Source organism: Citrobacter sp. wls711, assembly GCF_005281055.1.
Classification (GTDB): domain Bacteria; phylum Pseudomonadota; class Gammaproteobacteria; order Enterobacterales; family Enterobacteriaceae; genus Citrobacter; species Citrobacter gillenii.
The window spans coordinates 57,672-103,671 of the sequence record NZ_SZXC01000024.1; the positions used below are offsets into that span (position 1 = coordinate 57,672).

The following is a 46,000-nucleotide window of genomic DNA, read 5'->3' on the forward strand; positions in this document are numbered from 1 at the left end:
GGCCAGTTCAGGGCCACACAATGTCGACTCCGGCACCACGGTGCGCCCGGCAAGCCAGGGTTCACCATCCGCGCAGAGCAGGATTTCACGTAACCAATAGCGGGATTCTGTCGGCAGCAGCGTCAGTTCTTCGGCCACCTCATTTTGCCCAACAAATCCTTCTCGTATCAACGTTACGCTGACCTGCTTTCCCTGCTGCTCAAAACGTTGGGTCATGGAGTCTTCCAGTAACAACCAGTCAAGCAGTTGGGGGTCCAGCGTCGGGATCGCATCAAAATAACGCAGCGCACGCAGTTGCGTTAACGCAGGGTGTGGCATGCCTTACTCTCCGATTTATCACGTTCAGGCATTGTATCGCAGAAAAGGCATTACGGGGTGAGCAAACATGATTAAGTGATCGGCGGAGCAACACAAGCATAACAAGTAGCATGGAAGGATAAAAAAAGGTGCGCCAGGAGACGCACCAGTTGTTGCAAAATCAGCAATGTGGGGAGACGGTTACCCCTTGCCTTTTACACTGCTGATAAAGGTGGAACGGGCAGATTTGGATCCCAGACGTTCAGCTTCATCAAGCAGCTTCAGCGCTTTATCGACATCGCCTTTCGCCACAGCATCCTTAATCGCCTGGTTAAAATAGCTTTCCGTGTCGTTCAGCATCGGCTCGCTTTTCTGCGGGGCTGGTGCGGCGACCGGGGCAGCTGCCACCGCAGCCGGAGCCGCATAGGCCGCTGCTGGTGCGGCAGTGTTGCCTACCGTCACTGGTCCCGGACCGGATGAGCCAAACAGCGGCCCGACCAGCACGCTGGAGGAGGAGCTGGTTTTGACTTTTAGTTTCAGCAAGCCATCTGTGGTATGACGGGCGATTGGATCCGGGATATCCGGCACGGCGTTACCCACGCCCTTGGCATAGGCTTTTGCCGGGTCAAGCAGAGTCGTGGTCTGCTGAAGATCTTTCTCGGTGGTGAAGACCAGAACATAGAGCTTCTGCTGGCCCAGCGCTGGCGTCAGGCGCATGACCCCTTCCAGGCGATCCGCGCTCATCACGCCGGGCTCCTGATAGGTGAAATAGCTGCTGGGGAAGAAAGCAGATGGCGTCATGTTCTGATCAAGAATCAGGACGTTTGGCGCAAATACGCTGGTTTGTTTGTTCACTTCACTGGAGAGCGTCAGGGTCAGCTCACCAATATTGGCCGGTACGCTATAGGCGGCAACCGGACCGCTAATCCCCGCTACGTCCAGACGCTGACCGGCGGTCGCAAGCTGTGTGGACTGAACCTTGGATTGATCAACAGGCGTCCAGGTTAATTGTTGCAGTGCGGCAGTGGGGATCGCGGGTGCGCCGGTGGTGTTCTGCGGCACAAAATTCACATCGGCCAGGCTGATGCCGGGCGCACTGGCAAATAACCCTGCAGATAAACAAAGGGCAACGAGACTTTTCTTCATTTTCATTGTTATCACCTCAGATAGCATGGGTTCAGCGGTGGCCAGGCAATAGCGCGCTAAACCTTAAGTAAGAGGGGCTTACGCCCCTCTTTCGGTCTTTACGTCAGGTTAATGCTGGATTACCACCAGATTTCCATCTGGGCACCAAAGGACCACTCATCGCTGTCGCCACGGCTGGTGGTGCTGAGACCAGAGTTGGTTGCTGCCGCGAATTTGGTAACGTCGTTACCATTTTTCACGTAGCCCCACTCTTCATCCCATTTGGCATAGGTTGCGAAGACGCGGATTGCCGGACGAGACCAGATGCTGTCGCCCGCCTGCCATTGTTGCGCCAGGGTGACTTTGTACTGGCTGTTGCGATCGCTGGTCTGCTGCGATTTCACGTTGTCATAACCCACTTCCAGCAGGGTGCTCATGATCGGCGTCCATTTGTACATCGGACGGATACCCACGGTGTACCATTCGGTACCCAGGTCGTTATCCATGTCGAGGTTCTGGTACATACCGACATACATCAGGTCCCATTTGTCGCCCAGCGAGATAGCACCGTGGTCCAGCACGCGGAACAAGCTACCGTTGTTATTCACCACGTTATTGGCGAAGTTGGTCTTAACGCCGGTCACTGGATCTTCAATTGTGGTAGTAGAAGAACCGTAAGAGCCCTGGTTCAGGCCTTTACCCTGCGTGGTCATGGAGTCTGTCGCGTACTGAACAACAAACTTGTTATAGCCTTTCAGCATGCTCTGGGTATGTTCAGCGGTGAACATCCAGCCATCTTTTGATGCGCCATCTGCCAGTCTGTAGTCATCGGTGGTGTTAGCACGACCGTAGTCCACACCCAGTTCCAACATACCGTCCGGGTTAATCGCCATTTGCGCTAAACGCACATCGAACACGTCGTTGGCGGTGTCTTTGGTACGATCATAAATATTCTGGCTGCTGAACGCGTAAGAGCCGCCCGCTTCCTGAGAACGGGTCGCTGCCAGCGCCAGTTTACCGAAGCCCAGATCGATGTTTTCAATACCGGCACCAGGACCTGAAATATCCCAGTAGTAGAAGTCGATCATGTGCACATCATGACGCTGATAGAAACGTTTACCGGCCCAGATGGTGGAACCTGGCAGCCATTCAATCAGGTTTTTACCCTGCACGTTTGCTTCACGGAATGCCGGGTCAGTTCCTTCCCAGTCATTCTGCTGTGCTACGGAGTAGGCGACGTTGGTGTCGAAGTAGAAGCTCTTATCGCCCTCTTTCCACACTTCCTGACCCAGTTTAATTTCCGCATAGGTTTCACATTCGTTACCGAGACGGTATTTACTTTGTGCACCGGTTGCCTGGAAACACTGTTGTTCGCCGCCACTACCCGTCCAGCCGATACCGGAACGAGCATAACCATGGAAATCCACGGCCATTGCCTGAACAGACATAATGCCTGCTGCTACAGCAACCGCCAGAGGGAGTTTGCGCAGAGTAATCATCATTCTATCTCCTGAGATCATTGCTTTTCTTTGAACGCTTCACCTTGACGGATTTGCGCTTTTTTTTAATGGGACACCTTAAACGCCCGGCTCTTGATGCAACCGACGACATGCAGTGCCATCTTCACGGAACAGATGGCAACGCTCTGGCGGCAGGCCGATAGCGAATGTGGCACCCTCTTCTACCAACACCACGTCATTCTGGCGGTACACCAGGTTTTGACGGATGGCGGGGATCTGGATATGAATTTGCGTTTCGTGGCCCAACTGCTCGACCACCTGAACTTCACCTTCGAGGGTGACGTCAGCGATATCGCTGGGCAGCAGATGTTCCGGGCGAATACCTAAGGACATGTTGGCGCCAACCTGCACGGCACGGCTTTCTACCGGTAGCCAGATTTGCTGGCGGTTAGGTAATTCAACCTGCACCTGATCGATTGCGGTTGCGGTGACTTTCACCGGCAGGAAGTTCATCTTCGGTGAACCAATAAAGCCCGCCACAAAGCGGTCGGCTGGGTAGTGATACAGCTCCAGCGGCTTGCCGACCTGCGCGACGCGGCCCGCATCCAGCACCACGATTTTGTCAGCCAGCGTCATCGCTTCGACCTGATCGTGGGTGACGTAAATCATCGTGCGGCCCAGACGTTTATGCAGGCGGGAGATTTCAATACGCATCTGCACACGCAGTGCTGCATCCAGGTTAGAAAGCGGTTCATCGAGCAGGAACACGCGCGGTTCAGCCACCAGCGTACGGCCAATCGCCACGCGTTGACGCTGACCGCCAGAGAGTGCTTTTGGCTTACGCTCAAGCAGGTGCGCCAACTGCAGGACTTCAGCGACCTGATTCACACGCTGGTTCATGACGTCTTTTTTGGCACCGGCCAGTTTGAGACCGAAAGACATGTTCTCGGCGACGGATAAATGGGGATACAGCGCGTAGGACTGGAAGACCATACCCACGCCGCGTTCGGCGGGCGGGATGTCGTTCATTCGGGTGTCCCCGATAAACAGGTCGCCGCTGGTGATAGTTTCCAGCCCGGCGATCATACGCAGCAAGGTCGACTTACCGCAGCCTGACGGTCCGACAAATACCACGAACTCTCCTTCGTGAATGTCGAGATTGATATCCTTCGATACCACCACGTCACCCCAGGCTTTCGTTACATTTCGCAGCTGTACGCTCGCCATGCCCTTCTCCCTTCGTTACAACCTGTCATCGACAGCAACATTCATCATGGGCTGACTATGCGTTATCCATTAGGAGCGTGAATCCTCCACCCCCCAGCTTTTTTATGGGGGAGGAGGCGGGAGGATGAGAGAGTCGCGTCTGAGACCCGGGCCGTACGCCGCCAAGGAATTTCGTGATGTTGCCCGCAAAAATCAGTGGGTTTTTATGTGCGCCAGCACGCATTACTCACATTTCTGTAACACAGATCACATAAAGAAGGGGTGGGGCGTAGGGGTAAGGAGGATGGAAAGAGGTTGTCGTATAAAGAAACTAGACACCGTTAAGCCACCTCTGTGTATCCAAGCGCACATCACCAAAAAGGATGGGGAATATGAAAATCAAAACCGGCGCACGCATCCTCGCATTGTCTGCATTGACGACGATGATGTTTTCCGCCTCGGCTCTCGCCAAGATTGAAGAGGGCAAACTGGTTATCTGGATCAACGGCGACAAAGGCTATAACGGCCTCGCTGAAGTGGGTAAAAAATTCGAGAAAGACACCGGCATCAAAGTCACCATTGAACATCCGGATAAGCTGGAAGAAAAATTCCCGCAGGTTGCCGCGACCGGTGACGGCCCGGACATCATCTTCTGGGCACATGACCGTTTTGGCGGCTACGCGCAATCGGGTCTGTTGGCTGAAGTTACGCCAGACAAAGCGTTCCAGGACAAACTGTTCCCGTTCACCTGGGATGCCGTACGTTACAACGGTAAGCTGATCGCCTACCCGATCGCCGTTGAAGCACTGTCGCTGATTTACAACAAAGACCTCGTGCCAAACCCACCGAAAACCTGGGAAGAAATTCCTGCGCTGGATAAAGAGCTGAAGGCGAAAGGCAAATCTGCCCTGATGTTCAACCTGCAAGAACCGTACTTCACCTGGCCGCTGATTGCTGCCGACGGCGGGTACGCGTTCAAGTTTGAAAACGGCAAATACGACGTCAAAGACGTGGGCGTGGATAACGCTGGCGCGAAAGCGGGTCTGACCTTCCTGGTTGACCTGATTAAGAACAAACACATGAACGCGGATACCGACTACTCCATCGCTGAAGCGGCCTTTAACAAAGGCGATACCGCGATGACCATCAACGGTCCGTGGGCCTGGTCGAACATCGATAAGAGCAAGGTGAACTACGGCGTAACGCTGCTGCCAACCTTCAAAGGCAAAGCGTCTAAACCGTTTGTCGGCGTACTGAGCGCCGGTATTAACGCCGCCAGCCCGAACAAAGAACTGGCGAAAGAGTTCCTCGAAAACTACCTGCTGACCGATCAGGGTCTGGATGAAGTGAACAAGGACAAACCGCTGGGTGCCGTCGCGCTGAAATCCTTCCAGGAAGAGTTAGCGAAAGATCCACGTATCGCGGCCACCATGGGTAACGCCGAGAAAGGCGAAATCATGCCGAACATCCCGCAGATGTCTGCATTCTGGTATGCCGTTCGTACCGCAGTGATCAACGCCGCCAGCGGTCGTCAAACCGTTGATGCTGCGCTGAAAGATGCACAAGGTCGTATCACCAAGTAATGCTGTAGCGCACGTGCCGGATGGCGGCATGAATGCCTTATCCGGCCTACAAATCACTGTAGGCCTGATAAGCGCAGCGCCATCAGGCATTTTTGCCGACAGATGTTCAAAGTTGTAGAGGAAGATCCCCATGGATGTCATTAAAAAGAAATACTGGTGGCAAAGCGACACGCTGAAATGGTCAGTGATGGGTCTGCTGGGTCTGCTGGTGGGCTACCTTGTTGTTTTGATGTACGCTCAGGGGGAGTACCTGTTTGCCATCATGACGCTTATTTTAAGCTCTGCTGGCCTGTATATTTTCGCCAACCGTAAAGCCTATGCCTGGCGCTATGTCTATCCTGGCGTGGCTGGTATGGGGTTATTTGTTCTGTTCCCACTCATTTGCACCATTGCAATTGCCTTTACCAACTACAGCAGTACCAACCAACTGACCTTTGAACGCGCCCAGGAAGTCCTGATGGACCGTTCTTATCAGGCGGGTAAAACCTACAACTTTGGTCTGTATCCGGCGGGTACGGAGTGGCAACTGGCCCTCACCGACGGTGAAACAGGTAAAAATTATGTCTCCGACGCCTTTAAATTTGGCGGCGAGCAGAAACTACAACTGAAAGAAGCCGAAGCGCTGCCAGCAGGTGAACGTGCCACGCTGCGTATCATCACGCAAAACCGCCAGGCGCTGACCCAACTGACCGCCGTGCTGCCGGATGACAGCAAGGTGATTATGAGCTCGCTGCGCCAGTTCTCCGGTACGCAGCCGCTGTATACGCTTGCTGATGACGGCACGCTCACCAACAATCAGAGCGGCATAAAATACCGTGCCAATAACGATATTGGTTACTACCAGTCACTCGCGCTAGACGGTAGCTGGGGTACAGAGAAACTCAGCCCAGGCTATACCGTCGCCATCGGCTGGGATAACTTCACCCGCGTCTTTACCGATGAAGGCATTCAGAAACCGTTCTTCGCGATCTTTATCTGGACCGTCGTCTTCTCAGTGCTCACCGTCATCCTGACCGTTGCCGTCGGTATGATTCTGGCCTGTCTGGTGCAATGGGAATCGCTGAAAGGCAAAGCGATTTATCGCGTGCTGCTGATTCTGCCTTACGCCGTGCCGTCGTTTATCTCGATACTGATTTTCAAGGGGTTATTTAACCAGAGCTTCGGTGAAATCAACATGATGTTGAGCGCGCTGTTCGGCATCAAGCCGGCCTGGTTCAGCGACCCAACCACCGCGCGTTCGATGATTATCATCGTCAACACCTGGCTGGGCTATCCGTACATGATGATCCTGTGCATGGGGCTGCTGAAGGCGATTCCCGACGATCTGTATGAAGCCTCGGCAATGGATGGCGCTGGCCCATTCCAGAACTTCTTTAAGATTACGCTGCCGTTGCTGATCAAGCCGCTGACGCCGCTGATGATCGCCAGCTTCGCCTTTAACTTTAACAACTTCGTGCTGATTCAGCTGTTGACCAACGGTGGCCCAGACCGACTCGGTACCACCACGCCAGCCGGTTATACCGACCTGCTCGTCAGTTACACCTACCGTATCGCCTTTGAAGGCGGCGGCGGTCAGGACTTCGGTCTGGCGGCGGCGATAGCCACCCTGATCTTCCTGCTGGTCGGTGCGCTGGCCATTGTGAACCTGAAAGCCACACGTATGAAGTTTGATTAAGGGAGACAACGATCATGGCTATGGTACAACCCAAATCTCAGAAACTGCGTCTCTTCACCACGCACCTGCTGCTACTGATTTTCATTGCGGCGATTATGTTCCCGCTGCTGATGGTCATTGCCATCTCGCTACGCGAAGGTAACTTCGCCACCGGCAGTCTGATCCCGGAAAATATCTCCTGGGAGCACTGGAAACTGGCGCTGGGCTTTAGCGTTGAGCACGCGGATGGCCGCGTGACGCCGCCTCCGTTCCCGGTGCTGCTGTGGCTGTGGAACTCGGTGAAAGTGGCCACCATTACCGCGATCGGTATCGTGACCCTCTCCACCACCTGTGCTTACGCCTTCGCCCGCATGCGCTTCCCAGGTAAAGCCACGTTGCTGAAAGGCATGCTGATTTTCCAGATGTTCCCGGCGGTACTGTCGCTGGTGGCGTTATATGCCTTGTTTGACCGTCTGGGCCAGTACATTCCGTTTATCGGTCTGAACACCCACGGTGGCGTGATCTTCGCCTACCTTGGCGGCATTGCGCTGCACGTCTGGACAATCAAGGGGTATTTCGAAACCATCGACGGTTCACTGGAAGAAGCGGCCGCGCTGGATGGCGCAACGCCGTGGCAGGCATTCCGCCTGGTGCTGTTGCCGTTGTCGGTGCCGATTCTGGCGGTGGTGTTCATTCTGTCGTTCATCGCCGCAATTACCGAAGTCCCGGTCGCCTCACTGTTGTTGCGTGATGTGAACAGCTATACCCTGGCAGTCGGTATGCAGCAGTATCTCAATCCACAGAACTATTTGTGGGGCGACTTTGCCGCTGCAGCCGTGCTTTCTGCTATTCCGATCACCCTGGTGTTCCTGCTGGCCCAGCGCTGGCTGGTTAACGGCCTGACGGCAGGCGGTGTGAAAGGCTAAGTTTCATCGATGTACCCGCCCGGCAACGGGCATGCCACTGCAACCCTCAACTTATGTTATCCCAACCTGTGACTGTTTTTCGGCGCTCTACGGAGCGCCCTTTTTTTATGTAATTTTGCATTGCTGTTACGATTATTTTCTTTCGTGCTCGCCATCACTGCAATTTTATTTCTCGCCTGAGCGGACATTAATTAAACAGAGTGAAGATCACAGAAAAGACAAAACGTAATTGCAATGTAAAAAATGATAATTGTCATACCTGCCTGTTAAATCCACCATCACAACACTGATAAAAAGAGCTGTATCTTCTAAGGCAGGTCTGAATGAATACCCAATATAATTCCAGTTATATTTTTTCGATTACATTAGTTGCCACATTAGGAGGACTGTTATTCGGCTACGACACCGCCGTCATCTCCGGTACCGTCGAGTCCTTAAATACGGTTTTTGTCGCCCCACAACATCTGAGCGAATCCGCCGCAAACTCACTGCTAGGCTTTTGTGTCGCCAGCGCGTTGATTGGCTGTATCATTGGTGGTGCACTGGGGGGCTATTGCAGTAACCGCTTTGGGCGTCGCGATTCACTCAAAATCGCCGCGATCCTGTTCTTTATTTCCGGCATCGGTTCCGCATGGCCGGAATTAGGATTTACCGCCATTAATCCGGATAATGCTGTTCCTGTTTATTTAGCCGGATACGTCCCCGAATTTGTTATTTATCGCATTATTGGTGGTATCGGCGTCGGGTTAGCCTCCATGCTCTCACCGATGTATATCGCAGAACTGGCCCCGGCACATATTCGTGGAAAACTGGTTTCCTTTAACCAGTTCGCGATTATTTTCGGGCAACTGATGGTCTACTGCGTAAACTATTTTATTGCCCGTTCCGGCGACGCCAGCTGGCTGAATACCGATGGCTGGCGTTATATGTTTGCCTCTGAAAGCATTCCCGCCCTGCTGTTTTTAATACTGTTGTATACCGTACCGGAAAGCCCACGCTGGCTGATGGCGCGCGGCAGACACGAGCAGGCGGAAGGTATTCTGCGCAAAATTATGGGCAGCAATCTTGCTACCCAGGCGATGCAGGAGATCAATCAGTCACTGGAGCACGGTCGCAAAACAGGCGGGCGTCTGCTGATGTTTGGCACTGCGGTCATCGTCATCGGCGTCATGCTGTCCATCTTCCAGCAGTTCGTCGGCATCAACGTTGTGCTCTACTACGCGCCGGAAGTTTTTAAAACCCTGGGCGCCAGCACCGACGTCGCGCTGTTGCAGACCATCATCGTGGGCGTAATCAACCTGAGCTTCACCGTGCTGGCGATCATGACGGTCGATAAATTTGGCCGCAAACCGCTGCAAATTATTGGCGCACTGGGTATGGCCATCGGCATGTTCAGCCTCGGTACTGCGTTTTATACCCAGGCTTCTGGTCTGGTGGCACTGCTGTCGATGCTGTTTTATGTTGCGGCATTCGCCATGTCCTGGGGCCCGGTGTGCTGGGTACTGCTGGCTGAGATTTTCCCCAACGCGATCCGTGGCAAAGCGCTCGCCATTGCGGTGGCCGCCCAGTGGCTGGCGAACTACTTTGTCTCCTGGACCTTCCCGATGATGGACAAAAATTCGTGGCTGGTTGCCCATTTCCACAACGGTTTCTCCTACTGGATTTACGGTTGCATGGGCATTCTGGCGGCGCTGTTTATGTGGAAGTTCGTACCGGAAACCAAAGGCAAAACGCTGGAAGAACTCGAAGAGCTGTGGGAACCCGCAGCAGAGAAAACGCAGCCCGCGTCTGCGCAGTAATCAACGTAAACAACACGCCGCAGCCCAATGCGGCGTGTTATTTTTTACTCACGCTTCAACCGTTTGGAATTACACAGCCACAGCGTGATCACCAGCAGCAGGATCGCCGCGGAATAGATCAACACGTCCATGGGAGCTTTATGATCGACGATGATCAACCGCACAATCGCCGTGATCCCGATATAAACAAAGTAGCGCAGCGGAAAGTGAAAACCTGACTGAAAGTACTTCACAATCAGCGCGATAAATTCAAAGTAGAGGAAGTAAACCACCAGCCCTTCCACCAGCTCGTATTTGCTGGTTTGTTCCGGCGCGAACAGCACATCCGCCAGATGCAGCGTCTCTTTGCCGAGGAATACCACCAGAATCAGCCCCAGACTCAGTAGCCCAAGATTCAACACAGTCTGTAACATCGTGGAGATAAACTCCACGCGCGGACGAGATATCGGCGTCATAGCAGCCCCTTTTGCTCAATGGCGAAGTTCCTGTATAACGCAAAAATGTGACGGAGATCTACATTTTTTGTTTATGTTTTGTTCACACAACGGTTCTTGCCGGATGGCGGCTTTGCCTTATCCGGCCTACCGTAGGCCCGGTAAGCGTGGCGTCACCGGGCGATCAACATTCACATCAACGGAAGTTCTCACTCCTGTCACTGGTCATATCGTACAAACCAAACTTACGCCCAAGCTGCTGACCACCGTCGCGCGTCAACGGCGTCCAGCCAATTGCTGCACGGCTGCGGGTTGGACCCGAAGAGAAGAGATCCAGCGGCACGGAGACATACACGCCTTTGGTGAAATCCCCTTCCCCATACTCATCCGGTGATGCATCGGTGAGGGTTGCATAACCGCCGACCACCACGCCGCTGTCGAAGCGTTTGGCGATTTCAAGGGTCCCGCCTTTATCGCCCGCCAGGTACTGCCCCACGCTGGCTTTTACCAGTACATCCTGGGCGAACGACGGGTTCCAGTACGCCGTCAGATGTCCGGTCTTCACGCTGTAGTCGGTGAATTTCATCATGTCCTGCGCACTACGCCAGTCACGCTGCTTCACATAGTTGGCGTCAACGCCAAACGCCCAATTGCTGTCCAGTGGACGGTACAGCACTTCAGCCCCTGCGCCGCCAAACATGGTTTCCAGATAGCCACCGTACACTTGTCCGTAAAACCCGTTGCCGAGTGACTGGAAGTAGTTGGCCTGCAGGTTATTCACATACACATCGTTCTGCACGTAGTCACGGACGTGAGTACGGACCCGCGGCAAATGTGAATCACTGGGCGGATTGGTATAGTTAAACTTGTCGTAGTTATTGGCCAGGTTAGCAAACAGACTGCCGGTCGTGAGCAGATGGTCTGTCACCCACAGATCTGCCGTTCCCATGACACCCAGCTGATACATATAGAAGTTTTCCGGGCCGCCCACGGATTGGTTGAGTACCGGATCAATGTGAAAATCAAAGCGTGATTTATCGATATACCAGCCCTGCTCGGTGGTCTGCGGCACCACGGGCTCCACGCGCTTTTGCGCCAGCGGTGTTTCATGGCCCAGCGGCTCGCCTTGCAGATGATCCTGCAGACTCGCAACATCTGTTTCGGTGGTGACTTGCGGTAAATTCAGGCGATTTTCCGTAATACGGATCGTACGGATCCCCTCAGGGAGGGAGTTCATTACGATCCGATTTGCCCGTTCGATCCCTTCCCGCGAGTCACGGTATTTCACCTGTTCGCCGGTCACGTACAGCGTATCGCCCTGCACCTGGAGTTTCGGATCCGCCAGCCCGGCGTTGTATTTCAGTAGCGTGAGCTGATTTGCCACCACCGAATGTTGCAGGATGGCATCCTGCGGCTGGGGCTGATATTGCGGTCGCGCGTTGTCGTTATACGTTGGTCGCAGATCGTTGAAGTTCGTGCGTAGCGTGACGCCGAACATAAAGGTATCACCGCGCTCGTAGCTGAGGTTAACGTCGGCCCAATCGGTGACGCGGTAAATGGCGCCGACGTTAAACTTGCTCTTCTGATCCAGCTTACCGGCAAAATCCTGCTGGTAGTTGTTACCCTCATATTCCAGCTTCAGGCGCAGCGGCTGCCAGGGTGTCTGGTATTCCACGCCGCCAAACAGTGACGCTGGGCCGTGGAACATCTGGCTACCGTCAATGGAGCCCGCCTGTTTATAGCTGTTATCGCGATAACAGAATTTATCGCTGTACGAGCACAGCGGATTACTCACATTGCCGCTGGTACCAAGATATCCCCAGCCAAGACCAAGCGAGAAATCAAACGGCCCCCAGGCTTTGTTGGCCACGATGTATTCCGCATCAAACAGACCGGTTCCGCCGATATCCCGTGCGCCAACCGCGACCTGCGGCATCCAGTAGCTCTCTTCCCACAATCGCAATTTGAGATCGAACGCTTTGTCTTTATACGTCTGATCGCCTGAAAATGACTCCACGCTACTGTATTTTTTGGTGCGCACATCGGTATAGCGTAAGGTCGTTTCCAGCCACGGGAACAACTGCACCGACGCGGAGTAGTAGCGGTACTGATCGTTATCGCGGTAGTTGAGGCTCATTTCCCCTTCACGCGCCATCCGCGCGGTTGGCGTTTGCAGCAGCCCCACGCCGCCAAAGTCAGACTGGGAAGGCCCAATCGGCGCAGGGTACGTTTCACCGTGGCAGGCCGTGCTGATACCCAGCGCCAGCAGGCTGAGCAGATAAGTTTTTCTCATTATTCAGGTATCCGCTGGGTCAGAGTGCGAAGAATGTCGGCATTGATTTGATCCGGGGCGCGGCTCCAGACAGAGTCAGACAGCCCAACAAAAATGATGCTGCCGGGCATCGGCTCAACGTGACGTTTATTCCAGTAAGCGACCGGTACTTTTTGCGTGCGTCCATCGGGATAGACCACCCACGCATAGCTGCGATCTGCACCACTCAGCAGGCTTTGTCCGGCGAGATAGCTGGCGATATCACGCCCTGGCATAAACGGCTGTTTACCCGGATGATTGATCGCGCCAAACAGGGTGATTTCCGTTGGCTGAGGCCCAACCCACAGCGTGTAGTTGCCTTGCAACGGCGGATTCCCCCGTTCACTCACCCGCACCGCGTCCGGGTCGAGATTCACCCGCTGTCTGCCGGTTACCTTCAGGGTCTGAATTTGCTGGCGTAGCGTGTTGATAGCGGCTGCATCGTCGCCGCCTTCTTCTGCACTCAGCGCCGCCAGCCGTCCCAACAGCGCCTGTTGCTGGCGCTGCGCGGTAACCGTCGCCAGCTCTTCCCCGATCACCGCCGCGGGCCACCAGCTATTCGCCAGCGTGGGTTGACCCACCAGATCGATAAGATGTTCCGCGCCGGTCAGCGTTTTCGGTTCTGCACTGCCTGAGGTGATCACTTTTACCGTTCCTGCGGCAAAAACAGATGCCGCACAAAGGCTAAACGTCAGCGCGGTAATCATTCGTTTCATCATGATTTTGCCGCCTTGATCAGCGTGGTCTTCACCGGGAAATAATTCGCACCCAGATACTGCACTGACTGGCGAATCATCCCGTCACTGTCGATCCAGTAACGGTTATGCCAGCGAGTCCGATCGGTGGTGACTTCTTCATCCAGTACGCGTACCGGAGTGTCTTCACTGGCAACCCGAATGCTGTCAGTGCCATCCCATCTGAAGACCGAACGGGCGGTGGCGTAGCGCACCTGCTTATGCTCGGTCCAGCCCATCGTGCGGGTCCAGGTGACGCCATCAACAATCTGGTTTGGTTTGATAAGCGGGTCCGCCGCCAGATTATTCACCGCGATCAGGTTGTCTCCGCCCAGCAGCGTTTTCACCAGACGCCCGTGTTGCGTCACGAGCATGGCCTGGTCCTGGGTGACCCATTTCTGCTGCCCGTTTTCAGCGAAAGCGAGCACCACAAACAGCTGCGGACCGCCGTTAAGCTGCATGTACTGGCTGGCGTAAGGCATGTTGTGGATATCATCATCCGTCATCTGTACGCCGGGAGTACCCAACACGCTTTGCCACAGCGAATGACCCAGCCCTTCGGTGGTAGCTGAACACGCCTGTAATAACAGACAAACCAATATGAGCGCGGGTCGCTTCAAGACGCTTCTCCAGAGGGGCAAAATAACCACACCGAAGTGTGGTTAGAATTAATCCCCGTCATTCTTCACGTTGCAGATGCGTTAGCTACGTTCACTCACCCCGGTCACATAGCTATCTATGCTCCCGGGGACTCACTCACTTGCCGCCTTCCTGCATCGCGAATTATTTAGGGGCTACGTACCGGTATTACTGGGTACTGGTGGTCGTGGTGGTGGTGGTTCCGGTATTCGAACCATCGCCACCGCCGGTTGCCGCCAGGGCGACCCCCACCGCGGAGCTTACGGTGCTCACGCTGGTTGCGGAGGAACTTCCTGCCGAAACCGACGCGGCTGCCGACCCTGCCGCCTCTCCCACCTGAACAGGGGCAGCATAGACAGAGGTCGTCGCAAGCGCAGATATAGCCAACAGGCCATACAGTACTTTTTTCATCACAATATCCCTTCATGGTATGAATGGAGATTTACCCAAAAGAATTTCGGGCGAGATCGAGTATACACAACCGAAAGTGTGTAAATTACGCCGCGCAGGAATTTAAGATAATTAGAAAAAAGTGGGAATAAATATTATTTAAAATATTTAAATCAATACAAATCAATCATATGTAATAAATACATAAATAATGCAACATCCGTAAAATCTGAAAATCACGGCGTTAAATATAACGTGATAATATTATTTTAGGATTAAGCTCAATTCAATTTCATGTCACGAAGAAGACAAGATGAATTATCTTATAAAAAAAAGCCGATAATAATATCGGCTTTTTTTATAAGTAATCAGCAAATTCATTCGAATTGCAGCAAGGCGGCAAGATCGTTAATCCCCGGGAGCATAGATTACTATGTGACCGGGGTTAACGAACGCAGCCAACACCGCTGCGGTTCGAAGGAAGAAGCTGATTAACGCCAGGACTTATAACGGTTAATCAAACCGTTGGTCGAGCAATCATGGCTGTTAATCTCTTGATCATCGTTCAACTCAGGCAGAATGCGGTTCGCCAGCTGTTTGCCCAGCTCTACGCCCCACTGGTCGAAGGTGAAGATGTTCAGGATAACGCCCTGAGTAAAGATTTTATGCTCATACAGCGCAATCAGCGCACCCAGGCTGTACGGAGTGATTTCGCGCAGCAGGATAGAGTTCGTAGGACGGTTGCCTTCGAACACTTTGAACGGCACAACGTGGTCCAGCGTCGCCGGATCTTTACCCTGGTCGCGGTATTCTTGTTCAACCACTTCACGAGACTTGCCAAACGCCAGCGCTTCGGTCTGGGCGAAGAAGTTAGACAGCAGCTTCGGATGGTGGTCAGACAGCGGGTTATGCGTGATAGCCGGAGCGATGAAATCGCACGGCACCATTTTGGTCCCCTGGTGGATCAACTGATAGAACGCATGCTGACCGTTGGTCCCCGGCTCACCCCAGATGATTGGGCCAGTCTGGTAATCCACCGCATTGCCGTTACGGTCAACGTATTTACCGTTGGATTCCATGTTGCCCTGCTGGAAGTAGGCCGCAAAGCGGTGCATATACTGGTCGTACGGCAGGATGGCTTCGGTTTCGGCACCATAGAAGTTGTTGTACCAGATACCGATCAGCGCCAGCAGTACCGGCAGGTTTTTCTCCGCTGGGGTGGTGGAGAAATGTTTATCCATGGCGTGCGCGCCGGACAGCAGTTCAACGAAGTTGTCGTAGCCCACGGACAGGATGATCGACAGACCAATCGCTGACCACAGGGAATAACGACCGCCAACCCAGTCCCAGAACTCGAACATGTTGGCCGTATCGATACCGAACTCACCGACTGCTTTCGCATTGGTGGACAGCGCCGCGAAGTGTTTCGCCACGTGTTTTTCATCACCGGCGGTCGCCAGGAACCAGTCGCGCGCGCTATGGGCGTTGGTCATGGTTTCCTGGGTGGTGAAGGTTTTAGAGGCGACCAGGAACAGCGTGGTTTCCGGGTTCACTTTCTTCAGTACTTCGGCGATGTGTGTACCATCGACGTTAGACACAAAGTGCATATTCAGGTGATTTTTGTACGGACGCAGCGCTTCGGTCACCATGAACGGACCGAGGTCGGAGCCACCGATACCGATGTTCACCACATCCGTAATCGCTTTGCCGGTGTAGCCTTTCCAGCTGCCGGAGATAATCGCTTCAGAGAAGGATTTCATCTTCTCCAGCACCGCATTCACTTCCGGCATCACATCTTTGCCGTCCACGATGATCGGAGTATTGCTACGGTTGCGCAGCGCCACATGCAGCACTGCACGATCTTCCGTACGGTTGATCTTCTCACCGGAGAACATGGACTTGATAGCACCGCTCAGGTCGGTCTCTTTTGCCAGGTCCTGCAGTTTCGCCAGCGTTTCTTCGGTGATGCGGTTTTTGGAAAAATCCACCAGCATCAAATCGTCAAACGTTGCGGAAAACTTGGCGAAACGATCGCTATCTTTCGCGAACAAGTCCGCGATCGTAACGTCTTTCATCTCTTCAAAGTGTTTTTGTAGTGCCTGCCAGGCTGAGGTCTGCGTTGGATTGATGTTTTTCATTAGCAATACTCTTCTGATTTTGAGAATTGTGACTGAGATCGATTGTAACGCCAGTCACAGAAAAGTGTGATTGTTTTAGTGCCGTTGTCCTGGCGTCCATCAAACAGGGGTAATTATAAGCTCGGTTACTCAGGGCTACAGCAGCATGAAAAATCCGCATAATCCCAGCATTGACAGTATCCCTCACACCTTTTATTTATAAATACGGTATTTGCGCCTGCACCGGTTTCCGTTCTGCCTTTGTGCCATGGTCGCTCTATTCATTCCCTGACACGAGGTAGTTATGACTGATGTAGTTGTCTCCAAGTTTGGCGGTACCAGCGTCGCGGATTTCGACGCCATGAACCGCAGCGCTGATGTGGTGCTTTCCGATGCTAACGTCCGTTTAGTGGTGCTTTCCGCTTCAGCGGGTATTACTAACCTGCTGGTCGCTTTGGCTGAAGGGCTGGAGGCAACTGAACGCTTCGAGAAACTCGACGCTATTCGTCAGATCCAGTTCGATATTCTGGAGCGTTTGCGTTATCCAAACGTGATCCGCGAAGAGATCGAACGTCTGCTGGAAAATATCACCACGCTGGCGGAAGCGGCTTCGCTGGCGACCTCAACCGCGCTGACTGACGAACTGGTCAGCCACGGTGAACTGATGTCCACCCTGCTGTTTGTCGAAATCCTGCGCGAGCGTAATGTTCAGGCGCAGTGGTTTGACGTGCGTAAAGTGATGCGTACCAACGATCGTTTTGGTCGCGCAGAACCAGATGTCGTGGCGCTGTCTGAACTGGCCACGCTGCAGCTGGCACCGCGCCTTGAAGAAGGTCTGGTGGTAACCCAGGGCTTTATCGGCAGCGAAAGCAAAGGCCGCACTACCACGCTGGGGCGCGGCGGCAGCGACTATACCGCCGCCTTGCTGGCAGAAGCCCTGCACGCCGCACGCGTCGATATCTGGACCGATGTACCGGGCATTTACACGACCGACCCGCGCGTGGTGCCAGCCGCAAAACGCATTGATGAAATTGCCTTTGAAGAGGCCGCAGAACTGGCGACCTTCGGCGCAAAAGTCCTGCACCCGGCGACGCTGCTCCCTGCCGTGCGTAGCGATATTCCGGTGTTTGTCGGCTCCAGCAAAGACCCCAAAGCGGGTGGCACGCTGGTGTGTAATAAAACCGAGAATCCACCGCTATTTCGTGCCCTGGCGCTGCGTCGCAAGCAAACGCTGCTGACGCTGCATAGCCTGAATATGCTGCATTCTCGCGGGTTTTTAGCGGAGGTGTTCGGCATCCTGGCGCGCCACAATATCTCGGTGGATTTGATAACAACCTCAGAAGTCAGCGTCGCACTGACGCTGGATACCACCGGTTCAACGTCCACCGGCGATACGCTGCTCACGCAATCCCTGCTGATGGAGCTGTCTGCGCTGTGCCGGGTCGAGGTCGAAGAAGGTCTGGCATTGGTCGCCCTGATCGGGAACGACCTGTCTAAAGCCTGCGGCGTGGGAAAAGAGGTGTTCGGCGTGCTGGAACCGTTCAACATCCGCATGATTTGCTACGGCGCATCCAGCCATAATCTGTGCTTCCTGGTGCCGGGCAGCGAAGCCGAGCAGGTCGTACAGAAACTGCATCATAATTTGTTTGAGTAATACCAGCCGGATAGCGGATGCGGCGAAACGCCTTATCGGGCCTACGGGGAATTCGTAGGCCCGATAAGCGGCAATACCATCGGGCAACACTGTCATGACATCACTGTCTCATATAACAGTCGGTCCAGTTCCCTGACATCGCCTTCCCGGCTATCCGGTAACACCGGTGGCGTTTCGCCTCGCGCCAGCTCCTCGCGGATAAACGCATGCAGCAGTGGGCGACGCAGTCCATATTCCGCTTCCCCTGCCCGCTGTTTGCGTTCCAGCAGGTCGTCTATCTCCTGACGCAGCGGCGCATCCAGCTCGCTCCCCGCCAACAGTTCGGCAAAGCGCATGGGTGGCACGCCTTTTCCCGCTTCAACCCAACGCACGGCCAGCAACGGACGCAGCACGTAGAAGTATTTTTTTAGTCGCACTTCATTGCCTTGCAGATAGCCACGGAAGTTTTTTCGCGCCATCGAATAATAGTGCCAGCGGGCACGCACAGGCGAAAACCATTTTGGCACCAGCGCTTTCAACGCAGACACCGTCGCGTCATCCTGCTGATAAACCACCGGCGAATCCAGCCACTCGATAAGCGTCGGGTTAGCCCCTTTCAGCAGACCCAACGCTTTACGCCACTCCCAGCCGCACACGTCCAGTTCATCGTCTATAGGCAGTTCAATAACATCACGCGGCGCTTCCACCCGCAGATACCATTCTGGCGGATGAACGTACAAAAATCGCACGTCGTAATCACTGTCCGGAGAGGCGAATCCCCAGCCACGGCTGCCGGATTCACAGGCGTACAGCACCTTCACGCCATAGCGCTGTTCCACCTTTTTTAGCTGGCGCACTACCCGTTCGCGCATCGCGGCGTTCACTCCGTTATTGCTCATTTTACTTATCCTTTTATATTCACCAGACCGTGCAGAACCTGGTCCAGACCACCAAATACCGAGATTTTATCGATACGCTCCGCCACTCTCTCGAGGGTTTCCAGCTCTTTTAAACGCAGCGCCACCGGGTTGTTTTCCATCACTTTCGCTGTGTTCAACAACGAGCGCGTGGCGGCCGTTTCTTCACGTCGACGAATGACGTTGGCCTGCGCCGATTTTTCAGCCTCCACCAGCTGCGACAGGATGGTTTTCATATCGCCGGGCAGCACGATATCTTTCACGCCCAGCGAAGCGACCTCAATGCCAAACGGCGTCATGCGGTTCTTCACCTGCGTGCTTACCACGTCGTCAATCACCTGCTTATCTTCCAGCAGTTCGTCCAGCGTTCGGGTACCAACCGCCTCGCGCAGCGCAAACTGCAGCTCACGGTACAAGTGATCCAGTGGTTTTGTCAGTTGGCCAAACGCCTGTAATACACCGCTGTAGCGCCAGTTCGCCGCCAGATTCAGACGCAGGTTGACCTTATCTTTGGTCAGGATCTCCTGCCCGCCGACCTCCAGTACCTGCAAGCGGGTATCAACGACTTCCGCTTCCACCAGATGATTCACCTTCCAGTACGCACTCAGACCCGGCGGCAACAGCGCCTGCGTCTCACCATCAATTTTCAGCACACCGACGTGCCAGGCCGGAACCTGCACCGTTAAGATCGCGTCACGACCTTTTACCGCACCGCTACGGCGTGGCTGTAACACGGCATTCATCACGTCCGTTGGGACCTGAACCTGACGCGTATCCATGCGTACCAACGTTAACGCCTCCTCGGCTCGCCAGTACAGACAACGGGTTGAAGGCGGTAAAATTTCCTGCAAGACGCCGTTCACATACAGCGCACCGGCTTCGGTATCGGTTAAATCTGCCGCCACACAGTACTGTTCCACCCACGCAGGCTGGAAGCGACGCAGGTACTCTGCCAACGCCTCAGGAACATCACTGCCATCGGCATTTACCACCAGAACATCCGGTGTGTTAAACCACGGCAAACGGTGTTCACCTGCATTCAGCACTTTGTAGTAGTCACCCTGACGGGATAACAGACCAAGCTGGCCTTTACGAATAGTGATTTTCTTCATCATTTTGTATTCCTTATTGTGAGTCAGGCGCGGGGGCAGGGGCGAAGCGGCAGGGGAATTCCCTTTTGCCTGTCGCACGGCGTCATTACCGGCAGCCTGTTTTGGGCGGTGCTGACTGCGCACGAACCCGTTTTATTTCTATGATTAACAACCAGTTTTCATTTGGAGGATGAAATTGGGAATCGAACCCACTTGGTGGTCATCGGCTGACGGAACACCCCGGGAAAACAGCCTGTGCCGTTCCTGACGTGCCGGCGGGGTTTAACCCCCTGCGTTTTCAGCGTTGTTGACGTATCAGGTATTGCCAGAAGCGTGCCAGAAAGAAAAATCATCAAATTTATTTTTTATTTCATTGATTAATATAGTTTTTATTTTTAACACTCAGATTAATGATTGCCGTTGCGCAGAGATTTTTTTATCTTCCAATATCGATATTTATCTTTATGGATAAAGTATGAAAAAGCGGCGGGTGGTGATTGGCGTTCTGGGCACGGTGCTGGATAAGCGCGGTAAACGGGCGAATCGGTTTAAGAAATGGCGCCCTACGGTTGGACTGTGCCAGCAGGCTGATTTCCCCATCGACAGACTGGAACTGCTCCACCAGCCGCGCGACGAAAGCATGGCACAGCGGCTGATTGAAGATGTCGCCCTGCTCTCTCCTCATACCGAGGTGCGCCCGCATGCGGTGACCATTAACGACCCGTGGGATTTTGAGGAGGTTTACGCCGCGTTCCTCGACTTCGCCACCCACTACACATTTGATACTGAAAACGAAGAGTATCTGGTGCATATCACTACCGGCACACACGTGGCGCAGATTTGTTGGTTCCTGCTGACGGAGGCGCGCTATCTGCCGGCCAGCCTTTTGCAATCCAGCCCGGCACCGCGAGGTTCATCTGATGAGGCCGTCGCCGCAGGTGTCTGCTCGGTTATCGATCTCGATTTAAGCCGCTATACCACGCTGACCAGCCGCTTTCAGCGTGAGCAGCAGCAATCGGTCTCCTTCCTGAAAGCCGGTATTGATACCCGTAATGCCACGTTTAATACGCTCATCGACCGTATTGAGCGCGTGGCGCTGCGCTCGACCGATCCGATTCTACTGACTGGTCCCACCGGTGCGGGGAAATCGTTCCTCGCCAAACGGATTTTTCAGCTACGCCAGTCACGCCATCTGGTGGCCGGTAAACTGGTAGCGGTTAACTGCGCCACCCTGCGCGGTGACAACGCGATGTCGACATTATTCGGACACGTCAAAGGGGCGTTTACCGGCGCGCTCACACCACGCACCGGGCTGTTGCGCGAGGCTGACGGTGGGGTGTTATTTCTCGATGAGATTGCCGAACTGGGGCTGGACGAGCAGGCTATGCTGCTGAAAGCGATTGAAGAAAAAACCTTTTTTCCGTTTGGTGGCGACAAAGAGGTGCACAGCGATTTCCAGTTGATTGCCGGGACGCATCGCGATATGCAGCAGTGGGTGGCAGAAGGTCGTTTTCGCGAAGATCTCTACGCGCGCATCAATATGTGGCGCTTTGCCCTGCCCGGTCTGGCGCAGCGGCGGGAAGATATCGCCCCCAACATTGAGTATGAGCTACAACGATTCTCCAGCCTCAAACAGGTGCAGACTCGCTTTGATAAAGAGGCGCGCGAGCGCTATCTGGCTTTTGCCTGTTCACCAAAGGCGCAGTGGCGCGGCAACTTTCGCGAGCTGAGTTCATCCGTTGCACGCATGGCGACGCTGGCCGAACAGGGGCGCATCACGCTCGCGCTGGTCGAAGAGGAGATAGCGTTGCTGCAGGAAAGCTGGCAGCTCACCGATTCACAACCGGAATTCGATCTGGACATTGACCTGTTTGATAAGCGTCAGTTAGAAACGGTGATCGACGTCTGCCAACGCAGCGCATCGTTGTCTGAAGCGGGCCGCGAGCTGTTTGCCGTTTCCCGGCTGAAGAAAGCCAATCCTAACGACGCCGACCGCCTGCGCAAATATCTGGCCCGTTTTGGGCTGAGCTGGGAAAGCCTTCACTGCGGAACATGAACATAATTTGTTTGAATAATATTCCATCACGCGATAAACAATAACTATAGCCGGGCTCGATCCCGGCTTGTTTATAACAACACAACACATTTCAATCGCAAGGAATACACCATGCTCGCTACTCTTACGCGGCTGTTCCCGTTATGGGCGCTGCTGCTCTCTGTTATTGCGTATTACACGCCATCCACTTTTACACCTGTCGGGCCATTCGTGCCGTCGCTGCTGATGCTGATTATGTTCGGCATGGGCGTGCACCTGAAAGTGGACGATTTTAAACGCGTCCTCTCTCGCCCTGCACCAGTCGCCGCAGGGATTTTCTTGCATTATCTGGTGATGCCGCTCGCCGCGTGGCTTCTGGCTCTGGCCTTCCATATGCCACCGGAACTGTCTGCGGGTATGGTACTGGTCGGTAGCGTCGCCAGCGGGACCGCCTCTAACGTGATGATCTATCTGGCAAAAGGTGACGTTGCGCTTTCTGTGACTATTTCATCCGTTTCAACGTTGGTGGGCGTTGTCGCCACGCCGCTGCTGACACGCCTGTATGTCGATGCACATATTCAGGTCGATGTGATGGGTATGCTGCTCAGCATCCTGCAAATTGTGGTGATCCCGATTGCTTTAGGGCTGGTTATTCATCATCTGTTCCCACGAGTTGTAAAGGCCGTGGAGCCGTATCTGCCTGCGTTTTCCATGGTGTGCATTCTGGCGATCATCAGCGCGGTGGTCGCAGGTTCCGCGTCACATATTGCGTCGGTTGGCTTTGTGGTGATTATCGCGGTGATTCTGCATAACACCATTGGTCTGCTTGGCGGTTACTGGGGTGGAAAACTGTTTGGCTTTGACGAGTCCACCTGCCGCACGCTGGCCATTGAAGTCGGGATGCAGAACTCAGGGCTGGCAGCAGCGCTGGGTAAAATCTACTTTGGGCCGTTGGCGGCACTGCCCGGCGCGCTGTTCTCCGTCTGGCATAACTTGTCTGGCTCGCTGCTGGCGGGGTACTGGTCCGGTAAGACGATTACTGAGAAACGCCACTCGGTAAAACAACACTAACCCTCATGAATGGAGGAGACATCCTCCATTTTATCCTTCCTCATTTGACATTCATCACAAAACAACAAATATCAACATAAAACAAATTCCATAACTATTTTTTTTATTTCATATAGTTAAATAACAAAACGCATATAAACATCAAAACCACACCATCTTCAAATGTTGATTTATTTTGTTTTAGTTGGGAATATAATTCCACTACAACACAGATAAAACCCTTACCCTATCTTCGAGGCCGCTATGAAAAAAATTGCGATTATTGGAAGCAGTGGAGGCAACCTCTACAACCTGGGTGGCGCAGAGCCAGAGAAGTTACTCCAGGAAATTTACCAGCAGTGCGAAGCAGCAGGCGTAGAAGTTGCCGCTCTACAGTTTATTGCGGCTGAAGCCTCAATGGACGTTGCCAAACCCCATACACCGGCATCCGTTTATGCACTAACCACAGAAAACCAACAAAAACCACAATGTATCTTTCAGGGCCAACTTTCCGAGGTGAACGCCTCAGTGGTGGAGAGCGATCGCCGCATTGCTGAGATGATCCGCAACGGTGAGATCGACGGGATCGTCGTGATGAGCGCCGATCCGGTGAAAGCCAACCAGGCTGTCTTCGCCGCCGCCGTCGAGATGAAAACACCGATTGTCGGCACCGGAGGTACATCAATGGCGCTGGTGGCGGCAAAAGGGGCAAATGTGGTCGCAACATCCGGGACGACAGGCACCACCAGCCGCACCCGCGCCGTTTCCTTCGTGGCATCACTGTGTAAACACTGGGGGATCAAGTACAAACCCCAGTTGGGTAGCGCCTCTCCTTCACAGGGTGGTTCAGGGAAAAGTCTGCTCAAGCGCTTTAATATTCGTAGCATCATGATTCCTGCCTTGCCGGGCTTTATCGCCATGGCGATTGTACTCGCGCTGAGCCACATTCCGGGACTGGAAAAACTCAATGATATCTTTGAGATTCTGCTGAAGGGGCTGCCTGTTTTAGTTGCCGTTCTCGCCGCCAAACAGATCTCCGAGCTGGATGAAGTCTCTATTGTTGCCGGGGTAGTCGCCGGGGTGCTCTCCGTTGAAGGCGGTTTGATCGGCGGGATTATCGGCGGTCTGATGGCCGGTATTTTCGTTCGCTGGCTGTTTGAGTTGTGCCTGAACTGGCGCTTCCCGATGACCACCGTCAACATTGTTGCCGGCGGGATCTCGGGCCTTGCCGCCGGATTGATCATGCACTACCTGTTAAGCCCGCTGGCATTGTCTGCAGGTAATTACATCAAACTGGCTATCGAAAGCACGCTGGCATTCAGCCCTATTCTTGCCGGGCTGTTGGCGGGTCTGGTTATCTGGCCAGCCATCCTGGGCGGTGTCTACCACGCGGTCATCCTGCCGCTGGTACTGCTGGAGATGGAAAAATCCGGCGTCAGCTTCCTCGGCGCAGTCGATATGGTGGGTCTGGTAATGGTCGCTGCCGGAATTAACCTCGCCAACGTCATCGCCCCACGAGAAAAAAGTGAAGCCGCCGTCGCCACACCCGGTTTGCTCATTAATCTGGGTTTTGGGACCTTTGTTGAATCGGCCTACCCCTTCATGTTTGCCAACAAAATTGTCTTTGGTTCAGCCATCGTCTGGGCTGGCCTGGGCGGCATGATGCTCGGTTTCTTTAACGTCAAAGGCGTGGCTTATGTCCCTGCTTTTGCTTCCCCGTTTTTATCCAGCAATGCGCTACAGATGGCGATTGTGATGGTGACCGTCATGGCATTGACCTGTATTTCCACCATTATTGCCAACCGTTTTAAGGCTGTCGTCCAGAAAGAATCCGCAGCGTCAGTCCAGTAATTAATGCACCAACACCAGAGGTACACCATGTTTAAAGGCGATATGAATAAAAAACGCGCCAAAGCGTTACAGAAAGTGAAAGATGCCATCGCGCTGCACGGCGGGCAAACCATCCTCAGTACGGGGATCACCGGCGACGATGCTCGTCTGGCAAAAGCGGTATGCGAGGCAGGCGTTAAGCTGCTGGAGCCGAACCACCCTGCGCTGGCACTGGCGCGTGGCCATAAAGGAGTGAGTAACATGCACGCGGCGGAACAAATTCGCCACGAAATCACCAATAGCCAGATGGCTGAAGCGGTACACGGCGTGCGTAATGTGGTGCCTGACGACATCTTCATTACCGTCGGTATCGCAGGCGGTTTTACCGAAACGCTGCCAGTGCCGCTTAGCGAAACGGAGATTCTGGAGATTGCCCGTGCAGGAGCCGACGGTTTACACACTCACAAATCCGACTGGGATGATCTGCAGGACATCGTCAATCTCGCCCATCAGTATGGCCTGACTGTTGATGCTTATATTGGCCATCCGGATGATCTGCATACCTTTGGTATCCCTGCGCGCACGCCGGAAGAGGTTGCCAGCGTGGCGAAGCGAATGCAGGAGGTTGGTGTCGATATGATCGGTCTGATGACCGGCATGAGCTATGAAGGCGTGGCCGCGGGCGATATTCCGCAGGCGATTAAAGATCGCCTGCAGGCGCTGGTCGCCGCAGTAGATGTCCCGACACTGGCAGAAGGTGGCATAAACCTCGCCAATGCCAAAGCGTTTAAGGATACCGGCGTCAATATTCTGGTCGTCGGTACGGCCATCGACAATATGGTCTGCAACGCCGCTAAAGAGGCCGTCACGCCGTTTATTACGCATTGATACCACGGAGAAAAGAAATATGTTGCTGGTCACCGATCTGGATGGAACATTACTGACATCGCAAAAGACAATCAGTCCACGCACACGTCAGGCATTAGTTGAGTTCCACCAGCGCGGTGGCCTGCTGGCCGCCTGTTCCGCCAGACCGGTTTCCTCAATAGTGCGTCTGTTACAGCAGCAGCATGCTGACGGACTTTTTGGCTGGTGCGCCGGATTCAACGGAGGTCAAATCCTTGAGATGGCGCAGCAACGTATTATTCATTCCTCCGCGCTATCCTGTATGAATCTTCGGGATATTGACCGACATATTTCACTTGCCCGCTATCCTCACCATTTCTTTAGCGCGGAGGCTATTTATCACCGTTATGATCGACTCATTGCACCATGGACGACTTATGAGGCGGCCTTATTTGAACTACCACTTATTGCAGCTGCACCTGGGAATATCTTTAATCGTCATGATATTTATAAAATCACGTTGGTAGCAGCACAATCTAAAATAAATGCACTTTATACCAAAGTGAATAATAGATTGCCTTATGGCTATACCGCGACAATCACCGGTGGGAATTATATTGATATTCAGAGTGACGAGATAAATAAAGGTTATGCAATAAACAAGTTAATTCAACAGCTGAATATATCTACTGAAAAGGTTGTTGCGATTGGCGATCAGCAGAATGATATCAGTATGTTTGCCTCTGCCGGCATCGGTATCGCAATGGGCAATGCACCTGATGTGGTAAAACAGCAGGCCAGCTATGTGACGGCCTCTAATGATGATGAGGGTATTATCTGTGCCCTGGAGTGGTTGCGTTGCTCTGCGCATCCAGTTACCATGCGCCAAAGCACGATGCTGGCGGAAAATGATGAACCCGATTAAAAGAAGAAAACATATTCTTGATGAATTAAGCAAATTCGGTGAAGTGACGGTTATCAAATTATCGGAAACGTTAAAAGTCACATCAGAGACCATTCGCCGCGACCTCTCCATCCTGGAGTCCGAAGGGCAAATTACCAAGATCCACGGCGGTGCGGTCAAAAAACAGGTTGTTCAGGAAGACGAGTTTGGCGCGCGGATAGATATACACCGCGAAGAAAAAATGGCAATTGGTAGACTTGCCGCCGGAATGGTTAGCGAGCACGACACCCTATTTATTGACTCCTGTACAACCAATCTTATTCTGGCCGCACAATTACCTCCATTGGCCTATTCTGTTATTACCAACTCTGCGTTAATTGCCGATAAAATCAAAGAGAATAATCTTCAGGCTCGCGTTTATGTATTGGGTGGCGAATATGATTACCATTTTCGCGCTAACCTCGGCGTCTCGGTTTGTCAGCAAATTAATGCCATTCACGCCGATCTCTGCTTCATCGGCGCAGGTGGAATCTCGCCTCAACACGGTGTACTGGTGAAAAGCTTTGATGAAGCGTACGTTGCGAAGTCGATGATTGCCATGAGCAAAAAATCGGTGATACTGGCCGACCATACTAAATTTGGTCAGGATGGGGTGATGTGCATCGCTACCTTAAAAGAGATCGATAACATCATCACCGATAAAGGATTCAAAACAACGGGTTATACTCAGCAGGATTTCGGTGGAAAATTGCGTATTGCTGAATGATGCAACGCATTACGCTATCAGCCAGCCCAGGATTACCGTACACTGAGTTAATCGGCAAACTGAGGGCAACCGTATGGCACTCCCCCGCATTACCCAAAAAGAGATGACCGAGCGCGAACAGCGCGAACTGAAAACGCTGCTCGACCGCGCGCGTATTGCACACGGTCGACTGCTGACCAACGCGGAAACCAACAGTATTAAGAAAGAGTACATCGATAAGCTGATGCTGCAGCGCGAAGCTGAGGCTAAAAAAGCCCGCCAGTTGAAGAAAAAGCAGGCTTATAAACCGGATGCGGAATCCTCGTTTTCCTGGTCAGCGAATACGCCAACGCGCGGCAGACGTTAACGCCCTTTCTTCTTACGCCCCGGCTGAACGAAACGTTTACCGTTGGATGCCGGGCGCGCTTTCTCTTTCTCAGCAGCTTTTTCGATTTTCACCACCGGGCGCTTAATGCCTGCAGTTTTTGGCTTCGCTTTCGGCTTCGGTTTCGCTTCCGAGGAAGAGTTCTCAATCAGCTTGAACAGATCGATCAGCTCATCATCGGTCAGGTCACGCCATTCACCCAGCGGCAAACCAGACAAGCCGATGTTCATGATCCGCGTACGTTCAAGTTTTACCACTTCATAGCCAAAGTGTTCGCACATCCGACGGATCTGACGGTTCAGGCCCTGCACCAGGGTGATACGGAAGACAAACGGTGCCTCTTTCCTGACCTTACATTTCTTGGTGACGGTACCGAGAATGGGGACGCCCGCCCCCATGCCACGAATAAAGTCATCGGTTACGGGTTTATCGACCGTCACCAGATACTCTTTCTCATGATCGTTACCGGCACGCAAGATTTTATTCACCAGGTCGCCGTGGTTAGTGAGAAAGATCAGCCCCTGGGAATCTTTGTCCAGACGACCAATCGGGAACACGCGCTTACTGTGGTTAACAAAATCAACGATGTTATCGCGCTCACCGTCTTCAGTGGTGCTGACAATACCGACCGGTTTGTTCAGCGCGATAAAAACCAGATCTTCCGCTTCACGCGGCTCAATCAACCGACCGTTCACTTTCACGACGTCGCCAGGCATCACCTGATCGCCAATGGTGGCGCGTTTGCCATTCAGGAAGACATTCCCTTGTTCGATAAAGCGATCCGCTTCGCGACGCGAGCAGATTCCGCTTTCACTGATGTATTTGTTTAATCGGATGGATGAGTCGGGCAGCATAATTTCTCCTGTATACACTTCATCCTTCAAGCTGTTTCTGCGTTGGCTGCCCTCACTCACCCAGGTCACATAGCAATCTATGCTCCCAGGGATTCGCTCCCTTGCCGCCTTGATACAGTTTGAATGATCTTGTGTATTAAAAGCGAAATATACCCTACCTTGCGGGCGATAAAAATAATCGTGAACGCCAGTCCCGACACTATTTGCGATCTGTCACGCCTTTCAACATAATCAGCCCCGTCATGGCGCTCTAATAACCGTTAAGCAGGAAATCAATTGCATCTCGAAGTTCAGCCCTGTTTGCGGTCAGATCTCCCACACAATAACCCATATTCTTCACAGGTATACCTGTCATCATGTGCATCATCACCACATAAGCTTGCCCACCAATACTAACAACAGGACAAATTTTAGCTGGCGGTACTTCATCGGGGAACTGACTGAGCGCTATAACAGGTGCAACCAGTACATGCCGCAAAACAGCGGCCACCGGATGCTGTAAGCTAATTAAAAACGGATAAACACTTTTTCCACTTCCAGTGTTCTCATAAGCGCAATACTGCTCCATCAGAATGTCCTTTGAAAATCACTGAACGAACCGTTTTCTTCCACCCATTGATTTAATACTTCTATCGATTTTTTATTATCCCGCAACCATTCTTCGCGTTTGTTCTCACGAAATTTTTCGATTAGGGCTTCGGTTAAAACAGCTGACAGATTGATTTTAAGCTTACGTGCCTCCTCCAGTATCTCTGGAGCCAGAGAGACATTAACTGATTTTTTTACCTTAGATACAGTGCGCATGATAACCCCCATAGTAATGCGCATGACGTACCTAAGGTTAGCGTAATAAGAGAGCATTTTCTATTCCCCGACCAGCAAATCATCATGTCACAGTAGGGTGGTTGCACAGACCTGTCACGCCCCGAAGAAGAAGTCTGCGAGGCGCTTTCCAGATTAGTTTAGGGGATCGCGAGCAAACAGCTGCTGGTCCGCTTTCGCTTCCAGCTGTGCCAGTGCAGGAATCAACTGGCTGACGTTCACCAGACTGTGTCCTAACTGACATACGCTTTCATACGCAAAATGTTCCTGACCTTCACCCGCCATAGTCAGCAGGCTATTGCCCATAAAATTCAGCGTCTGGTACAACCCCGCTAGCGCCTCTTCGCAGCCAAACGATAGCGCCAAATTTTCTTCGGTGGTGAGATGGCTACAATCAAGATGGCGGAACGCCTCGGCAAGAGGAAAATGAAGCAGGTCAGCCTGCGAAACAGGAGAAAAAGACGCGGAACAGGCGTTAGTGGTACTATTAGCATCAGCCATAGCATTACCTCGTATAATGTTGTGGTGAGAAGCTCGGTATGTGTTAGCGCACTGCCGGGCTTCGTTGTTTCTGTAAGACAATTGACTTACACTTGTCTTACGACCATAAATGTAAATCAGGTGTCAGACACATGCCAACGGTAGAATTCAAAAAGAAAGGCAACAAACAAATCGCGTTACGTGTCGAGCCGGAACTGGAAGCAGGGATTCAGAAAGCGCTTTCAATGGATGGTGACGCTTCAATATCCGCATGGATTAAGCGCATTATCAGAAAAGAGCTGAAACAGAAAGGGATTGAAGTTTAGAAGTTGGTATTATTTCAGTACCCTGGCATACGGACTGCATTTCCAAAAAACCCCAATAACATTCAAAAGGAGCAGATCGTTTTATCTCGTTGGCCACTTTAACCACAACTTAATCCATTTTGACCTGCCCTCAGTTGCTTCACACAGACAGTTGTTAGCGACTTCCGCTCCTCGCACAAAGCAGCCCCTTCCCTGTTATCGTTTCCCGAACCAACCGTAGCATTCTAAAAATGACACCGTCTTGCGAGGCGTATTCCTGTTTCATCTAGCCCGAATATGCCCACATCACAAACTGACTTAATCTCCATTTTCAACTTGTCAATTTAAATTGTAGTTTATAAACTACAAAAGCGAAATTATGGAAATTCTTCAGACGACGGTTTTTCAGCGTTGGGAACAAAATTTACAGGTTCGCAGAGAGAAAACGCTTACAAACCAACGATATCACTCTGGCAAAAATGCTCGCCAGTTCACTGGATTATCAAGAAATCCTCCACCATGAATAAACTTACTCGGTACGATCCCGCCACTGCGCTGGTTGATGATGAAGAAATTGCCGTATTTATGGCAGATGCCCTCGAAACAGGCGATGCAACTTACATTGCAAAAGCATTGGGCGTGGTAGTTCGCGCGAAGGGAATGACAAACATCGCGGCAGAAACGGGATTATCCCGCGAGCAACTTTATCGCTCTTTTAGTGAGAAAGGTAACCCGACGCTGAAAACCACGCTGGCAGTGATGAAGGCGCTGGGTATTGGATTGACCATTAAAGTTTGAATGCAGGTATCAGCCAAAGCTTACTTTCAGCGTGCCCGGCACATCACCCTCTTTTCCTACCACAATCGCCACATCGCGACCCAGTTTCACCAGACACTCCAGCATCTTTGCTTCACTGATGCCACGAAACTGCCCGCGTAATAAGTTGGAAAGCTTGGGCTGCGTCATCCCCAGCATCTCTGCAGCCTGCTGCTGTGTTACCCCTTTGCATTGCAAAATCTCGCCAATCACCATTGCCAGTTGCGCCTTCAACTGCATCTGTTCTGCGTCATACTCACCCAAATCGGCGTAAACATTGCCGCTACTGGTTTCGACATCATGTGACATATCCACTCTCCTGCGCATGCCGTTGTGCAGCCTTAAGCCGCTGGTAAATCAGGTTAATTTCGGGTTTTGGCGTTGCCTTCCCGGAAACAGATTTTTTCTGAAAAACATGTAGAACATAAACTGCATTTTTCAACTGGATAGTGTAAACCGCCCGCCATGTGTTGCCGTGATAATCCTCAACAACTTCCAGAACCCCTGCCCCACCAAATCCTTTTAACGGTTTAGTCTGCGAATGCTGCTTACCCTGCTGCGCCAGCCAAAGAGCAAAGCCAAACGTATCCCGAACATGTTCTGGCATCCCCTGCAGGTCTTTCCTGGCGTGCCCAACCCAGTAAAGTGGTTTCGTCATCCCTCCTCCTTGATTATATCCATATAGATATAAAACGTCATTACCCGTCAGAAGAATAAATCAACAATCTCGCTTTCAGACGAATTAAAACGCCAGTTTGCGAGGCGCTTTCCAGAACCTCACTTCCAACATCGTGAGCCATATCAGTGAGGCGTTATACTGACGGTGGTAACATGACCGCGGTTTGTAATTTTTTGATTACATGGAGAAATGATGGAACTGCTTTTATTGAGTAACTCGACGCTGCCGGGCAAAGCCTGGATGGAACACGCGCTGCCGCTGATTGCTGAGCAACTGAACGGTCGCCGTACTGCGGTGTTTATCCCGTTTGCTGGCGTGACGCAAACCTGGGATGAGTACACGGCGAAAACGGCCGCCGTCTTTGCTCCCATGGGCGTCGACGTCACGGGTATTCATACCGTTGCCGATCCGGTGGCGGCAATTGAAAATGCAGACGTGGTGATTGTCGGTGGTGGTAACACCTTCCAGTTGCTGAAAGAGAGCCGCGAACGCGGGCTGCTGGCACCGATTGTTGACGTGGTCCAACGCGGCGCGCTGTACATTGGCTGGAGTGCAGGTTCCAACCTCGCCTGCCCAACCATCCGTACCACTAACGACATGCCGATTGTCGATCCAAAAGGCTTTGATGCCCTGGGCCTGTTCCCACTGCAGATTAACCCGCACTTCACCAACGCGTTGCCGGAAGGCCACAAAGGCGAAACGCGTGAACAGCGAATTCGCGAGCTGCTGGTGGTTGCGCCAGAGCTGACGGTAATTGGTCTGCCAGAAGGCAACTGGATCAAGGTGAGCGACGGTCAGGCGGTTCTTGGCGGCCCGAACACCACATATATCTTTAAAGCGGGTGAAGACGCGGTTGCCGTTGAAGCAGGCCACTGCTTTTAGTGGATTTGTTGTCTGATGCCGGATGGCGGTTACGCCTTATCCGGCCTACAAGATTGACGACAAAATTGACGGTTATCCGTAGGCCCGGTAAGCGTAAGCACCACCGGGCAACATTTCACCAGTCCTTGTTAGTAATCATCCCTTTCGTCGTCTTCATCCGGTTGCTCCAGCACGCTGTAGGCAACGGAGCAAAATAACGAGTTCAGACGCTGCATGTCGCCTAACAGCGCGAGGTGTAGGGAACTGGTTTCGATGCTCTGCACGTTTTGCTGATGCAGGCGATCGACGTGTGCGTGCGAATAACGACGGTTAAGAATACGAAAACGGTGTTTGCTGCGACGCAGTCGACGGGCGCTGGTCACGTCGCCAGAGAAGAACACTGACATCGCCAGCTTCAGGTTGTTGAGCAGCTGATCGTAGAGCGCATCCAGCTCTTTCAGACCTTCCAGAGAAAAGGCCCGGCGCGCGGCCAGCGACTTATCGGCAATCTCGCTCCCCATGCGTTCGACGATATCGGAAGCCTGCTCCAGGTTGAGCGACATCTCGATAATCTCCGCCCAGCGCTTTGACTCCTCTTCCGCCAGCTCATCTTTTGGCATTCGCGCCAGGTAAAGTTTGATCGCGGTGTACAGCACGTTGATATCGTCGGCCATCCTGCGCAGCTCTTTTTCCTCGCGCGGCTCACCGTGCATCACCCGCTTCAGCCCTTCCATCATCTGCTCCATGGCGTCACCAATACGCAGGGCTTCACGAGCCGCATTCGCCAGTGCGAGCGTAGGGGTATCGAGTGCGCTGACGTCCAGATGCTTGGGCTTCAGATGGCCGTCCAATTCCGGCTCATCGCGGATAATACGTTTGCAAAAGCGCGCCATCGGTTCGGCGAACGGCACCATTGCCACGCAGCGCACCAGGTTGTAGAAGACGTGGAAGTAGATAACCAGTTCGGATTTTGGCAGCGGCAGTTCATCCATCAGATTCGCCAGCGGATGCACAAACGGCAGAATAATCAGACTGCCCACCAGCTTAAACAACAGGCTGCCGAGCGCCACGCGGCGGGCGGCAGCGTTGGCGGCACTGTTATTGAGCATCGCCAGCAGGCCGGAGCCGAGGTTCGCACCAATCACCAGACACAGCGCTACCGGGAACGAAATAATACCCGCGGCTGTCAGCGTTGCCGTCAGCAGGACCGCCGCCAGGCTGGAGTAACTGATAATCGCGAACATGGCGCCAATCAGCGCATCGAGCATGATATCGCCGGTGAGCGAGGCAAAAATGACCTGCACCCCGTTGGCCTGAGTGATCGGCGTGACCGCCTGCACAATCAGCTCCAGCGCCAGTAAAATGAGCCCCAGCCCGATGCCTACGCGCCCCAGTTGCCCAACGCGGGACTGCTTACGCCCGAGGAAGAAAACAACGCCAATGAAAATCAGCAGCGGCGACAGCCACGAGAGGTCAAAGGTCAGGATACGCGCCATCAGCGCGGTCCCGACGTCAGCACCAAGCACAATCACCAGCGCAGGCGTCAGCGCCACCAGATCCTGGGCGACAAACGACGTCACCAGCATGGTGGTGGCGTTACTGCTTTGCACCAGAGCAGTAACGCCAATGCCTGCGCAAAAGGCGAGCGGCTTCTTTTCAACGCTACGGCTGAGCACGGTACGCAGGCGTGCGCCAAAGACGCGCATCACGCCAGTACGCACGATATGGGTACCCCAAACCAGCATCGCCACGGCAGAAAGCAGGTGTAACAGAGTTAGCACGGAATCAGGTTCTCCTTATCGTTATGTGTTCCTGAGGCTCATATGCCTGATGGCGCTGTGCTTATCAGGCCTACAAATCATCCCTATGTAGGCCGGATAAGGCGTTTACGCCGCCATCCGGCAACGGCCTGCTTTCAGTATAAGGGTTTAAACGTAATAAAGAGACAGGGCACTCATTGAGCGCCCTGTTTGTTGTAAAGAAAGATGACAGTTTTGTGAATCAGTCGGCGTCGTAGCCTAAGTTAGGCGCTAACCAGCGCTCAACTTCTGCCACGCTCATGCCTTTACGGAAGGCATAATCTTCAACCTGATCGCGTTGAATTTGTGCGACGGCGTAGTACTTGCTGTCCGGATGACTGAAGTACCAACCGGAAACCGATGCACCAGGCCACATGGCGAAGGATTCTGTGAGTTTCATACCGGTGTGCGTTTCTACATCCAGCAGTTCCCAGATAGTCGCCTTCTCGGTGTGCTCAGGGCACGCCGGATAGCCCGGAGCCGGACGAATACCTTGATAGTTCTCGCGGATCAGTTCGTCATTACTGAGGTTCTCGTTCGCCGCATATCCCCAGTAAACTTTACGCACCCGTTCATGCAGATATTCAGCGAAGGCTTCCGCCAGACGATCGGCAATCGCTTTCACCATGATTTTATTGTAATCATCATGCTGTGCGTCAAACGCGTCAGCCAGCGTGTCTTCTTCCAGGCCGCCGGTGACAGCGAAAGCGCCAATGTAATCCGCTTTGCCGGAGGTTTTCGGTGCCACAAAGTCAGACAGGCAGTAGTTAGCAAAACCAACCTTCTCCGTCTGCTGACGCAGATGGTGGCTGACGGTCAGGACGTGCGTCCGCGTTTCATCCCGGTAGATCTCAATGTCATCACCTACGCGGTTAGCCGGGAACAGGCCAACGACACCACGCGGGTTCAGGGTTTTCTCGGCGCTCAATTTATCCAACATGTCGTTGGCATCTTTGAACAGGCGTTTAGCCTCTTCACCCACCACCTCATCTTCCAGAATGCGTGGATATTTCCCGGCCAGTGACCAGGTCATAAAGAACGGTGTCCAGTCGATGTAGTTGCGCAGCGTTTCAATGCTGGCTTCAACTTCCTGCACGCCCAGGCGGTGCGCCACCGGCGGGGTATAGTTTTCCCAGTCGAAGGCCAGGTCGTTATCACGCGCGGCCTCCAGCGTCACCGGCGGGGTACGCGGTTTTTTACGCGCATGCTGAATACGCACAGTTTCGTACTCTTTACGCGTGCGGGCGACAAAATCATCGTGTTGGGTATCAGACAGCAACGCAGCCACCACGCCGACGGTGCGCGAGGCGTTCTGCACATAGACCGTCGGGCCGCTGTAGTTCTGCTCGATTTTCACCGCCGTGTGCGCTTTTGAGGTGGTCGCGCCGCCAATCAGCAGCGGAATAGTAAAGCCCTGGCGCTCCATCTCTTTCGCCACGTTAACCATTTCGTCCAGCGACGGGGTGATCAGCCCGGAAAGGCCAATCAGGTCAGCATTCACTTCGCGTGCAGTGCGCAGGATTTTCTCTGCCGGCACCATCACGCCAAGATCGATAATTTCGTAGTTGTTACACTGCAGCACCACGCCAACGATGTTTTTACCGATGTCGTGCACGTCGCCCTTGACGGTGGCGATCACCATCTTGCCGTTGCTGGAGCCTTTCTCTTTGCTGGCTTCAATGTACGGTTCAAGGTAGGCCACCGCCTGCTTCATCACGCGAGCAGACTTCACCACCTGCGGCAGGAACATTTTACCGTCGCTGAACAGGTCACCAACCACGTTCATGCCGTCCATCAGCGGCCCTTCGATAACCTCAATCGGGCGCGCAGCCTGCTGACGGGCTTCTTCGGTATCCTGCTCGATAAACTCGGTAATGCCTTTCACCAGCGAGTATTCCAGGCGTTTTTTCACGTCCCAGCTGCGCCATTCTGCCAGTTGCGTATTAGCCGTTTCGTCAGTTTTGCTGCCGCGATATTTCTCTGCCAGCTCCAGCAGGCGTTCGGTACCGTCATCGCGGCGGTTGAGGATCACGTCTTCAACCGCATCGCGCAGTTCGGCAGGCAGATCGTCATAAATCGCCAGCTGACCGGCGTTCACAATGCCCATGTCCATGCCGTTGCGAATGGCGTAGTACAGGAACACTGCGTGGATCGCTTCGCGCACCGGGTCATTGCCACGGAACGAGAACGACACGTTGGAGACACCACCGGAGATTAGCGCATGCGGTAGTTCGCGTTTGATGTCTTCACAGGCACCGATAAAGTCCTGCGCGTAGTTGTTGTGCTCTTCGATGCCGGTCGCGACGGCAAAGATATTCGGGTCAAAGATAATGTCTTCCGGCGGGAAACCCACTTCTTCGGTGAGAATTTTGTACGCCCGGCGGCAAATCTCAATTTTACGCGCGCGGGTGTCGGCCTGGCCCTGTTCATCAAAGGCCATCACCACCACGGCAGCACCGTAGCGACGGACCAGTTTGGCATGGTGGATAAACGGCTCAACGCCCTCTTTCATCGAGATGGAGTTAACGATGCCCTTACCCTGAATGCACTTCAGCCCTTTTTCAATGACGTCCCATTTCGAGGAGTCAATCATGATCGGTACGCGAGCAATATCCGGTTCACCGGCGATCAGGTTGAGGAAACGCACCATCGCCGCCTCGGCGTCAAGCATCCCCTCATCCATGTTGATATCGATAATCTGCGCGCCGCTTTCCACCTGCTGGCGGGCAACATCCAGCGCTTCGCTGTATTTTTCTTCTTTAATCAGTCGCTTAAATTTGGCAGAGCCGGTGACGTTAGTACGTTCACCGACGTTAACAAACAGACTGTCATCACCAATGTTCAGCGGCTCAAGGCCTGAAAGACGGCAGGCAACCGGCAGTTCCGGCAGTTGACGCGGCGGTAAGCCTTCAACCGCACGGCTCATGGCGGCAATATGTTCCGGCGTGGTGCCGCAGCAGCCGCCGACGATGTTCAGGAAACCCGCTTCAGCCCATTCGCGGATTTGCTTCGCCATGGTGTCAGCGTCGAGATCGTATTCGCCGAAGGCATTTGGCAAACCGGCATTCGGGTGCGCGGTGACATAGCAGTCGGCAATCCGCGACAGTTCCTGTACATACTGGCGCAGCTCGTCCGGGCCTAACGCACAGTTGAGGCCGAAGGTCAGCGCGTCAGCATGGCGCAGTGCGTTATAGAAGGCTTCGGTGGTCTGCCCCGAGAGCGTACGCCCGGAAGCGTCGGTGATGGTGCCGGAGATCATAATCGGCAGCTCAACGCCCAGGGCTTCAAATTCGGTTTTTACCGCAAAAATAGCGGCTTTGGCATTAAGCGTGTCAAAAACGGTTTCGATCAGGATCAGGTCGCTACCGCCTTCCACCAGCGCTTTAGTGGATTCACGGTACGCGGCCACCAGCTGATCAAAAGTAATATTGCGGTAGGCGGGATCGTTGACGTCCGGTGAGATAGACGCGGTGCGGTTAGTCGGGCCGAGAACACCCGCGACATAGCGCGGTTTATCCGGCGTACGCGCTGTCCATTCGTCGGCGCAGGCGCGCGCCAGTTTTGCCGCGGTGAAGTTGATTTCCGCCGACAGGGATTCCATCTGGTAATCCGCCATGGCGATAGTCGTCGAGTTGAAGGTGTTGGTTTCAATGATATCCGCGCCCGCTTCAAAGTAGGCGTGATGAATCGCGGTGATAACCTCCGGCTTGCTCAGCACCAACAGGTCGTTGTTGCCTTTCAGATCGCTCGGCCAGTCGGCAAAGCGTTGGCCGCGGAAATCGTCTTCACTCAAACGATAACCCTGGATCATGGTGCCCATACCGCCGTCCAGCACCAGAATACGTTCTTTTAACTGCTGACGTAATTGTTCAACTTTGCTGCTCACACTCACTCCCGACAACGCTCAACCAGACCGAAAAAAGGCCAACAAAGCATACTGGCATAAACCAGTGAGGTGGAAAAGCAAACAACGACCAACATGAGACATGTTCAGCTTCACTCATCCGATCAGTACAGGAACTCTTGCATTATAATTGAATAAAACGAAAATGATTTCCACGATACAGAAAAGGAGTCTGCCATGGTTGCCACTGTCCCCGCGAAACGCGGTAGAAAACCCGCCGCCACAACTACGCCTGCAACCGGGCAGGTTCAGTCTTTGACCCGAGGTCTGAAACTGCTGGAATGGATTGCGGAATCCAACGGCAGCGTAGCGCTGACCGAGCTGGCGCAGCAGGCCGGTCTGCCCAATTCCACCACGCACCGTTTATTGACCACCATGCAGCAGCAGGGTTTTGTGCGTCAGGTGGGTGACTTAGGACACTGGGCCGTGGGCGCCCATGCGTTTATCGTCGGTAGTAGCTTCCTGCAAAGCCGCAACCTGCTGGCGATCGTCCACCCGATTCTGCGCAAGTTGATGGAAGATTCCGGTGAAACAGTGAACCTGGCGGTGCTGGATCACAGCGACCATCAGGCGATTATCATCGATCAGGTACAGTGCACACAGCTGATGAGAATGTCTGCCCCTATCGGCGGCAAACTGCCAATGCACGCCTCTGGCGCGGGGAAAGCGTTCCTGGCGCAACTCAGCGAAGAACAGGTTACCAGCCTGCTGCACCGCAAAGGCCTACACGCGTATACCCACGCCACGCTTGTCTCGCCGGTGCATCTGAAAGAAGATCTCGCCCAGACCCGTAAGCGCGGTTATTCGTTTGATGATGAAGAACATGCGCTGGGCCTGCGCTGTGTGGCGTCGTGCATTTACGACGAACATCGCGAACCGTTCGCCGCTATTTCGATCTCCGGCCCGATATCCCGCATTACCGACGACCGCGTCACCGAGTTCGGTGCGATGGCAATCAAAGCGGCCAAAGAGGTCACACTGGCATACGGTGGGATTCGGTAAGATGGGACTGCCAGGTGGCAGCTACGCCTGGCCCGGCCTACGGTCGGTTTCATAACGCACGCTAAACCGCTGGCGGCGCCGATAGGCGTAAACGTCTTCCACGTGCCCTTCACGGATCCGCGTTTGCAGACCTCGCCAGTAGTCGGCGCTGAACAGATCGGCATGCATCTCTTCAAATAACGGTCCAATACGCGGATCGGCGCATAACCAGTGACGAAATTCTTCCGGAAATACATCTCCCGGCGAGACGCTGTACCACGGTTCGCTGGCCAGCTCATCCTCCGGGTAACGCGCGGGCGGGATATAGCGGAAATTCACCTCCGTCATGTAGCAAATTTCATCATAGTCGTAGAACACCACCCGCCCGTGTCGGGTCACGCCGAAGTTTTTAAACAGCATGTCACCCGGGAAAATATTGGCGGCAGCCAGTTGGCGAATAGCGTTGCCATATTCTTCTATCGCATCCCGCAGCTGCTGGCCTTCGACCTGCTCCAGCCAGATATTTAGCGGCACCATCCGCCGTTCGATATACAGATGACGAATCACGATCTGCTCGCCGAGATCGGTCATTTTTTCGGGTACTTCCTGCTGCAACAACGCCATCAGCGCCGGGGAAATTTGCCGTTTATCCAGCACAAAATTTTCGAATTCCTGGGTATCGGCCATGCGTCCAACGCGATCGTGCTCTTTGACCAGTTGGTAACAGGCGCGGACGTGGGCCGCAGACATCTCTTTTTGCGGCGCAAATTTGTCTTTAATAATTTTGAAGACCCGATCGAATCCAGGCAGAGTAAACACCAGCATCACCATGCCGCGTATTCCCGGCGCTTCGATAAACTGTTCATCGCAGTCGGCCAGATACAGCAGATATTCACGGTAGCTTTCGGTTTTCGCATGCTTCTGACAGCCAATCGCCATATACAGCTCGGCGGTAGTTTTACCGGGCAGGATCTCACGCAGCCACTCGACCAGTGCCGCAGGCAACGGCGCGTAGACCATAAAGTAAGAGCGGGCAAAACCAAACACAATGCTGGCTTCCGCCGTAGTCGTCAGACAAGTATCGACAAACAATTCGCCTTCGTCAGTGCGGTGAATAGGCAGTAAAAACGGCAGCATGACCTCTGGTGTGATCAGTTTTCCCACCAGCCAGGCGGCCTTATTGCGATAAAACAATTCGTTCGCCACCTGCAAATGGCAGCGCGCCAGCACCACTTCGCCAACAATTTCCGTCAGGTGCTCGATGATGTAGCGAATATCACGCTGTTTATTCTGCCATGGCAGACGAAGGGGGAGATCGCTGAGCACGCGCGTAAGCAGCCCTTCCCAGCCTGAATCAGGGAAAAAGTCTTTCGCCAGCGGGCGCGGGATAGTACGAAATCGACGTTCTGACTGAGAGCTGAAAATAAACAACCGCTCGGGCGTCAGCGAGCGGTGATCAAATAACCGGCAGTACACGGAGTTAAAAAAGCTCTCGGCAATCTCAAAGCGCGGATAGTCCGGCAGCAGCTGGGTGTAATGCTCTTTTACACGCAGTAAAAATGCCGCATCGGTACTTTTGCCGTCGGTAATGCAGCGCAACTGTTCCACTACCAGACCAACGTGATGATCGTAGAGATGGATACGGCTTTTCATCGCCTGCTGCACAGCATGCCAGTCAGCGTGTTCAAAACGCTGCTGCGCGCCGGACGTCACTTCCAGAAACCGGCCATACTGCGCATCAAAACCTTGCAGGATGGTTTGGGCAATCAGCAATTCCAGGCCACGCGACATCTTTTGCCCTCATTCAGAATCGAATAATGCCGGATGGCGCATTCGCGTATCCGGCCTACACAGAACTGTAGGCCCGGTAAGCATTACGCCACCGGGCATCAGGTCGATCAGAACTGTGATTCTTCAGTGGACCCGGTCAGCGCAGTAACGGATGACGCGCCACCCTGAATGATGGTCGTCACTTTGTCGAAATAACCGGTACCCACTTCCTGCTGGTGGGATACGAAGGTGTAGCCATCTTTCGCCGCCGCAAATTCTGGCTGCTGAACTTTCTCAACGTAGTGGCGCATACCTTCGCCCTGTGCATAGGAACGCGCGAGGTCAAACATGTTGAACCACATACTGTGGATGCCCGCCAGGGTAATGAACTGATATTTATAGCCCATATCGGACAGCTGTTGCTGGAAGCTGGCAATGGTTTTGTCATCCAGGTTCTTCTGCCAGTTAAACGACGGCGAACAGTTGTAGGCCAGCAGTTTGCCCGGATATTTAGCATGGATGGCATCGGCAAAGCGGCGCGCCAGTTCGAGATCCGGTGTGGAGGTTTCGCACCATACCAGGTCAGCATACGGGGCGTAGGCCAGTCCGCGACTGATCGCCTGCTCAATGCCCGCATGGGTACGGTAGAACCCTTCGCTGGTGCGCTCGCCGGTAATGAACTCGCTGTCGTAAGGGTCGCAGTCAGAGGTGATCAAATCCGCTGCGTCAGCATCGGTACGGGCAATAACCAGCGTCGGGACGCCCATCACGTCTGCCGCCAGACGGGCCGCCACCAGTTTCTGGATAGCTTCCTGAGTCGGTACCAGCACCTTGCCGCCCATGTGACCGCATTTTTTCACCGAGGCGAGCTGATCTTCGAAGTGAACCGCCGCTGCACCGGCTTCAATCATCGATTTCATCAATTCAAACGCGTTCAGGACGCCGCCAAAACCGGCTTCGGCATCGGCAACGATCGGCAGGAAGTAATCCACATAGCGCGGATCGGTTGGCTCAATACCGGTTGACCATTGGATCTGATCCGCCCGACGGAAGGTGTTGTTGATCCGATCCACCACGGCGGGCACAGAGTTCGCCGGGTACAGCGATTGATCCGGGTACATGCTGGAGGCCAGGTTGGCGTCTGCCGCCACCTGCCACCCGGAAAGGTAGACCGCTTCAATACCGGCTTTCGCCTGTTGCAGCGCCTGACCACCAGTCAGTGCACCGAGGCTGTTGATATAACCTTTCTTCGATCCGCCGTGCAGCAAACGCCACATTTTCGCTGCGCCAAGCTGCGCCAGCGTACATTCCGGGTTGACCGAGCCACGTAACTTCACCACTTCCTCCGCGCTGTACGGGCGGGTAATGCCTTCCCAGCGTGGTTGTGTCCATTCTTTCTGTAAGTCTTCGATTTGTTGGGTACGGGTTTTCATGTGCAGATGCTCCATATTATTCTCCTGGCTTCCCAGGCGTTATTGGTGAAGGCAGTTTGGTCACGGCAGCGCGCAAAAACCGGAGCGTACTTATAGTACGTGAGGATTTTGAGCACTGCCCAGGGCTAAAATGGCGAACAAAATAGCCTGGGCTGTTAAGCCAGTAAGCGGTAGCCTGGCAAGGTAAGGAAGTCGATCAGTTCGTCAGAGGTGGTGATTTGCTCCATCAGGCGTGCGGCGTCATCAAAGCGCCCGCTGCTGTAGCGGTGTTCACCTAGCTCGTCCTGAATCACCCGCATTTCTTCGGCCAGCATCTGACGGAACAGCGGTTTGGTCACCGGCTTACCGTTGCTGAGGGTTTTCTGATGGTGGATCCACTGCCAGATGGAGGTACGGGAGATTTCGGCAGTTGCCGCATCTTCCATCAGGCCATAAATCGGTACGCAACCGTTGCCAGAGATCCACGCTTCGATGTACTGCACGGCAACGCGAATATTGGCGCGCATGCCTTCTTCAGTACGTTCCCCTTCGCACGGAGCCAACAGTTGTTCTGCGGTAATCGGCGCATCCTCTTCTCGGGTGACAAACAGCTGATTTTTGTTGTTGCCCAGCACGTCGTTGAAAATCGCCATTGCGGTATCTGCCAGTCCAGGGTGAGCAACCCAGGTCCCGTCATGACCGTTATTGGCTTCCAGCGCTTTATCCGCTTTAACTTTTGCCAGCACCTGATTGTTGCGCTCAGCGTCTTTGCTGGGGATAAACGCCGCCATACCGCCCATCGCAAAGGCACCGCGTTTATGACAGGTTTTAATCAGCAGACGCGAGTAGGCGCTGAGGAACGGCTTATCCATCGTTACCACCTGACGATCGGGCAGAACACGATCCGGGTGATTCTTGAGGGTTTTGATGTAGCTGAAAATGTAATCCCAACGACCGCAGTTGAGGCCGACAATATGGTCACGCAGCGCGTGCAGGATCTCATCCATCTGGAAAACGGCTGGCAGTGTTTCGATCAGCAACGTGGCTTTTATCGTGCCGCGTGGCAGATTAAATCGGTCTTCTGTATAGCTGAAGACTTCACTCCACCAGGCCGCTTCTTGCCAGGCCTGCGTTTTCGGCAAATAGAAGTAAGGACCACTGCTTTTAGCCAGCAAGGCTTTGTAGTTGTGGAAGAAATAGAGGGCAAAGTCGAACAGACTGCCGGGAATCGCTTCCTCACGCCAGGTGACGTGTTTTTCCGGCAGATGCAAGCCACGTACACGACAAACCAATAACGCCGGATCGGGCTTCAGTTGGTATATCTTGCCAGCGTCGTTGGTGTAACTGATGGTACCGTTCACCGCATCGCGCAGGTTGATTTGCCCGTCAATCACTTTGCTCCACTCGGGAGCCAGTGAATCCTCAAAGTCAGCCATAAAGACTCTAACGTTGGCGTTGAGCGCGTTAATCACCATCTTGCGTTCAACGGGTCCGGTGATTTCCACGCGACGATCTTGTAAATCATCAGGAATACCGCGAATCTTCCAGCTACCTTCACGAATGGAAGCTGTTTCCGAAATGAAATCAGGCAACTTACCGTCATCAATATCCTGCTGCTGCTGAATACGCGCGGCGAGAAGTTTATTGCGTTTTGGCGTAAATCGAGTCACCAATTCGGTCAGGAATTCCACCGCCTCTGCGGTCAAAATCTGCTGTTCCTGCTCGCCATGCGGCCTGGTAAAAACCAGCTCATCGGTTGTTGTTGCCTGTTGATTCATTGCGTAGTTCCTCGTCATTGATCCAAACACATCCCCAATGCGAACGAAGGATCGTTGTGCGGTTTTCGTTCAGCAGAACTAAGACTACCCATTTAAATTTCAAAATCAAAAACAATTTCCATTTTTAATTTAATTATCAATTAACTTATTGATAACAATAGTAATAAAAATTAATCACACCGTGAGGTGCGTTTCGGAAATAAAAAAAGCACCCGAAGGTGCCTGATTCAACATGCTGAAACGCTTAAGGATCGTTTGCTACAGAAGATTAATCCAGCGTTGGATTCATGTGGCGCAGATCGTATGGCGTGATCTGGTAGACGTAATAGTTGAGCCAGTTAATAAACAGCAAATTGCCATGGCTACGCCAGCTTGCCCGAGGTTTGTTTTGTGGGTCATCTTGCGGGAAATAGTTGTACGGAACGTCCGGGGTCAACCCCGCTTCAGCGTCACGAAAATATTCACCGGCCAGCGTATCGGCGTCATATTCTGGATGACCCGTCACGAACGCAATGCGTTTATCTTTACTGGCAAACAGGTAGGCATCGCCCTCTTCCGTCTCGGCAAAAATCTCAAGATCGGTGTAATCCCTGATCAACGCAGCAGGGAAATCAGCATAGCGTGAGTGCGGTGCAAGGAAGGCATCATCAAAACCACGCGTCAGCAGGGCATGGGGATGAAGGATGTGGTGTTCGTATACACCTGAAAGCTTGTCGTTGCGGGTTTGCTTGGGGATGCCATAGAGGATATTCAGTGCGGCCTGCACCGCCCAACAGACAAACAATGTTGATGTAACGTGGTCTTTCGCCCACTCCAGTACCTGTTTGATCTGCGGCCAGTAGGCCACATCGTTAAACTCAACCAGGCCTAACGGTGCCCCGGTGACGATCAGTCCATCAAAGTTCTGATCGCAAATATCCTCGAAATTACAGTAAAAGTTATTCAGATGCTCCGTCGGCGTATTGCGCGACTCGCGGGCATCAATGCGTAATAACTGAACGTCCACCTGCAGCGGTGAGTTCGACAATAACCGGAGAAACTGGTTTTCCGTTTCGATCTTCTTCGGCATCAGGTTGAGGATAAGCACCTTCAGAGGACGAATTTCCTGACCGGATGCGCGGGATGTCGTCATGACAAAGACATTTTCCTCACGCAAGAAATTGACGGCGGGTAGCTCGTCCAGCACGCGAATTGGCATAACCTGATAACCTCACAACATACGTTTAAACGTTTAGACATCCAGATAGCTGACAATAACCAGGAATCGTGTGAATGTCGAGCCTGCATGCTCAAGGTGAGAAAGTTTCACGACTCACTCGCTGTAGAATAGTGCAGTAAGAGTCAAAAGGAGAATGCTTAGTCGTTCACGGGCAGGATAAAGGACATTTTACGCGGACAAAAGAGAGGCTTTCGCTGGACAGATAAGGC

The 46,000-nt window shown here is 53.3% G+C and carries 40 protein-coding genes (1 of these 40 running past the window's edge); 16 read left to right on the forward strand and 24 right to left on the reverse strand.

The window, feature by feature from the left end:
- The 4 genes from ubiC to malK form a co-directional block, all read right to left on the reverse strand.
- Positions 1 to 318, reverse strand: partial view of a chorismate lyase gene (gene ubiC / locus FDW98_RS09595; RefSeq protein WP_096758723.1) — the 5' portion only. It extends 180 nt beyond the left edge of the window; 318 of the gene's 498 nt are visible here — the first part of the coding sequence; the start codon lies at positions 316 to 318; its stop codon lies off the left edge, out of view.
- Positions 319 to 498: 180 nt separating this feature from the next.
- Positions 499 to 1,449: a maltose operon protein MalM gene (gene malM / locus FDW98_RS09600; protein ID WP_096758724.1), complete on the reverse strand. Its 951-nt coding sequence runs from the start codon at positions 1,447 to 1,449 to the stop codon at positions 499 to 501.
- A 113-nt stretch (positions 1,450 to 1,562) separates the two neighbouring features.
- On the reverse strand, positions 1,563 to 2,924 hold the full coding sequence (locus FDW98_RS09605; protein ID WP_096758725.1) for a maltoporin: 1,362 nt from the start codon (positions 2,922 to 2,924) through the stop codon (positions 1,563 to 1,565).
- Between the two features lie 75 nt (positions 2,925 to 2,999).
- Positions 3,000 to 4,109, reverse strand: a complete 1,110-nt coding sequence (gene malK / locus FDW98_RS09610; protein ID WP_096758726.1) for a maltose/maltodextrin ABC transporter ATP-binding protein MalK — start codon at positions 4,107 to 4,109, stop codon at positions 3,000 to 3,002.
- Between the two features lie 371 nt (positions 4,110 to 4,480).
- On the opposite strand from malK, the gene malE reads away from it, so the two are divergent.
- The 4 genes from malE (at position 4,481) to xylE (ending at position 10,050) form a co-directional block, all read left to right on the forward strand.
- Positions 4,481 to 5,671 carry a maltose/maltodextrin ABC transporter substrate-binding protein MalE gene (gene malE, locus FDW98_RS09620; protein ID WP_096758727.1) on the forward strand — a complete coding sequence of 397 codons (1,191 nt, stop codon included), beginning with the start codon at positions 4,481 to 4,483 and terminating at the stop codon, positions 5,669 to 5,671.
- Between the two features lie 130 nt (positions 5,672 to 5,801).
- Entirely contained in the window at positions 5,802 to 7,346 is a 1,545-nt protein-coding gene (gene malF / locus FDW98_RS09625) for a maltose ABC transporter permease MalF (protein WP_096758728.1), read from the forward strand.
- A gap of 14 nt (positions 7,347 to 7,360) precedes the next feature.
- A complete protein-coding gene (malG, locus tag FDW98_RS09630; RefSeq protein WP_096758729.1) occupies positions 7,361 to 8,251 on the forward strand; it encodes a maltose ABC transporter permease MalG in 891 nt (296 codons plus the stop codon).
- Between the two features lie 323 nt (positions 8,252 to 8,574).
- A complete protein-coding gene (gene xylE / locus FDW98_RS09640) occupies positions 8,575 to 10,050 on the forward strand; it encodes a D-xylose transporter XylE (RefSeq protein WP_096758731.1) in 1,476 nt (491 codons plus the stop codon).
- Positions 10,051 to 10,094: 44 nt separating this feature from the next.
- Here the strand turns inward: xylE and psiE are convergent, their stop codons facing one another.
- From psiE to pgi, 6 genes are all read right to left on the reverse strand, one after another.
- Complete coding sequence (gene psiE, locus FDW98_RS09645) at positions 10,095 to 10,505, reverse strand: phosphate-starvation-inducible protein PsiE (RefSeq protein WP_096758732.1); 411 nt, start codon at positions 10,503 to 10,505, stop codon at positions 10,095 to 10,097.
- A 175-nt stretch (positions 10,506 to 10,680) separates the two neighbouring features.
- Entirely contained in the window at positions 10,681 to 12,777 is a 2,097-nt protein-coding gene (locus tag FDW98_RS09650; RefSeq protein WP_096758733.1) for a YjbH domain-containing protein, read from the reverse strand.
- Positions 12,777 to 13,514 (reverse strand): capsule biosynthesis GfcC family protein, encoded by a 738-nt coding sequence (locus tag FDW98_RS09655; RefSeq protein WP_096758734.1) that lies wholly within the window; start codon positions 13,512 to 13,514, stop codon positions 12,777 to 12,779. Before FDW98_RS09655 ends, FDW98_RS09650 begins: the two co-directional genes overlap by 1 nt.
- On the reverse strand, positions 13,511 to 14,149 hold the full coding sequence (locus tag FDW98_RS09660) for a YjbF family lipoprotein (protein ID WP_197737707.1): 639 nt from the start codon (positions 14,147 to 14,149) through the stop codon (positions 13,511 to 13,513). Before FDW98_RS09660 ends, FDW98_RS09655 begins: the two co-directional genes overlap by 4 nt.
- Before the next feature lie 187 nt (positions 14,150 to 14,336).
- A complete protein-coding gene (gene yjbE, locus FDW98_RS09665) occupies positions 14,337 to 14,579 on the reverse strand; it encodes an exopolysaccharide production protein YjbE (RefSeq protein WP_096758736.1) in 243 nt (80 codons plus the stop codon).
- A 470-nt stretch (positions 14,580 to 15,049) separates the two neighbouring features.
- The gene (pgi, locus tag FDW98_RS09670) at positions 15,050 to 16,696 is read right to left on the reverse strand and encodes a glucose-6-phosphate isomerase (RefSeq protein WP_096758737.1); all 1,647 of its coding nucleotides are present in this window, start codon (positions 16,694 to 16,696) and stop codon (positions 15,050 to 15,052) included.
- 283 nt (positions 16,697 to 16,979) lie between these two features.
- Between pgi and lysC the strand changes: the two genes are divergently transcribed.
- Positions 16,980 to 18,329: a lysine-sensitive aspartokinase 3 gene (gene lysC, locus FDW98_RS09675; protein ID WP_096758738.1), complete on the forward strand. Its 1,350-nt coding sequence runs from the start codon at positions 16,980 to 16,982 to the stop codon at positions 18,327 to 18,329.
- A gap of 92 nt (positions 18,330 to 18,421) precedes the next feature.
- Here the strand turns inward: lysC and FDW98_RS09680 are convergent, their stop codons facing one another.
- A complete protein-coding gene (locus FDW98_RS09680; protein WP_096758739.1) occupies positions 18,422 to 19,207 on the reverse strand; it encodes a nucleotidyltransferase domain-containing protein in 786 nt (261 codons plus the stop codon).
- A gap of 5 nt (positions 19,208 to 19,212) precedes the next feature.
- Positions 19,213 to 20,340 (reverse strand): slipin family protein, encoded by a 1,128-nt coding sequence (locus FDW98_RS09685; protein WP_096758740.1) that lies wholly within the window; start codon positions 20,338 to 20,340, stop codon positions 19,213 to 19,215.
- Between the two features lie 451 nt (positions 20,341 to 20,791).
- Between FDW98_RS09685 and rtcR the strand changes: the two genes are divergently transcribed.
- The 7 genes from rtcR to FDW98_RS09720 all read left to right on the forward strand — a co-directional run bounded on the left by rtcR (position 20,792) and on the right by FDW98_RS09720 (position 28,093).
- On the forward strand, positions 20,792 to 22,372 hold the full coding sequence (gene rtcR / locus FDW98_RS09690) for an RNA repair transcriptional activator RtcR (protein ID WP_096758741.1): 1,581 nt from the start codon (positions 20,792 to 20,794) through the stop codon (positions 22,370 to 22,372).
- Positions 22,373 to 22,483: 111 nt separating this feature from the next.
- Entirely contained in the window at positions 22,484 to 23,422 is a 939-nt protein-coding gene (gene panS, locus FDW98_RS09695) for a ketopantoate/pantoate/pantothenate transporter PanS (RefSeq protein WP_096758742.1), read from the forward strand.
- A gap of 243 nt (positions 23,423 to 23,665) precedes the next feature.
- Positions 23,666 to 25,252 (forward strand): PTS sugar transporter, encoded by a 1,587-nt coding sequence (locus FDW98_RS09700; RefSeq protein WP_096758743.1) that lies wholly within the window; start codon positions 23,666 to 23,668, stop codon positions 25,250 to 25,252.
- Positions 25,253 to 25,279: 27 nt separating this feature from the next.
- A complete protein-coding gene (locus FDW98_RS09705; RefSeq protein WP_096758744.1) occupies positions 25,280 to 26,119 on the forward strand; it encodes a histidine biosynthesis protein in 840 nt (279 codons plus the stop codon).
- A gap of 19 nt (positions 26,120 to 26,138) precedes the next feature.
- Positions 26,139 to 27,002 (forward strand): Cof-type HAD-IIB family hydrolase, encoded by an 864-nt coding sequence (locus tag FDW98_RS09710; RefSeq protein WP_096758745.1) that lies wholly within the window; start codon positions 26,139 to 26,141, stop codon positions 27,000 to 27,002.
- A complete protein-coding gene (locus FDW98_RS09715) occupies positions 26,989 to 27,747 on the forward strand; it encodes a DeoR/GlpR family DNA-binding transcription regulator (RefSeq protein WP_096758746.1) in 759 nt (252 codons plus the stop codon). Before FDW98_RS09710 ends, FDW98_RS09715 begins: the two co-directional genes overlap by 14 nt.
- Before the next feature lie 73 nt (positions 27,748 to 27,820).
- Positions 27,821 to 28,093, forward strand: coding sequence for a DUF3811 domain-containing protein (locus FDW98_RS09720; RefSeq protein WP_096758747.1), 273 nt, complete (start codon positions 27,821 to 27,823; stop codon positions 28,091 to 28,093).
- Here FDW98_RS09720 and rluF read toward each other — a convergent pair.
- The 4 genes from rluF to FDW98_RS09740 form a co-directional block, all read right to left on the reverse strand.
- Positions 28,090 to 28,965, reverse strand: coding sequence for a 23S rRNA pseudouridine(2604) synthase RluF (rluF, locus tag FDW98_RS09725; RefSeq protein ID WP_096758748.1), 876 nt, complete (start codon positions 28,963 to 28,965; stop codon positions 28,090 to 28,092). The two genes, FDW98_RS09720 and rluF, sit on opposite strands and share 4 nt — an antisense overlap.
- 250 nt (positions 28,966 to 29,215) lie before the next feature.
- Complete coding sequence (locus FDW98_RS09730) at positions 29,216 to 29,533, reverse strand: CcdB family protein (protein ID WP_096758749.1); 318 nt, start codon at positions 29,531 to 29,533, stop codon at positions 29,216 to 29,218.
- On the reverse strand, positions 29,533 to 29,826 hold the full coding sequence (locus tag FDW98_RS09735) for a type II toxin-antitoxin system CcdA family antitoxin (RefSeq protein WP_096758750.1): 294 nt from the start codon (positions 29,824 to 29,826) through the stop codon (positions 29,533 to 29,535). The genes FDW98_RS09730 and FDW98_RS09735 overlap by 1 nt, the downstream gene beginning before the upstream one ends.
- A gap of 96 nt (positions 29,827 to 29,922) precedes the next feature.
- Entirely contained in the window at positions 29,923 to 30,288 is a 366-nt protein-coding gene (locus FDW98_RS09740) for a hypothetical protein (RefSeq protein WP_096758751.1), read from the reverse strand.
- A gap of 131 nt (positions 30,289 to 30,419) precedes the next feature.
- Between FDW98_RS09740 and FDW98_RS23390 the strand changes: the two genes are divergently transcribed.
- The gene (locus FDW98_RS23390) at positions 30,420 to 30,593 is read left to right on the forward strand and encodes a hypothetical protein (protein WP_096758752.1); all 174 of its coding nucleotides are present in this window, start codon (positions 30,420 to 30,422) and stop codon (positions 30,591 to 30,593) included.
- Between the two features lie 498 nt (positions 30,594 to 31,091).
- Positions 31,092 to 31,370: an addiction module antidote protein gene (locus FDW98_RS09745; protein ID WP_096758753.1), complete on the forward strand. Its 279-nt coding sequence runs from the start codon at positions 31,092 to 31,094 to the stop codon at positions 31,368 to 31,370.
- A gap of 9 nt (positions 31,371 to 31,379) precedes the next feature.
- On the opposite strand, the gene FDW98_RS09750 is transcribed toward FDW98_RS09745, so the two are convergent.
- Both FDW98_RS09750 and FDW98_RS09755 read right to left on the reverse strand, forming a co-directional pair.
- On the reverse strand, positions 31,380 to 31,697 hold the full coding sequence (locus tag FDW98_RS09750; RefSeq protein WP_096758754.1) for a helix-turn-helix domain-containing protein: 318 nt from the start codon (positions 31,695 to 31,697) through the stop codon (positions 31,380 to 31,382).
- Complete coding sequence (locus FDW98_RS09755) at positions 31,687 to 32,046, reverse strand: type II toxin-antitoxin system RelE/ParE family toxin (RefSeq protein WP_005132818.1); 360 nt, start codon at positions 32,044 to 32,046, stop codon at positions 31,687 to 31,689. The genes FDW98_RS09750 and FDW98_RS09755 overlap by 11 nt, the downstream gene beginning before the upstream one ends.
- 213 nt (positions 32,047 to 32,259) lie before the next feature.
- Between FDW98_RS09755 and pepE the strand changes: the two genes are divergently transcribed.
- Entirely contained in the window at positions 32,260 to 32,949 is a 690-nt protein-coding gene (gene pepE / locus FDW98_RS09760; protein WP_096758755.1) for a dipeptidase PepE, read from the forward strand.
- A 128-nt stretch (positions 32,950 to 33,077) separates the two neighbouring features.
- Here the strand turns inward: pepE and FDW98_RS09765 are convergent, their stop codons facing one another.
- Positions 33,078 to 34,709 (reverse strand): Na/Pi cotransporter family protein, encoded by a 1,632-nt coding sequence (locus FDW98_RS09765; RefSeq protein ID WP_096758756.1) that lies wholly within the window; start codon positions 34,707 to 34,709, stop codon positions 33,078 to 33,080.
- Positions 34,710 to 34,929: 220 nt separating this feature from the next.
- Positions 34,930 to 38,613, reverse strand: coding sequence for a methionine synthase (gene metH / locus FDW98_RS09770; RefSeq protein ID WP_096758757.1), 3,684 nt, complete (start codon positions 38,611 to 38,613; stop codon positions 34,930 to 34,932).
- A gap of 195 nt (positions 38,614 to 38,808) precedes the next feature.
- Between metH and iclR the strand changes: the two genes are divergently transcribed.
- On the forward strand, positions 38,809 to 39,633 hold the full coding sequence (gene iclR / locus FDW98_RS09775; protein WP_096758758.1) for a glyoxylate bypass operon transcriptional repressor IclR: 825 nt from the start codon (positions 38,809 to 38,811) through the stop codon (positions 39,631 to 39,633).
- A 21-nt stretch (positions 39,634 to 39,654) separates the two neighbouring features.
- On the opposite strand, the gene aceK is transcribed toward iclR, so the two are convergent.
- The 4 genes from aceK to metA all read right to left on the reverse strand — a co-directional run bounded on the left by aceK (position 39,655) and on the right by metA (position 45,770).
- Positions 39,655 to 41,403, reverse strand: a complete 1,749-nt coding sequence (gene aceK / locus FDW98_RS09780; protein WP_096758759.1) for a bifunctional isocitrate dehydrogenase kinase/phosphatase — start codon at positions 41,401 to 41,403, stop codon at positions 39,655 to 39,657.
- Between the two features lie 107 nt (positions 41,404 to 41,510).
- Positions 41,511 to 42,815 carry an isocitrate lyase gene (gene aceA / locus FDW98_RS09785; protein ID WP_096759483.1) on the reverse strand — a complete coding sequence of 435 codons (1,305 nt, stop codon included), beginning with the start codon at positions 42,813 to 42,815 and terminating at the stop codon, positions 41,511 to 41,513.
- 155 nt (positions 42,816 to 42,970) lie between these two features.
- A complete protein-coding gene (gene aceB / locus FDW98_RS09790) occupies positions 42,971 to 44,572 on the reverse strand; it encodes a malate synthase A (RefSeq protein ID WP_096758760.1) in 1,602 nt (533 codons plus the stop codon).
- 268 nt (positions 44,573 to 44,840) lie between these two features.
- A complete protein-coding gene (metA, locus tag FDW98_RS09795) occupies positions 44,841 to 45,770 on the reverse strand; it encodes a homoserine O-succinyltransferase (RefSeq protein ID WP_096758761.1) in 930 nt (309 codons plus the stop codon).
- Positions 45,771 to 46,000 lie beyond the last annotated feature (230 nt).

Excerpts from the sequence above, each read along its gene's own strand:
- malM (WP_096758724.1), bottom strand. The coding sequence starts at position 1,449 with ATGAAAATGAAGAAAAGTCTCGTTGCCCTTTGTTTATCTGCAGGGTTA.
- FDW98_RS09605 (WP_096758725.1), bottom strand. The coding sequence starts at position 2,924 with ATGATGATTACTCTGCGCAAACTCCCTCTGGCGGTTGCTGTAGCAGCA.
- malK (WP_096758726.1), bottom strand. The coding sequence starts at position 4,109 with ATGGCGAGCGTACAGCTGCGAAATGTAACGAAAGCCTGGGGTGACGTG.
- malE (WP_096758727.1), top strand. The coding sequence starts at position 4,481 with ATGAAAATCAAAACCGGCGCACGCATCCTCGCATTGTCTGCATTGACG.
- malF (WP_096758728.1), top strand. The coding sequence starts at position 5,802 with ATGGATGTCATTAAAAAGAAATACTGGTGGCAAAGCGACACGCTGAAA.
- malG (WP_096758729.1), top strand. The coding sequence starts at position 7,361 with ATGGCTATGGTACAACCCAAATCTCAGAAACTGCGTCTCTTCACCACG.
- xylE (WP_096758731.1), top strand. The coding sequence starts at position 8,575 with ATGAATACCCAATATAATTCCAGTTATATTTTTTCGATTACATTAGTT.
- psiE (WP_096758732.1), bottom strand. The coding sequence starts at position 10,505 with ATGACGCCGATATCTCGTCCGCGCGTGGAGTTTATCTCCACGATGTTA.
- FDW98_RS09650 (WP_096758733.1), bottom strand. The coding sequence starts at position 12,777 with ATGAGAAAAACTTATCTGCTCAGCCTGCTGGCGCTGGGTATCAGCACG.
- FDW98_RS09655 (WP_096758734.1), bottom strand. The coding sequence starts at position 13,514 with ATGATGAAACGAATGATTACCGCGCTGACGTTTAGCCTTTGTGCGGCA.
- yjbE (WP_096758736.1), bottom strand. The coding sequence starts at position 14,579 with ATGAAAAAAGTACTGTATGGCCTGTTGGCTATATCTGCGCTTGCGACG.
- pgi (WP_096758737.1), bottom strand. The coding sequence starts at position 16,696 with ATGAAAAACATCAATCCAACGCAGACCTCAGCCTGGCAGGCACTACAA.
- lysC (WP_096758738.1), top strand. The coding sequence starts at position 16,980 with ATGACTGATGTAGTTGTCTCCAAGTTTGGCGGTACCAGCGTCGCGGAT.
- FDW98_RS09680 (WP_096758739.1), bottom strand. The coding sequence starts at position 19,207 with ATGAGCAATAACGGAGTGAACGCCGCGATGCGCGAACGGGTAGTGCGC.
- FDW98_RS09685 (WP_096758740.1), bottom strand. The coding sequence starts at position 20,340 with ATGATGAAGAAAATCACTATTCGTAAAGGCCAGCTTGGTCTGTTATCC.
- rtcR (WP_096758741.1), top strand. The coding sequence starts at position 20,792 with ATGAAAAAGCGGCGGGTGGTGATTGGCGTTCTGGGCACGGTGCTGGAT.
- panS (WP_096758742.1), top strand. The coding sequence starts at position 22,484 with ATGCTCGCTACTCTTACGCGGCTGTTCCCGTTATGGGCGCTGCTGCTC.
- FDW98_RS09700 (WP_096758743.1), top strand. The coding sequence starts at position 23,666 with ATGAAAAAAATTGCGATTATTGGAAGCAGTGGAGGCAACCTCTACAAC.
- FDW98_RS09705 (WP_096758744.1), top strand. The coding sequence starts at position 25,280 with ATGTTTAAAGGCGATATGAATAAAAAACGCGCCAAAGCGTTACAGAAA.
- FDW98_RS09710 (WP_096758745.1), top strand. The coding sequence starts at position 26,139 with ATGTTGCTGGTCACCGATCTGGATGGAACATTACTGACATCGCAAAAG.
- FDW98_RS09715 (WP_096758746.1), top strand. The coding sequence starts at position 26,989 with ATGAACCCGATTAAAAGAAGAAAACATATTCTTGATGAATTAAGCAAA.
- FDW98_RS09720 (WP_096758747.1), top strand. The coding sequence starts at position 27,821 with ATGGCACTCCCCCGCATTACCCAAAAAGAGATGACCGAGCGCGAACAG.
- rluF (WP_096758748.1), bottom strand. The coding sequence starts at position 28,965 with ATGCTGCCCGACTCATCCATCCGATTAAACAAATACATCAGTGAAAGC.
- FDW98_RS09730 (WP_096758749.1), bottom strand. The coding sequence starts at position 29,533 with ATGGAGCAGTATTGCGCTTATGAGAACACTGGAAGTGGAAAAAGTGTT.
- FDW98_RS09735 (WP_096758750.1), bottom strand. The coding sequence starts at position 29,826 with ATGCTCTCTTATTACGCTAACCTTAGGTACGTCATGCGCATTACTATG.
- FDW98_RS09740 (WP_096758751.1), bottom strand. The coding sequence starts at position 30,288 with ATGGCTGATGCTAATAGTACCACTAACGCCTGTTCCGCGTCTTTTTCT.
- FDW98_RS23390 (WP_096758752.1), top strand. The coding sequence starts at position 30,420 with ATGCCAACGGTAGAATTCAAAAAGAAAGGCAACAAACAAATCGCGTTA.
- FDW98_RS09745 (WP_096758753.1), top strand. The coding sequence starts at position 31,092 with ATGAATAAACTTACTCGGTACGATCCCGCCACTGCGCTGGTTGATGAT.
- FDW98_RS09750 (WP_096758754.1), bottom strand. The coding sequence starts at position 31,697 with ATGTCACATGATGTCGAAACCAGTAGCGGCAATGTTTACGCCGATTTG.
- FDW98_RS09755 (WP_005132818.1), bottom strand. The coding sequence starts at position 32,046 with ATGACGAAACCACTTTACTGGGTTGGGCACGCCAGGAAAGACCTGCAG.
- pepE (WP_096758755.1), top strand. The coding sequence starts at position 32,260 with ATGGAACTGCTTTTATTGAGTAACTCGACGCTGCCGGGCAAAGCCTGG.
- iclR (WP_096758758.1), top strand. The coding sequence starts at position 38,809 with ATGGTTGCCACTGTCCCCGCGAAACGCGGTAGAAAACCCGCCGCCACA.
- aceK (WP_096758759.1), bottom strand. The coding sequence starts at position 41,403 with ATGTCGCGTGGCCTGGAATTGCTGATTGCCCAAACCATCCTGCAAGGT.
- aceA (WP_096759483.1), bottom strand. The coding sequence starts at position 42,815 with ATGAAAACCCGTACCCAACAAATCGAAGACTTACAGAAAGAATGGACA.
- aceB (WP_096758760.1), bottom strand. The coding sequence starts at position 44,572 with ATGAATCAACAGGCAACAACAACCGATGAGCTGGTTTTTACCAGGCCG.
- metA (WP_096758761.1), bottom strand. The coding sequence starts at position 45,770 with ATGCCAATTCGCGTGCTGGACGAGCTACCCGCCGTCAATTTCTTGCGT.